At 63.4% G+C, this 50,303-nt stretch carries 39 protein-coding genes and 1 tRNA gene; 20 read left to right on the forward strand and 20 right to left on the reverse strand.

Features of this window, described 5'->3' with window-relative positions:
- The 3 genes from QZ294_RS09225 to QZ294_RS09235 all read right to left on the reverse strand — a co-directional run.
- Nucleotides 1–1,184: DEAD/DEAH box helicase family protein (locus QZ294_RS09225; RefSeq protein WP_297049295.1), on the reverse strand; the 1,184-nt coding region annotated here is incomplete at its 3' end.
- A gap of 827 nt (nt 1,185–2,011) precedes the next feature.
- Nucleotides 2,012–3,154: a tRNA methyl transferase PRC-barrel domain-containing protein gene (locus QZ294_RS09230; RefSeq protein WP_297049298.1), complete on the reverse strand. Its 1,143-nt coding sequence runs from the start codon at nt 3,152–3,154 to the stop codon at nt 2,012–2,014.
- A gap of 32 nt (nt 3,155–3,186) precedes the next feature.
- Nucleotides 3,187–3,945 (reverse strand): amino acid ABC transporter ATP-binding protein, encoded by a 759-nt coding sequence (locus QZ294_RS09235; RefSeq protein WP_297049301.1) that lies wholly within the window; start codon nt 3,943–3,945, stop codon nt 3,187–3,189.
- 285 nt (nt 3,946–4,230) lie between these two features.
- Here QZ294_RS09235 and secA point away from each other — a divergent pair, with 285 nt between their 5' ends.
- A complete protein-coding gene (gene secA / locus QZ294_RS09240; RefSeq protein ID WP_297049304.1) occupies nt 4,231–6,795 on the forward strand; it encodes a preprotein translocase subunit SecA in 2,565 nt (854 codons plus the stop codon).
- Between the two features lie 90 nt (nt 6,796–6,885).
- Here secA and QZ294_RS09245 read toward each other — a convergent pair whose 3' ends face one another.
- From QZ294_RS09245 to QZ294_RS09255, 3 genes are read right to left on the reverse strand one after another with little or no spacing between them, the layout of a single operon-like run.
- A complete protein-coding gene (locus QZ294_RS09245; RefSeq protein ID WP_297049307.1) occupies nt 6,886–7,599 on the reverse strand; it encodes a hypothetical protein in 714 nt (237 codons plus the stop codon).
- Nucleotides 7,596–8,819 (reverse strand): glycoside hydrolase family 3 N-terminal domain-containing protein, encoded by a 1,224-nt coding sequence (locus tag QZ294_RS09250; RefSeq protein ID WP_297049309.1) that lies wholly within the window; start codon nt 8,817–8,819, stop codon nt 7,596–7,598. Before QZ294_RS09250 ends, QZ294_RS09245 begins: the two co-directional genes overlap by 4 nt.
- Entirely contained in the window at nt 8,813–9,676 is an 864-nt protein-coding gene (locus tag QZ294_RS09255) for a PHP domain-containing protein (protein ID WP_297049403.1), read from the reverse strand. The genes QZ294_RS09250 and QZ294_RS09255 overlap by 7 nt, the downstream gene beginning before the upstream one ends.
- 345 nt (nt 9,677–10,021) lie before the next feature.
- On the opposite strand from QZ294_RS09255, the gene QZ294_RS09260 reads away from it, so the two are divergent.
- Together QZ294_RS09260 and QZ294_RS09265 are read left to right on the forward strand one after the other, a co-directional pair.
- Nucleotides 10,022–12,769: a hypothetical protein gene (locus QZ294_RS09260; RefSeq protein ID WP_297049312.1), complete on the forward strand. Its 2,748-nt coding sequence runs from the start codon at nt 10,022–10,024 to the stop codon at nt 12,767–12,769.
- Nucleotides 12,770–12,804: 35 nt separating this feature from the next.
- Nucleotides 12,805–13,152, forward strand: coding sequence for a DVU0772 family protein (locus QZ294_RS09265; RefSeq protein WP_297049316.1), 348 nt, complete (start codon nt 12,805–12,807; stop codon nt 13,150–13,152).
- An 18-nt stretch (nt 13,153–13,170) separates the two neighbouring features.
- Here QZ294_RS09265 and QZ294_RS09270 read toward each other — a convergent pair whose 3' ends face one another.
- The 9 genes from QZ294_RS09270 to QZ294_RS09310 all read right to left on the reverse strand — a co-directional run bounded on the left by QZ294_RS09270 (nt 13,171) and on the right by QZ294_RS09310 (nt 23,659).
- Nucleotides 13,171–13,590 carry a GNAT family N-acetyltransferase gene (locus tag QZ294_RS09270; protein ID WP_297049319.1) on the reverse strand — a complete coding sequence of 140 codons (420 nt, stop codon included), beginning with the start codon at nt 13,588–13,590 and terminating at the stop codon, nt 13,171–13,173.
- Between the two features lie 100 nt (nt 13,591–13,690).
- Nucleotides 13,691–14,743 carry a transporter substrate-binding domain-containing protein gene (locus tag QZ294_RS09275; protein WP_297049323.1) on the reverse strand — a complete coding sequence of 351 codons (1,053 nt, stop codon included), beginning with the start codon at nt 14,741–14,743 and terminating at the stop codon, nt 13,691–13,693.
- 77 nt (nt 14,744–14,820) lie between these two features.
- Nucleotides 14,821–16,350, reverse strand: a complete 1,530-nt coding sequence (locus QZ294_RS09280; RefSeq protein WP_297049326.1) for an APC family permease — start codon at nt 16,348–16,350, stop codon at nt 14,821–14,823.
- A 314-nt stretch (nt 16,351–16,664) separates the two neighbouring features.
- Complete coding sequence (locus QZ294_RS09285; RefSeq protein ID WP_297049328.1) at nt 16,665–17,504, reverse strand: DMT family transporter; 840 nt, start codon at nt 17,502–17,504, stop codon at nt 16,665–16,667.
- Nucleotides 17,505–17,712: 208 nt separating this feature from the next.
- Nucleotides 17,713–18,558 carry a formate/nitrite transporter family protein gene (locus tag QZ294_RS09290; protein ID WP_297049331.1) on the reverse strand — a complete coding sequence of 282 codons (846 nt, stop codon included), beginning with the start codon at nt 18,556–18,558 and terminating at the stop codon, nt 17,713–17,715.
- A 3-nt stretch (nt 18,559–18,561) separates the two neighbouring features.
- A complete protein-coding gene (locus QZ294_RS09295) occupies nt 18,562–19,452 on the reverse strand; it encodes a bifunctional 5,10-methylenetetrahydrofolate dehydrogenase/5,10-methenyltetrahydrofolate cyclohydrolase (RefSeq protein ID WP_297049334.1) in 891 nt (296 codons plus the stop codon).
- Nucleotides 19,453–19,488: 36 nt separating this feature from the next.
- Nucleotides 19,489–21,261: a formate--tetrahydrofolate ligase gene (locus QZ294_RS09300; protein ID WP_297049336.1), complete on the reverse strand. Its 1,773-nt coding sequence runs from the start codon at nt 21,259–21,261 to the stop codon at nt 19,489–19,491.
- Between the two features lie 91 nt (nt 21,262–21,352).
- On the reverse strand, nt 21,353–22,456 hold the full coding sequence (locus tag QZ294_RS09305) for a DUF362 domain-containing protein (RefSeq protein WP_297049339.1): 1,104 nt from the start codon (nt 22,454–22,456) through the stop codon (nt 21,353–21,355).
- Between the two features lie 75 nt (nt 22,457–22,531).
- Nucleotides 22,532–23,659 (reverse strand): alanine racemase, encoded by a 1,128-nt coding sequence (locus QZ294_RS09310; RefSeq protein WP_297049342.1) that lies wholly within the window; start codon nt 23,657–23,659, stop codon nt 22,532–22,534.
- 148 nt (nt 23,660–23,807) lie between these two features.
- On the opposite strand from QZ294_RS09310, the gene rfbF reads away from it, so the two are divergent.
- Genes rfbF through QZ294_RS09325 form a run of 3 tightly spaced genes read left to right on the forward strand, consistent with a single transcriptional unit; the run spans nt 23,808 to nt 26,257 of the window.
- Nucleotides 23,808–24,572, forward strand: coding sequence for a glucose-1-phosphate cytidylyltransferase (rfbF, locus tag QZ294_RS09315; RefSeq protein WP_297049345.1), 765 nt, complete (start codon nt 23,808–23,810; stop codon nt 24,570–24,572).
- 47 nt (nt 24,573–24,619) lie between these two features.
- Nucleotides 24,620–25,747, forward strand: a complete 1,128-nt coding sequence (rfbG, locus tag QZ294_RS09320; protein WP_297049347.1) for a CDP-glucose 4,6-dehydratase — start codon at nt 24,620–24,622, stop codon at nt 25,745–25,747.
- A gap of 9 nt (nt 25,748–25,756) precedes the next feature.
- On the forward strand, nt 25,757–26,257 hold the full coding sequence (locus QZ294_RS09325; protein ID WP_297049350.1) for a dTDP-4-dehydrorhamnose 3,5-epimerase: 501 nt from the start codon (nt 25,757–25,759) through the stop codon (nt 26,255–26,257).
- Here the strand turns inward: QZ294_RS09325 and QZ294_RS09330 are convergent.
- From QZ294_RS09330 to QZ294_RS09345, 4 genes are all read right to left on the reverse strand, one after another.
- Entirely contained in the window at nt 26,218–27,162 is a 945-nt protein-coding gene (locus QZ294_RS09330) for a DMT family transporter (RefSeq protein ID WP_297049353.1), read from the reverse strand. The two genes, QZ294_RS09325 and QZ294_RS09330, sit on opposite strands and share 40 nt — an antisense overlap.
- Nucleotides 27,159–27,974: an AraC family transcriptional regulator gene (locus QZ294_RS09335; protein ID WP_297049357.1), complete on the reverse strand. Its 816-nt coding sequence runs from the start codon at nt 27,972–27,974 to the stop codon at nt 27,159–27,161. Before QZ294_RS09335 ends, QZ294_RS09330 begins: the two co-directional genes overlap by 4 nt.
- 80 nt (nt 27,975–28,054) lie before the next feature.
- Nucleotides 28,055–28,966 carry a D-alanine--D-alanine ligase gene (locus QZ294_RS09340; protein ID WP_297049360.1) on the reverse strand — a complete coding sequence of 304 codons (912 nt, stop codon included), beginning with the start codon at nt 28,964–28,966 and terminating at the stop codon, nt 28,055–28,057.
- Nucleotides 28,929–29,600 (reverse strand): HDIG domain-containing metalloprotein, encoded by a 672-nt coding sequence (locus QZ294_RS09345; RefSeq protein WP_297049362.1) that lies wholly within the window; start codon nt 29,598–29,600, stop codon nt 28,929–28,931. The genes QZ294_RS09340 and QZ294_RS09345 overlap by 38 nt, the downstream gene beginning before the upstream one ends.
- A 157-nt stretch (nt 29,601–29,757) precedes the next feature.
- On the opposite strand from QZ294_RS09345, the gene QZ294_RS09350 reads away from it, so the two are divergent.
- From QZ294_RS09350 to QZ294_RS09415, 14 genes are all read left to right on the forward strand, one after another.
- Nucleotides 29,758–31,488: a hypothetical protein gene (locus QZ294_RS09350; protein ID WP_297049365.1), complete on the forward strand. Its 1,731-nt coding sequence runs from the start codon at nt 29,758–29,760 to the stop codon at nt 31,486–31,488.
- A gap of 119 nt (nt 31,489–31,607) precedes the next feature.
- The gene (locus QZ294_RS09355) at nt 31,608–33,074 is read left to right on the forward strand and encodes a sigma 54-interacting transcriptional regulator (RefSeq protein WP_297049367.1); all 1,467 of its coding nucleotides are present in this window, start codon (nt 31,608–31,610) and stop codon (nt 33,072–33,074) included.
- A 190-nt stretch (nt 33,075–33,264) separates the two neighbouring features.
- Nucleotides 33,265–33,359, forward strand: a tRNA-Ser gene (locus QZ294_RS09360).
- Between the two features lie 662 nt (nt 33,360–34,021).
- On the forward strand, nt 34,022–35,515 hold the full coding sequence (locus QZ294_RS09365; RefSeq protein WP_297049369.1) for a hypothetical protein: 1,494 nt from the start codon (nt 34,022–34,024) through the stop codon (nt 35,513–35,515).
- Between the two features lie 194 nt (nt 35,516–35,709).
- On the forward strand, nt 35,710–36,306 hold the full coding sequence (locus QZ294_RS09370; RefSeq protein WP_297049372.1) for a hypothetical protein: 597 nt from the start codon (nt 35,710–35,712) through the stop codon (nt 36,304–36,306).
- A 61-nt stretch (nt 36,307–36,367) separates the two neighbouring features.
- The gene (locus QZ294_RS09375; RefSeq protein ID WP_297049375.1) at nt 36,368–37,702 is read left to right on the forward strand and encodes a hypothetical protein; all 1,335 of its coding nucleotides are present in this window, start codon (nt 36,368–36,370) and stop codon (nt 37,700–37,702) included.
- Nucleotides 37,699–38,811: a hypothetical protein gene (locus QZ294_RS09380; RefSeq protein WP_297049377.1), complete on the forward strand. Its 1,113-nt coding sequence runs from the start codon at nt 37,699–37,701 to the stop codon at nt 38,809–38,811. Before QZ294_RS09375 ends, QZ294_RS09380 begins: the two co-directional genes overlap by 4 nt.
- On the forward strand, nt 38,808–40,712 hold the full coding sequence (locus tag QZ294_RS09385) for a HEAT repeat domain-containing protein (protein WP_297049379.1): 1,905 nt from the start codon (nt 38,808–38,810) through the stop codon (nt 40,710–40,712). Before QZ294_RS09380 ends, QZ294_RS09385 begins: the two co-directional genes overlap by 4 nt.
- Nucleotides 40,713–40,720: 8 nt before the next feature.
- Nucleotides 40,721–42,346 (forward strand): GT4 family glycosyltransferase PelF, encoded by a 1,626-nt coding sequence (pelF, locus tag QZ294_RS09390; RefSeq protein WP_297049381.1) that lies wholly within the window; start codon nt 40,721–40,723, stop codon nt 42,344–42,346.
- Nucleotides 42,346–43,734 carry an exopolysaccharide Pel transporter PelG gene (gene pelG, locus QZ294_RS09395; RefSeq protein WP_297049384.1) on the forward strand — a complete coding sequence of 463 codons (1,389 nt, stop codon included), beginning with the start codon at nt 42,346–42,348 and terminating at the stop codon, nt 43,732–43,734. Before pelF ends, pelG begins: the two co-directional genes overlap by 1 nt.
- An 11-nt stretch (nt 43,735–43,745) precedes the next feature.
- On the forward strand, nt 43,746–44,738 hold the full coding sequence (locus QZ294_RS09400; protein ID WP_297049387.1) for an endo alpha-1,4 polygalactosaminidase: 993 nt from the start codon (nt 43,746–43,748) through the stop codon (nt 44,736–44,738).
- Nucleotides 44,739–44,761: 23 nt separating this feature from the next.
- The gene (locus QZ294_RS09405; protein WP_297049390.1) at nt 44,762–47,674 is read left to right on the forward strand and encodes a tetratricopeptide repeat protein; all 2,913 of its coding nucleotides are present in this window, start codon (nt 44,762–44,764) and stop codon (nt 47,672–47,674) included.
- 40 nt (nt 47,675–47,714) lie between these two features.
- Nucleotides 47,715–47,918, forward strand: a complete 204-nt coding sequence (locus QZ294_RS09410; protein ID WP_297049394.1) for a hypothetical protein — start codon at nt 47,715–47,717, stop codon at nt 47,916–47,918.
- Nucleotides 47,915–48,610: a hypothetical protein gene (locus QZ294_RS09415; RefSeq protein WP_297049397.1), complete on the forward strand. Its 696-nt coding sequence runs from the start codon at nt 47,915–47,917 to the stop codon at nt 48,608–48,610. The genes QZ294_RS09410 and QZ294_RS09415 overlap by 4 nt, the downstream gene beginning before the upstream one ends.
- 274 nt (nt 48,611–48,884) lie before the next feature.
- Here QZ294_RS09415 and QZ294_RS09420 read toward each other — a convergent pair.
- Nucleotides 48,885–50,303, reverse strand: a 1,419-nt coding sequence (locus tag QZ294_RS09420) for a chemotaxis protein CheA (protein ID WP_297049400.1), incomplete at its 5' end; no start/stop codon positions are given.

Below are 50,303 nucleotides of genomic sequence, written 5' to 3' on the forward strand. Positions count from 1 at the left end.
GAGCAGAGATAGGCTTCCGCATCCTGGGCTTTTTTCTTGCTCTCCTCGGCATACAGGCGAGGCGTGGCCGTCATGTACAGACGCTTTTTAGCCTGGATGAAGCTATTGTCATGTACCTTAACAAAGGCGGAATCATCTTCGTCCTTCAAGGTGACGCCCGTTGTCCGATGCGCCTCATCACATATAATCAAGTCAAAGTCTTGGTGAAATTCTTTCTGTGCCTTTGCGATAACGTCAATGGACTGATAGGTAGAAAAAATGACTATGAGACCATCCTTATGAAATTTTTCAGCCAGCCTGAGCTGACGTACAATGTCCGTCACCCGCGTTGACGCAGGGAAGGCGAGATCCGTGACGCTGTACCCGTCGGTGTCATCGTCGTTCTTTTTCTTGCTCTTGCTGACCTCGGGATCAGAGCAGACACAAATGGGAAAAATCGGGTCGGAACTCTCCGCTGTCCATTCCCGAAGGGTCTGGCCTATCAACGCAATGGAAGGAGCCAAAAAAAGAACTAACCCCTTTCCGTCTGTTTCGGTTTCCGCAATTTTTAGGGATGTGAACGTCTTGCCAGTGCCGCAAGCCATAATCAGCTTGCCGCGTTCGCCGTTCTGAAAATGCTCATGAAAGGCGGCGATGGCCTTCTCCTGATGTGGACGTGGCGATTTTTTGCTCAGGCGTGCGCCTGAACCCGAAATTCCTTTGTCCAATACCGCCCAGTCCACTGGCGCGTTTTCAAGATCGGCAAGGCTTATCCGCTGTACAGGCGGTTCCTGGTTATGAATGGTATTTTCGGCCTCGCTACCCCATTTGTTTGTGGTGGAAATCCAGAGCCGGAGCGCAAAAGAGGTCGTTTGCAACTGGTCGTTGACAAATTGCTTGCTGGAGGTAGCCAGAAAACTGTCCACCGCCGGTTTGTCAATTCTGGCTTTTTCATCATAGCATTTGCATTGGATGGCCCAGAAATCACCCTCAACGGTCTGCGCCACAAGGTCGATGCCGGTATCCTTTCCCCCAAAGCTCTTCCTGTATGGGAATTCCCGCCAGAGCCACACATGCCGGAACTTGCCCTCATACCAAGGGACGGTTTGCAGAAACGCCTGCATCAGCCGTTCAAAACGGTCGCCTTTATCACGTTCGGAAAACGAAATGGCGCGGTATTTGGAAAGGACATCGCGGAAGGTCATGGCGGGGTACTCCTGAAATAAGGCATATATATGCTATACCGGAACAGCAAAAAAGAAAATCGGAAAAGCAAGGAGGAAAACCCAGCCACCTTACGGCACAATGCCCACAGGAACTTCCTGTCCCGAAGCGTCAATAAGGTTCCTCCCCTCTCTTTTTTGCCGGGCAGCTTTCAGGGTATCGAAAATTTTTATCCTATTATCTCAAGTAAATACATCATAAAATAAGAATCAATAATAGTCATTTATGGCTTGACGTGGGGCCATAACCTGACTATGAAATGACGGGTTATTTTTTGTCCTCAAGCAGAAAATTTGGTCGGTATTTTAAACGGTATTTTGTAAATGCTGTTTTAAAATATCCTAAAAAACTGCATAGTTACATGTAGATTTCGGCTTTGTCTCGGAGCCAATTCCAAATCCAAGGAAGCCCCACAAAGCCAAAAAGGCCTTGTGGGGCTTCACTTTTCTCCGTTGTGACGCTCCACGGCCATCCGGTAACGTCTATCGACCACGGCCTGGTTGTGAGACCGCACGAGAAATGAGAACGTGCCAAAGCTGGAAATCAGCCCTGGCACGTTTCCTGTTTGATGGGGAAATCAGTCGAAGTTGCGGATTTGACTGCGTCCTGAGCCTAGTGTCTACTTGCAAAAGTAGACACTACAAAACCCGTAAGGGTGTTGCGGCGGCATAGCCGCCGTGAGTGAGCGAAAAACCACGCTTTTTCGCGAACGATCCTGCAAAAATTCTGCGCAGAATTTTTGCAAGTAGACACTAGAAGTGCCGCACGCCGCGCCCTGGCGGAGCGCTTGCCCGGCGTGGCGATCCTGTCACGCCAGTTCTTCCACAATGCCCGCCGCCAGGACGACACCGTCTTCATCGTACAGCGTCACCACCTGGCCCGGCGCCGACGGAAAGCATGGTTCCGCGAACCGGATGCGGAGTTCCCCGTCTTCAAGGCGCGCCTCAGCCGGGGAAAGCCCGCCACCGTACCGGCAGCGGACAACGGGGCGCTCCGGCCAGAACGCCGGGGGCACCGCCACATTGACCTCACGCGCCACGCATCCGCGCATGCCGAGCAGGGAGCGCGGCCCCACCACCAGCGCATTGGCCGCCACATCCTTGCGCAGCACATGCAGCGCCTCGGCGTGTGACAGGCCGAGACCCCTGCGCTGTCCTTCGGTATAGCGCCAGAGTCCGGCATGGGTGGCGATGGGGCGCAGATGGGGGGCGGCGTCGTTGCCCGGGGAAGGTCCCGCAGCATCCTGCGGCTTCCGGGATCCATGGTCCCCGGGAAGAGCCGTTTCGCACAACAGGACCGGGCCTGGTCCCGGAGGCTCCATGCCCAGGACCTGCCACTGGCGCTCGAGAAAATTCCGGTAGGCATCCACGCCGCCGGGGGCGAAGCAGATGTCGTGGCTCTCCTCCGGCAGTGGCACCGCAAGCCCGGCCTGCGCCACAAGGGCGGAGCAGGCGGTCTTGTCCATTGCCGCAAGGGGAAAGAGCGCCCGCGCCAGGCGTTCACGGGGCACGAGGGAGAGAAAATAGCTCTGGTCCTTGGGAGCATGGGCGGCCATGGCGAGAAGCGGGCCAGGCGCCCCCCGGCGCGTATGCGGCGCCAGCCGGGCATAGTGGCCGGTGGCAAGGGCTTCCGCCCCGCGCGCCAGCGCCGCGTCCAGCAGGGCGCCGAACTTGAGGGAACGGTTGCAGCGGGCGCAGGGGTTGGGCGTGCGCCCGGCTGCATAGGCGGCCGCAAAGGGCGCGATGACATCCCGGGCGAAGCGGGCGCGCAGGTCCACCACCTCAAGCGGCACCCCGAGGTCGCGGCAGGCGGCGTCAAGGCCCGCGGGGGGCGCGCCGGAAGATTCCGTCAGCAGGGCATGCAGCGCCAGCAGCTCATGGCCCGCGCGGCGCAGGAGGAGCAGGGCGCAGAGGCTGTCCACGCCGCCGCTGACGGCTACGGCGATGCGCATGCGTCGTCCTTGCACGGCCCGGTGTGGCCGGCTCAGAGGATCTGGTTGAGAAACTGGCGCAAGCGCGGATGGCGCGGCGCGGTGAAGAGATTCTCGGGCTTGCCGGACTCCACGATCTGCCCCTGATCCATGAAGATGCAGCGGTCCGCCACCGTGCGGGCAAAGCCCATCTCGTGCGTGACGCAGATCATGGTCATGCCTTCTTCCGCCAGCGTGACCATGACGTCCAGCACCTCGCCCACCATTTCCGGGTCCAGCGCCGAGGTCGGCTCGTCAAAGAGCATGATGGCGGGTTGCATGGCAAGGGCGCGGGCGATAGCCACGCGCTGCTGCTGGCCGCCCGAGAGCATGGCCGGATAGACATTGGCCTTGTCGCTGATGCCGACTTTCTTGAGCAGGGCGAGGGCGCGGGCTTCGGCCTCCTCGGCGTTGAGTCCGAGAAGCCTGATGGGGGCCATGGTCAGGTTCTGGAGCACGGTCTTGTGCGGGAAAAGGTTGAACTGCTGGAAGACCATGCCCAGATTGCGCCGCACGAGATTGATATTGTTTTTCGGATCGTTGATGTTTTCGCCCTGGACGCAGATCTCGCCCTTGTCGATCTCTTCCAGGCGGTTGATGGAACGCAGCAGCGTGGACTTGCCCGAGCCGGACGGCCCGATGATGACCACCCGCTCGCCCGTGGTCACATTGAGACTGACATCCTGAAGGGCGGGAAGCTGCCCGAAGTATTTCCAGACATGGCTGATGGTGATGATGGGGGCGGTTTCGCGGGCTTCCGTGGTGCTGCTCATGATGCGTTCCGGGTGAGAGGGTGGGGGCGTGGTGCCTGTGTCGTCGGGGCGCAGATGACAGATGACCGAGGCTAGAGGAATGCGCCGTTTTCGTCAAGGAAGGGGAGGCGCCGGACATGCCCATGACCGCGCATGATTTGCAAAAAAAAGAAAAATGACATATAATACCCTGTTGTGGAAGTGACGGTTTTCCCCGGTATGGCCCGCCGCCCCGTTCCACCTGTCCGGTGTCGCGCCGGGGGCGGATCCGCCGTTCCGGAGTTTTTGCATATACGAGGAGCGCCCATGTTCGGTTTTCTTTTCAAAAAAATTTTTGGCAGCAAGAATGAACGCTATCTGCGGCGTCTGCGGCCTCTGGTGCAGAAGATCAACGCGCTGGAGCCGGAAATGCAGGCCCTTGCCGACGAAGAGTTTGCCGCGCGCATAGCCCGGTACAAGGTCGAGGTGCAGGAGAACGGCAAGAGCCTGGACGCTCTCCTGCCCGAAGTGTTCGCCCTGGTGCGCGAGGCCTCGCGCCGTGTGCTCGGCATGCGCCATTATGATGTCCAGCTTGTGGGCGGCATCGTGCTCCACAAGGGCAAGATCGCGGAAATGAAGACCGGCGAGGGCAAGACCCTGGTCGCCACGCTCGCCGTGGTGCTCAACGCGCTGTCCGGCAAGGGCGTGCATGTGGTCACGGTCAACGACTACCTCGCCACGCGTGACGCCGAGTGGATGGGCAGGCTCTACGGCTTCCTCGGCCTCACCACGGGCGTCATCGTGCACGGCCTTGAGGATGAGGAGCGCAAGACCGCCTACAATGCGGACATCACCTACGGCACCAACAACGAATTCGGCTTCGACTACCTGCGCGACAACATGAAGTTCTATGCCAGCCAGCTTGTCCAGCGGGGGCATAATTTCGCCATCGTGGACGAGGTGGACTCCATCCTCATCGACGAAGCGCGCACGCCGCTCATCATCTCCGGGGCTTCGGAAGAGTCGGTGGGCTTTTACCGCACCGTGGACGACATCGTGCGGCAGCTGGGTCCCGAGCACTATACCATCGACGAAAAGGCCAAAACGGCCATGCTCACCGATGAGGGCGTGGCCCGCTGCGAAGAACTGCTCGGGCTGGACAACCTTTTCGACCCCGCCAACATCACCGCCCAGCATCATGTGCTCCAGTCGCTCAAGGCGCATCAGGTCTTCAAGCGCGATGTGGACTATATCGTCCAGGACGATCAGGTGGTCATCGTGGACGAATTCACCGGGCGCCTCATGGCCGGACGCCGCTATTCCGATGGTCTTCACCAGGCGCTGGAGGCCAAGGAGCATGTGACCATCGCCGCCGAAAACCAGACCCTCGCCTCCATCACCTTCCAGAACTATTTCCGGCTGTATGACAAGCTTTCGGGCATGACGGGCACCGCCGATACCGAGGCCGTGGAATTCCAGCAGATCTACAATCTGGAAGTCATCAGCATCCCGCCCAACAGGCCCATGATCCGCAAGGACATGCCGGACCTTATCTATCGCAGCCGCAAGGAGAAGTTCGACGCCATCGTGGCGGCCATTGCCGAGCTGCATGAGCGGCAGCAGCCCGTCCTGGTGGGCACCATCTCCATCGAGACATCGGAGATGCTTTCCCGGCGGCTGACCCGGCTCGGCATTCCCCATAACGTGCTCAATGCCAAGCAGCACGCCAAGGAAGCGGAAATCGTGGCCCAGGCCGGCCAGAAGGGCAGGGTGACCATCGCCACCAACATGGCCGGCCGCGGCACGGACATCGTGCTTGGCGACGGCGTGGTGGAACTGGGCGGCCTGCACATCCTCGGTACGGAACGGCACGAGAGCCGGCGCATCGACAACCAGTTGCGCGGCCGCTCGGGCCGGCAGGGCGACCCAGGTTCCTCACGGTTCTATCTGTCGCTTGAGGACGACCTCATGCGCCTTTTCGGGTCGGACCGCATCAAGGGCCTCATGGAACGGCTCGGCCTGCGCGATGGCGAGGCCATCGAGAACAAGATGGTCACCCGGGCCGTGGAAGGCGCGCAAAAGCGCGTGGAAGCGCACCACTTCGAGATCCGCAAGACCCTGCTGGATTATGACAATGTCATGAACCAGCAGCGCGAGGTCATCTACGCCCTGCGCCGCGAACTCATGGTGGAGGACGACCTTGCGCCGGTGCTCGAGGAGTTCCTCAGCGACGTGCTCGACGTGGTCTATGCGCCGCTGGATGCCGCGGCGCCCGATGCTCTGGAAGAAACGCGCGCGGCCGTCATGGCGCGCCTGCGCGAAATTTTCACCCTTGACCGCGTCCTGCCCGAGGACGCGCCCCTGCCGGAGCGTGAACGGACCGAAGCCCTGGTGCGCGGCATCCTGGACGAACTCAAGGCGGCAGCGGGCGAAGGCTACAAGGATATCGAGCGCTATTTCCTGCTGGAAGAACTGGATCGTTGCTGGAAGGAGCACCTGCGCAACATGGATGCCCTGCGTGACGGCATCGGCCTGCGCGGTTACGGCCAGCGAGACCCCAAGCTGGAGTACAAGCGCGAAGGCTTCGAGATGTTCCAGGACATGCTCTTCCAGATCCGCGAGAGCGTCTTCCGCGCGCTGACGAGGGTGCGCGTGCAGGTCGTGAGTCCGGAGGAGGAGGCGGCCAGGGCCGCCGCCGAGCGCGAGGCTGTGGCCCGCGAATTCCGTCACCGCGAGGAACCCGCCCAGCTCTCCTATTCCAGCGGGGGCGAAAGCGTGACCGAAAACCGGCCGAAGCAGCCTGTGCGGGCGGCTCCGCGCGTGGGCCGCAACGATCTCTGCCCGTGCGGCAGCGGCAAGAAATACAAGAAGTGCTGCGGGCGCGGGCAATAGCGCCTGCGGCAGTGCGCGTGGCGCGCGTGAAGGAACAGGGCGGAAGCCGTCGGCTTCCGCCCTGTCTGTTCGTGGCGTGCTTTTGCCGCCCTATTTCGTGTGGCGTCCGAGGGTGCAGCCGCCATGCCAGGAACAGGCCGTGTGCGGCGGCATGTCTTCCAGGCCGAGGTCCTGCATGGCGTCCTCCAGACGCGATGCCACGGTCTCATAGTGGACGAAACCGCGCGAAACCGCATCCCGCCTGTTCCCGCGGACGAGGATGACGCTCGGGTAGGCGCTGATCTCTCCCATGAGGGCCGAGGCTTCCTCAAGTCCGCGCCGGGCGGCCTGCGCCGTCTCGGGCGCCGCCATGGCCGCCTTGAGCGCGTCCGGCGCCATGTGCCAGCGTTGCGCCAGCGCGGCAAGCGAACTGTCGGAGAAAATATCCTGTCCCTGGCCGTAGAACAGGTCCTCCAGGGCCAGCAGCTGTTCCAGGGCATGGCCGGGGGCCAGCGTCTTCAGGGCCTCGAGCACCTCGTCCGCTCCGGGCGAGAAGAGGCACATCTCGCGGCCCGTCTCCACCGCATGGATGGCACCCGCCAGGGAACGGCCCAAGGCATGCTCCACCTCGCGCCAGAAATCCGTGAGACCGGGGGAAGCGGCCGCGTCGTCGGCCAGGGTGACGCGTCTGCTCATCAGGTTGCCGCCGAGCACATGGACCGGAAATTCAGGATGCTGCGCGGCGATGCGCTGCATGATCGGCCAGAAGGCATAGCACCAGGGACAATAGACATCGGCGATATATACAAAATGCGCGGTATTCATGGTATCCTCTCCGAAGGGCTGGAGGTTGTTGCCGTGGGGGACAGGGCGTGGAGCGCGCTGATGCGCTCCCAGGAACGCCTGATCCGCTCAACGGGTATGCTGCCTTCGTCCACCAGGGCGCGCAAGGCGGCAAAGACCTTGTCCGCAAGTCCGTCTTCCCATTCAAGATTGTTGCCGTAGAGGAGAATATCCACGCCGGCGCGCACCGCCAGCAGGATGCTTTCCTTGAGTCCGTAGCGGCCGGCAATGGCCCGCATCTGCATGTCATCGCTGATGACCACCCCTTGCCAGCCAAGGCCTTGGCGCAGCAGGCCCGTGACCACCATGCGCGAGAGCGTGGCCGGCAGGTCCGGGTCAAGCCCGGCATGGAAGAGATGCCCCGGCATGACCATGCCGGGCCAGCCCGCGCGGAAAATTTCCGCATAGGGGAGGAGGTCCGTTGCGCCGTCCCAGCACCGGGTAATATCCGGCAGCCCGAGGTGCGAATCTTCCCGGGCGCAGCCCTGGCCGGGAAAATGCTTGAGCACCGGGATGACCCCGCTGCGGGCCAGCCCCTGCCCAAAGGCCAGGGCATGGCGGGCCACGGCGGCGGGGTCGGAGCTGAAGGCGCGGCCAAGCCTGCCGATGGCGGGATTGAGCGGATTGCTGTCCACATCGGCCACCGGGGCAAGGTCCACATCGATGCCGAGTCCGGCGAGTTCTTCGCCGAGCAGGGTCGCGGTCTCCAGTGTGGCCGCGACGCTGCCCTGCCCGAGGCGCTGGGCGGAGGGCAGGTCGGAGAATCCCTTTTGCGGCCTGAGGCGGCGCACCTGCCCGCCCTCCTGATCCACGGCGATGAAGATCGGACCCGGAGCGGCGGCCCGCAGGGTGGCCGTCAGGCGGCGCACCTGCTCCGGCGAGCGGATATTGCGTTCGCCGCCTGTTGTCATGTCGCGGTCGAAAAGGATGACGTTGCCGACGCGGCCGTCGGCCACAGCGGCGAGAAAGGGATCGTCCGGGTCCAGCTCCGTTCCCCGAAACCCGCACATGAGCATGGACCCGAGCATCCGGTCAAGGGAGGGGAGGGCCGGCGGCGTGCCGCCAGCAGGGGCGACTTCCCCGCCCAGAACGGTCACGGCGGAAAGGCAGATGACGAGAACGGCCAATGCCGCGAAACACCGGCGGGGTGCGCGGCGGCCGGGGCGGCGCCCGGAGCCGCGGGGCGATCGTCGCCTCAGCACGGCAGCCCCCCGGCGCGGCGCCGCTCCTGCAGCGCTTCCAGCACGGCAACGGGAACGCGCAGCCCTCCGTGTCCCGTGCCGAGCTGGATGCCGGGCTTGTTGGCGCCGTGATAGTCCGAGCCGCCGGTCACTCCCAGGTCGAAGCGTCTGGCAAGCTCCACGCAGTGGCGGGTGTCCGCCTCCGAGTGCCCGCTGTGCCATGCCTCAATGGCCGCAAGGCCGCAGCCGGCGAGGCGGCGCGTCAGCGCTTCGACGTCGGTCGGCGAGGCGGCGTTGAGAAAGGGGTGGGCAAGAACGGCGGTGGCGCCCATGCCCGCCAGCACGCGCACCGCTTCTTCCGGGGCGGGCACCCGTTTGGGCACATAGGCCTTGCCGTCCGCGCCAAGGTAGTCCCTGAAGGCCGCGGCCACGTCGCGCGCATAGCCCTTGGCGGCCAGCACGGCCGCCATGTGGGGGCGGCCGACGCTGCCGGAGGCATGGGCGCGGACTTCCTCAAGGGTGATGTCAAACCCGAGGGCGCGGAGCCGGGCCACCATTTCCGCATTTCGCTCATTGCGGCGGCGCCGTACGGCATCCAGCCAGTTGTCGAGCGCATCCGCCTTTGCGGGTATCCAGAGGCCGAGGATGTGATGCTCCCCGGCTTCGGAGCGGGTGGATATCTCACAGCCCCGGATGATGCCGAGGCCCCGTTCCCGGCCTGCCTGTTCCGCTTCGCCGAGTCCGGCCAGGGTATCATGATCCGTCAGGGCGATGGCCGCCAGGCCAAGGTCGTGGGCGCGGGCCACCAGCGCGGCGGGGCTGTCGGTGCCGTCCGAGGCGGTCGAGTGGGTATGAAGATCGACGAGGCTCCTGTCCATGTCTTCTTGTAAGCTTTCGCGCGTGGGCCTGGCAAGCGGTCTGTGGGCGCCGGGCGTGGCAGGGGCGCAGGGGAGCTTCCGGCAGACCTTCGGCGGGAAAAACATTTTCGGGCATCATTCTTGCATAGAATTTGTGAAGAAGTACAGGGACGGCCCGCTCCTGCGCGGGTGTTTTGAGTTCCCCGCCGAATTTTGGTAGATAAGGTCCGCACGCTCACGCGGACGAGGGAACGGTCGGGACGGCGGACCGTTCCGCAACGCACATGCCCCGCCCACGGAACCGGCGTCTCCCGCCGGGGGCGGGCGGCTGCGGGGCGCGGGGTCCTGATCCGGAAAGGATGTCTCATGGCGCAGTTATCACAACTTCTGGCCCGTTTGCCCGGGGGCAAGGATGTCCACATGAGCACCATGGGCCATGTGCTCTGGGTGTGCTGGCAGGGGAACCTCTCCCAGGCGGTCAACCAGACGTTGCTCAACTACGGCGGCATGCTCGTGGGCGAGGAGCGTGAGCAGGCCATCTGGTTCTTCTTTACCGATGACGTTTTTCTGGCGCTGGCGCGGCTGCGGATCTGGGGCAATTTCAACGAACTTGCCGTGGGCATCGAGCTGTTTCCGGGCAGGCTCCAGCTCAGCAGCAAGCGCGAGGCCAGCCTGGCGGTGGACGGCATCCTTTCCGCCCAGGAGATGCATCCCCGCGAGACCCTGGATATCTGGATCCATCCCAAGAGCCGGGAGGGGCGCAACGTCCTGCCGGGCATCACCTTTGCGCGCGCCACCGGCAGGCAGGGCATGGCCTCCGTGGACTGGGCCGAGCCTGAGGTGGACGTGCGGATGCCGTATTCCTCCACCCAGGCGTGGTTTGCCGTGCTGCATCCTCTGGGAAGTCCGCTGGACAAGGCGTTCCAGGCGGGCTGGAGCAGTATGTTCATCAAGCTGGAGGGATTGCTTCAGGAGCTGAAAATCAAGTCCATCGTGCAGGAAGGCTTCGTCATGCTCGCCATGGACAACCTGCTCATGCTCCGCACCTTCATGCGCAAGTACCTGCACGCCTTTGACAAGGCGACACTCGAACCCGGCACCTACTGGCCCTGTGTCTGCGTGGTCGCGGACCGCAACAACCTGAATTTCAACAGTGACCTTCCCAAGAAGATCGGCCTCCAGTGGGACAATCTCATGCCGGATTTTCCCTATCTGAGCTATCGCAACGCCTATCTTCTCGGCGAGGGGTTTTCTGTCCGCGATCTCCGCTATAGCGGAGGCCAGACCAGCATGGACAGCTGGTGCAATGTCCTGCTGGATGAAAACAGCATCAGCAGCCGTTCCATCCCCCTGGTCATGGCCGGCCAGCTGGCTTCGGGCGCGCCCGGCGCGGGCTGTTTCTACTGCGGTCTGCCCAATCATTCGGCGGCGGAGTGCCCCACGCGGACGTATTTCCCCTCCCGCGCCGAAACCTGGCAGCAGATCGAGGGCATGGATCTGGAGATCATCAATGAGGCGTTCCGCCGCATCGAGACGGTGTTGAGCGCGGAGGGCATCAAGGGCTTTGACGAGCTTCTCGATGATCAGGGTCCGGCAGGCATCCTGCTTCAGGCCGTTTTTGACCTCAACGGACCCTGCCAGTTGCGTAATGTGCCGCGCAACTGGCTCTACCGCATGCGCGAACCGGACCCGGACGAGGAAAAGCCCGCGCGTGACGACAGTCCCGCCTGGGATCTGCTGGAAAAGCTCGCGCGCACCAGCGCCGAGGAACTGCCCGAGCTGGACAGGGAGATCGTTCAGACCATTTCGCGCCACCCGCGTGACCCGCGCCTGCGTATGGTGCGCGCCTTTCTCCAGATCGAGCGCGGCGACGCCACCCAGGCCCTCAACTTTTTCCGCGAAGCGGCGGGCATGACGCCCTGGCCCGCGCTCCAGGCCTGGAACGAATATCTCCAGGGGCGCCTGATGGAGGAACAGGGGCAGTTCGCCCAGGCGAGCACGCTCTATACGCAGGTCCTGCGCGTCATGCCCCAATGGCGCGAAGTGACATACCGGGGCATCATCTGCCGGGTCAAAATGGGCTTTGCGGAGCAGATCCTTGACCAGGTGGTGGAGCTTGTGACCGCCGAGCCGGAGTATTTCAACCGTTTCCTCATCGATCCCGCGCTGGAGCGCGGACGGCTGCTTGTATTGTCCTCCCTCTTTGACCTCTGGGAAGAGGCCAGGAAGAACGCGGAAAATGAAAAAACCGCCGTGCATGCCATGGAAGAACGGCTCACGGCCTGGTTCCCCGACGATCATCCCGTCCAGGCGCGCCTTGGGCAAAAGATCCATGCCCTGGATGCCCTGGGCAAGGTCGACAACTACATGGCCTTTTTCCGCATGGTCCGGCAGCGTCCCCAACTGGAAAAGGAGCTTGAGGAAAGCATCCAGCGTGAAGTGGATGAACTGCGTAACCGCTACAAGTCCTACCTTGACGTGCTGGAAGAGATCCGGGATGAAGCCTCGTGGTTTCCCTTTCCGTCGGCGTTGCGCGAATTCAGCGCGGATTTCAACGCCAGCGCGGGCATCATCAACTGGGCCTTCGCGAGCAACTTCAACGAGGCGGAAACGTTCAAGCGGGCGCAGACCGCCATCCCCAAGCTTGACGAGCTTCTCCAGAACCTCAAGGCACGCCTCAAATTCCTCCGCACCGTGCGCGATGCCACGCTCTTCGGCCTGACCATGCTCCGCACCTTCATGTGGGTGGAGATCATCGGGCTTGTCCTCTGCTTTGTGGGCGTGCCCATCATCGTCTTCTGGGGTGAAAAAATGGGGCTTGGCTGGCTCAAGTACCTGCTGGGCGAAAACCAGTGGTCCATCCAGAAGGTGCTGGTCATCATCGTGACCATCCTCGCCGTGGGGGTGGGGGCGCTGCGCACCACCCTGGTCTTTGACCGCAAGCGGGAAAAGCTGCTCGAACAGGCCCGGGAACAGCGTCAGAAAGCGCAGCAGACGCGCATCGAAAGCATCCGGAAACAGCGCCTTGCGGAGGCGAAAAAACTGCGCCGCCAGCAGGAGGCCGCGCAACAACTGGAAAACAGGCGCCAGCTCAAGGCGCGGATGCAGGGGTGAACCGCGCGTCGCCGCGCTGCTGAAAGGAGTCCTCCATGCCGACACTCAAGGACTTTGCCCTTTGCCCCATCGACTGGAACCTGACGCCGGAACATGCCGTCACCATGTATCTGGAATGGGGCAACAACGACTGGCACGCCGAATATCCTCCCGTGCGCTCCAAGGAGGATGTCTCCCGCTATTTTGTGGTGGACAGCTGGCAGGACCCGCCGGTGATCCGCCTGGTACGCCGCAATTCCGAGTCCGCCGAGGACCTCGTCACCGTGCCGCTGCCGCCTGAGCTTCTGGCGGACTGGCGTGAGGCCAACGGCGGCCTGCGCGGCGTGAGCGCCCCCACGCCGGCCATCAAGGCCTGGCTGAAACGGGAACTCGGCCAGGAGTGAGAGTGAGGAGCGAACGCGCTACATGCACCACAGGTCCATCCCGGCCCCCATTGCGCCGCAGGGGCGTTCGGTGAACCCGAGTTTTTTGTAAAAACCTTCATTGCCCGCGGTGGCAATGAGGACGATTTTGATTTTCCAGTCGGGACGCCGCTGCGCTTTCACCCATTCAATGGCCCGTTGCGCCAGATTTTTGCCGATTCCCTGCTTCTGACAGGCGGGAAGGACCATGAGGTCTGAAAAGTACGCGATGTACCCATGGTCCCATATGATCCTGACGGCACCCACGATAGCCGTTCCCAGGCGGCAGGAGGCAATGAAGGATGAGTGGCGCAGACCCTCGCGGGCCTGCTCCACCGGCAGCTCCGGCCAGCCCACAGCCTTCCGCAACAGGCAATACTCTTCAGCGGAAAGGGTGTCGGCGTATTCATACTGCTGCATGCTGCCGTTCTCCCGCGCGTGGACTCGCGTTGACGCTTTGCGGGGACGAACGCCTCATGCCCCCCGACGCTTCCGCCGGGCCGTTTCCCCCCGCTTGCCTTCAGGCGCCGGCCGGTGTTGTTTCGCCCCTGGCTTCCTGAGCGAGGCGCTTTTCCAGAGCGGCCACCTTTCTGCGCAGTTCGCGCGTATGCTTTCTGATGCCGGAATGGTAGAGCCAGATCAGCCCGAGCACAAGCAGGCTGGATTCCACCAGGAAGAAGAAGATCCATTGCAAATGCCGCTCCTGACCGGCGGGGCGTTCCCGTTCCAGCCATTTCCGCGCCAGGGCCTGCCGCTCTCCGGGCGTGATCTGGGCAAGGGCGGTGGTGATGACGTTGAACAGTTCCGGCCGGTCACGGCGCACGGCCACGGCATGGCCGTACGAGGAATCCACCTTGCCCGCGGTCTGCATCTGGAGGATGCCGCCGGTCTGGATTTTTTCCAGCAGGTTGAATTCATAGTCAAGCACGGCATCCGCTTCGCCGGCGGCCACTTTCTGCAGGGCCTCCAGCGTGGTGGCCGTGGGCACGGCGATGATCTCGGGATGGAATTCCTTGAGGAAGTCGTGCCAGGAATAATCCTTGACCACGGCGACCTTTTTGCCGGCAAGGGAAGTGATGTCCGCCGTGTCCAGGCCGCCGCCGCGCCGGGTCATGATGATGCCCGGCTCGGTGATGTACGGCGCGGTGAACAGCATGTATTCGCTGCGCCGTCCCGTCTTGGCCGCGGCCATGAAAACGTCGATCTTGCCCTGGCGCGCCAGTTCCTCGGTGGCGGCCCAGTCGCTCGTGGGCAGGGGGCGGAAATCCAGGCCCGTCATCTTGGCGAGCAGCCGGAGATAATCCCCGCCGAGACCGGTGTAGCGACCGCGCTCATCGAACATTTCCAATGGATAAAAATTCGGGTCCACCCCGACGGTGACCACCGGGTTTCCCGCCAGCCAGGCGAGGTCCTCCGGCGCGATCTTGTCAAGGACGGAGGCTTTCTGCTCAAGCAGCCCGTCGAGGGCGTTCTCCTTTGCGGCGAATGCCTGCGGATAGAAGGTCTGTATCCCGAGAACGACCTGAATGGCGATGATCAGCAGTCCAAGGCAAAGTAGCAGCAACTGGCGCATGTGCTCTCCACAAAATTCCTGCGTTTGCTGGTTGCGTCCGTGAACGCCCCGGCCCCGCCAGGGGGCGCGGGGTGGCGTCAGCGGCCGGTGGCGTTGGCCGCCCGTTCTTTGGTCCCGTCCTCTTCCTCTTCCTCCTCAGGTTCGAAAAGTACCGGGCAGCTGCTCCTGCCGAACAGCAGGTAGCGCAGGCGCGAATGCGGGATGTGCAGAAGTTCGTTGCGCCTGTTGAGGAAGAAGATGCCCCCAAGCCCCACCCAGATGAAGAGCATGATCCACGAGGGCACGCTGATGGCCGCCGGGGAGCTGGGGAAGATGAGCAGGAGGAAACAGACGATGGAAGTGGCCGCGCCGATGACGCAGACCGGCTTGCCCCATCCCGCTTCGGAAAGGTGCGGATGGCGGGTGAGGTACTTGTAGGCCGTCATGCTGGTGAACAGATAGGCCATGGCCGTGCCGATGGCCGACATGTCCACGATCCAGCTCAGGGCCGCGCGGCCGAACCACGGCACGACGAGGCAGAGGGCAAGGGTGAAGAGGACGCTCTTCCACGGCGTGTTGTAGCGCGGATGCACCGAGGCGAAAAAATTCGGCAGGAATTTGCTCCGGCCCATGCTGAAGAGCAGACGCGTGGTCGCCATGAAAAAGCCGTTCATGCCCGTGAGGATGCCCGCGAGCACAGGAACGGTCAGGGCGACGCCGCCGAAACGCCCGAAGACCTGGTCGGCCACCCAGCCCGTGGCCCAGGCGTGGTTCTGCCTGAGCAGATCCTTGTAGGGGATGTAGCCGGCCACGCACAGCGTCACCAGGGCGTAGAGGATGGCGCCGCAGATGATGGACAGGAGCATGAGGTCCCGCGCCTTGGCCGGGGAGAACTTGAACTCCTCGGCTGTCTGCGGGATGGTGTCGAAGCCCACATAGAGCCATGGCGTGAGCGCCAGCACCACCAGAACGCAGGCGAGCGGCGAGCGGTCCTCGGCAAAGAGCGGCTCGAAGTTCGCGGGGCAGGCCGAATCCGTGAGGAAGGTGCCCGTGGCGAGCACAAGAACGCCTGCCGTGAGGGCGAGCGCAAGAATGACCTGGATGGTGCTGGCCGCGTTCATGCCCCGATAGTTCATCCAGCCGAAGAGGAGCAGGATGGCGGAAACAAAGACGAGTTCGCCCGCGTTGATGTCCCAGCCGGCGACGGAATACAGGTAGCCCACGTCAAAGACGCCGGGCAGCAGGTAGCGCGTGAGCAGGATGAGCGCCATGGCATTGGCCGCGATGACGCAGATATAGCTGAGCACCAGTGCCCAGCCGCACACGAAAGCTCCCCGGGTGCCGAAGCCCGCGTAGGCGTAGGCGAAGGCGCCGCCCGCCACCGGATAGGGCTTGATGAGGAAGCTGTAGCTCAGGGCCACGATGCACTGGAACAGCGCGCCCACAAAGAAGGCGATGACCGTTCCCATGGGACCGGCATCCGGCAGAAAACGGATGGCCGGCAGAATGAAGCAGCCCCAGCCCACAATGGCGCCAAGCGCAAGGGCCAGGACTTCAATGGGGTTGAGGGTTTTTTCCAGCTCTTCGCGCTCGTGGCCTTTCACCCCATGCTGTGGCGTCTCCCCCATGGTCCCTCCCGCATCTGGCGTTATTGTCTTCATTGGAGAGCAATCCTTGTGCCAAAATGCACATGGCGCGGTATTTCTTGTTTTGCGGGTGCAGGGCGGCCATGCCTTTCGGAGTGGCGGGGATGGATGCCTGTCTTTGAGTCGGATAAGACTTGATTTGAGAAAAATCTCGGGAAAAATCCAAGTCTATTCTGACTTGTGACGCAAAAATGACTCACTTCCGGCTGGTGGCGCCGGCATGTCCGGCGCGCATGCCGTTGGCAAGGGCCTGTATGGCGCCCGCTGCCCGGCCGGAACAGCGTTTCTCCGGCGAATCAGCCCAGGCGGATGATCATGGCGCCGGCCATGACGAGGAGTATGGCCGTCACCCGCAGCGCGGTGAGCCGTTCGCCGAGGAAGAGGACGGCCATGATCATGCCGAAGATGACCGAGGTCTCCCGCAGGGCGGCCACAAGGGCGATGGGCGCGAGCGTCATGGCCCAGATGGCGATGCCGTAGGAACCCAGGCCGCACAGGCCGCCGGAAATGCCGGGCACGGCCCGGCGCCTGAGATAGTGAAGATAGTCACGACCGTAGCGGGCAAGGATATAGATATGGAGCGGAAAGATATTGAGGAAGAAGATCCAGCAGGTATAGCTCACGCTGTCGCCGGAAAGGCGCGCGCCATACCCGTCCGCCAGGGTGTAGCCCATGATGACGAAGGAAGTGCGCAGGGAGTACAGCACCCCTTTGAGGCTGCCCTTGTGGGCCAGCTTCTGTTCCAGGGCGAGAGTGAGGATGCCGGAACAGAGCAGGAGGACGCCGCCCCAGCCGGCGGCGCCGAGGGGCGCGCCGAGCAGGCAGAGGGCCAGGGCCGTGAGCATGGGGGCCGTGCCGCGCATGATGGTGTAGCCAAGGCTCAGGTCCGCCACGCGGTAGGCGGCCGCGATGCAGAGATAATAGGTGAGGTGACAGCAGCAGGACAGGGCAAGAAAGCCCCAGGCCGCGCGATCCGGGAGCGGAAGGAAGGGCAGGAGGAACATGGCGCCCAGGCCGCCGCCCAGAGCGTTCATGGCCGTTTCGTAGAGCTTGTTTTCGCCGCCCTTGACGATGATGTTCCAGGTGGCGTGCAGAAAGGCCGCGCCAAGCACAAGAAGGATGATCGAACCGGACATGCGTCCTCCGCGCGGAGATCCCGCGAAACCTGGAGCATTTTTCTGAGGAAAATATCTGCGGGGCAGATACCCCCCTCAGGGTCCGCTGCCGTCATTTCCCCGCAGAGCGGGCCAAGCGGCGGAAAGGCGTGATTTTCCGCCTTGTTGTGGAGCGGGCATCCGTTCCCGCAGCCGCAGCGCGTTTCCGCAATTTCCTTGCGAAAACGCGTTAGCCCCTGTCTTTTTCCCTGCGGGACGCGCCGCAGGCCAGGGCATAGGCGCCGCTCACGAAAATGGCGCCTCCCGCCACATTGCCCAGCGTCACAAAAAAAAGGTTTCCCGCCAGCGCCGGGAACGCCAGGGCGGCTTCCACGCCCCGGGGCAGCCCCGAGGCCGCAAGGGCAACAGGGTCGGCCGCCGCCAGCAGGCCCGCGCTCAGGTAGTACATATTGGCGACGGAATGTTCATAGCCGCTGGCAACGAAGATCCAGACGGGAAAAAAGAGCACAAAGGCCTTCTGGGCCGCGTTTTCCGCGCGGGCTGCCAGCCAGATGGCGAGGCAGACGAGCCAGTTGCAGAAAATGCCGAGCGTGAAGGCCTCCAGACAGCCGAGACCTGCCTTGGCCGAAGCCGTCCTGATGACGGCCGCCGCCACTGTGCCGCCGCCCGAGGAGAAGCTGCCGGAGACATGGAGCATGCCTGACACCACGAGCGCGCCCGCGAAATTGCCCGCATAGACGAGGAGCCAGTTGCGGAGCAGCTCCCCGCGCGTGACCAGCCCACGATGGACGGCATCCGGCATGAGGCAGTTGCCGGTGAAAAGCTCGCCGCCGCCCACAACGACCATGATCAGCCCCACGGGAAAGAGCAGGCCGGCCACGCAACGGCCCAGGCCATACGTCTCCGGCGCGGCGAGCAGGTTGCAGCTCGCCACGGTGGAAGCGAAGCCCGCAAGCGCGATATAGGCCCCGCCCAGCATGGCAAGCAGCCAGACCCGGCCCGCGGGGAGGTCCGCCTTGGCCCGCATGGCGTCGGCAATGGCGTCCCGCGTGGCGGAAAGCGAGGGGAAGCCCATGGATCAGGCCGCCGGATGTTGCCGGGCCGAACGGACCGTGTTTTTCATGAGCATGGCGATGGTCATGGGTCCGACCCCTCCCGGAACGGGCGTGATCATCCCCGCCACTTCGGCGGCGGCCGCGAACTCCACATCGCCCGAGAGGATGGGCTTGCCCGTCTTTTCGTTGAAGCCCACGCGGTTGACGCCCACATCGATGACGACGGCGCCGGGCTTGATCCATTCCGAGCGCACGAGACCGGGCACGCCGGCGGCCGCCACCAGCACATCGGCGCGGCGGCAGTGCGCGGCAAGGTCCCGTGTGCCTGTGTGCGTCAGCGTCACCGTGGCGTTGCCGCCGGGTCCTTTCTGCCCGAGCAGGACGGCCAGCGGCTTGCCCACAATGTTGGAGCGGCCCACGATCACCACCTCCGCCCCGTCGAGCCGCACGCCCGCGCGCATGAGCATCTCCCGGATGCCCGCCGGCGTGCAGGGCAGAAAGGCCGTCGCATCGCCCATGAGCAGTTTGCCGAGGTTGACGGGGTGGAACCCGTCCACATCCTTTTCCGGCGCGATGGCGTGGATGATGGTCCTTTCCTCCATATGCCGGGGCAGGGGAAGCTGGACAAGGATGCCATGGATGCGCGGGTCGGCGTTGTGGCGCTCGATGCACGCGAGCAGTTCCGCCTCATGGGCGGTGGCGGGCAGGGTCTCCTGCACTTCGTGGAAGCCCAGGGCGTGCGCGGTGGCGACCTTGCGGGTGACATAACTGACAGAGGCCGGATCCTCGCCCACCAGGATGGTGGCAAGTCCGGGAACCGTGCCGTGCGCGGCCCGCAGGGCCGCCACTTCCTCGCCCAGCTCGTCGAGGATGGCGCGGCTGAGCGCCGCGCCGTCAAGAATTTTTGCCGACATGGAATCGTTTCCGTTGCAAGAATGTACGGGAAATCCTCAGAAGATCCCCTTGACCTTTCCGGTTTCCGTATCCACATCCACCCGACGGAACGCCGGATTGGAGCCTGTGCCGGGCATGAGGGTGATCTTGCCGGAGACCGGCACCACGAAGCCCGCGCCGCCGTAAATGAGCACATCGCGGATCTTCAGGCGCCAGCCTCTGGGCGCGCCCTTGAGGGCCGGATCGTCGGAAAGGGAAAGGTGCGTCTTCACCATGCACAGGCCAAGCTCCCCGGCGTCGTCGCGCTTCTGGATGTTTTCCAGCCGGGTCTCGGCCTCGGCGGAGAAGTCCACGCCCTCCGCGCCGTAGATCTCGCGCGCCACAAGCTCGATGCGCTCCCTGAACGGCATCTTCCAGTCATACAGGGGCGTGAATTCGGTTTTTTCGTTACAGGCGTCCATGACGGCGTCGGCCAGTTCCAGGGCGCCCTCGCCGCCAAGTTCCCAGTGCCGGGAGAGCGCCACGCGCGCGCCGGCCGCTTCGCAGAGTTCGCGGACCCTGGCGATCTCGGCGTCGGTATCCGTGACAAAGGCATTGATGCAGACCACCGGGGAAACGCCGGACTTCTTGACGCTCCCGATATGGTGCAGCAGGTTGCAGCAACCGGCCTCCACAAAGCCCACATTTTCCTCGGAATATTCCCTGGGCAGCGGCCGCCCGGGCACGGGCGCGGGGGCGCCCCCGTGGCTCTTGAGCGCGCGCACGGTAGCCACGATGACGGCCGCGTCCGGCGTGAGGCCGCTGTAGTGGCACTTGAGGTTCCAGAATTTTTCATAGCCGATATCCGCGCCGAAGCCGGATTCCGTCACATGGTATTCGCTGAGCTTGAGTCCCACGCGGTCGGCGATGACCGAACTCTGGCCGATGGCGATATTGGCGAACGGCCCGGCGTGCACGAAGACGGGCTGGCCCTCGATGGTCTGGATGAGGTTGGGGTTGAGCGCCTCCACCATCCAGGCGGTCATGGCGCCGTCCACCTCAAGGTCCGCGGTGGTGACGGGTTTCCCGTCGCGGTCATAGGCCACGATGATCCTGCCCATGCGGCGGCGCATGTCGGCCAGGTCGCGGGCGACGGCAAGGATCGCCATGACCTCGCTGGAAACGGCGATGTCAAAGCGGGAGCGCATCATGAAGCCATCGGACCTGCCGTTCACGCCGTCGATGCCGATGATGACATTGCGCAGGGCCTGGCAGCAGAAATCCATGACCCAGCCCATGTTGACATTGGTGGGGTCGATGTTCAGGCGCGGCATTCGGGAAAGCGAAAGGAGCTTTTCGTCGGTATAGTTGCGCTCGTGCTGCATGCGCGCGGTGAGGGCCACCATGGCGAGATTGTGCGCGTTCATCACGGCGTTGATGTCGCCGGTGAAGCCGAGGGAATACTGGGTGAGCGGGATGCACTGGGACAGGCCGCCGCCGGCCGCGGAACCCTTGACCCCCATGGTGGGTCCTCCGGAAGGCTGGCGGATGGCCGCCGAAGCGCGCCTGCCCCGCCGGCCGAGGCCCTGCACCAGGCCGATGGTGGTGGTGGACTTGCCCTCGCCGAGCGGGGTGGGGGTGATGGCGGTGACATCCACATATTTGCCGTTGGGGCGGTCGCCCAGCCTGTCCAGGACCTTGCGGAAATCGACCTTGCCCATGAAGTGACCGTAGGGAAGCAGTTCGCTTTCCTCAAGGCCGAGATCCCGGCCGATCTGGTAGATCGTTTTCATGGTCTTTTCGGCTTCCTGGGCGATTTCCCAGTCGGCATGGCCTTTGGGGTCAAGCATGACGGTCTCCTTGGGTGGTTGCAGCGGGCGTGTCTTCCGGGTGGCCGGAGGCGGCAGGCTCATCCCCGGTGCCTCCGGCCGCGGAGCCTTGCTATATCTTTTCCAGCACATACTGCCGGCTGCCGAGGCCGATGGACTCGCCGTAGCTCAGCTGCACCTGGCCCTGCGTGTGCGGCCAGCGGGCCGTGAACTTGTCCGTTTTGGCGTTGGCGAGCTTGGGATCGAGGGCGGGCGCCTTGTTCACGAGGTCAAGGCAGGCCTGATCCAGCGCCACGGGGTCCGTGGAGGCCAGGATGCCGATGTCCGGCACGAGCGGCATGTCGCTCCAGCCCACGCAGTCGCAGTCCGGCGTGACGTTGAGCACGAAATTGATGTAGCAGATGCGCTTCTGGCGCCCCTTGACCACGCCGTAGGCGTATTCGGTCAGGCGCTCCATGAAGGGCACCATCTCCGCGCTCCAGTCGATGCTGATGGCCTTGCTGGGCTTGACCGGGCAGACGGTGATGCACTCGAAACAGCCGACGCAGCGGTCCACATCCACATGGCTCTTGCCGTCCACGAGGGTGAGCGCCTTTTGCGGACAGACCCTGACGCAGCGGCCGCAGCCGACGCAGAGGGAGGCGTCGATCCGGACATGGCGGCCGTGCTGGTCCTGCTTGCCCGCCACCGAGGCGCCGCCCATGGCGAGGTTCTTGATGGCCCCGCCGAAGCCGGCCATTTCGTGCCCCTTGAAGTGCGAAAGCACCACCATGGCGGGCGCGCGGCGGATGGCGGACGCGATGCGCACATCCCTGAAGTGCTTGCCGTTGATGCGTACGAGCACGTCCTCCTCGCCATAAAGTCCGTCGGCGATGATGACGGGCGCGCCCACGGTCTCCGGCGTGAACCCGTGGAGATAGGCGGTGTTGAGGTGGTCCACGGCGTTGTGCCGCGTGCCGGAATAGAGGGTCGTCGTATCGGTGAGGAAGGGCTTGCCCCCGGCGGCCTTGACCTTGTCCACGGCCACGCGCGCGAAGATGGGGTTGATGTGGGTATCGTTTCCGTATTCGCCGAAGTGGAGCTTGACCGCGGCAAGGTCATTGCGCTTGATGATCTTTTTCAACTGGAGAGCGTCGCACAGCCGCGCGACCTTGGCGCACTTGTTGTTCGCGAGCGAACGGCTGTTCATGCCGGCAAAGAAGACCGTGGATGCCATGGGTTCCTCCAGTATATGTTACAGTGTTGCAGTATATCAGTATATGTTGAGGTCATGAACGTTCCGGAAACGGCCCTACCAGCCCCGGCAGCGTGTCCAGACGTCCATCGTTTCGGCGCCCCGGCAGAGATGCACGGCATCGAAGCCCGAAGCCGTGGCGCAGGCGTGGACAGGCAGGATGCGAAGCGGCGTTCCCACGGGAAACGCCGGAGTGGCGCTCTTTGGCCGCGCGGTGATGACGCCGTGTTCCTGATTGGTCTCCGCCACGCGCAGACCGGCCAGGAGGGTGCCGTCTTCGGCGAGCACCAGGCCATAGCCGACATCGGCAAACCGTCCGGGAAGCCCGGCGTCGCGGGAAAGCGCCGTCCAGCCCGCGTCCGTCACGAGCGCGCCGTCGCTTTCGCGCCGCCCGATGACCGTGCAGAGCACCGACAGGGCGATGTCCTCCACGGCGCAGACGCCAAGCCCCGCCATGACAAGATCCTGCACCACATGGACGCCGGCCCGCACTTCCGTGAGGCCGGAAAAGTCCTGACAGAACAGGGCCGTGGGCGTGGAACCCACGCTGACCACCGGGCAGGCGTGCCCGGCCGCGCGCAGGGCGCTGGCGGCGGCCACGGCGGCGCTCCGTTCCTGTTCGGCCAGGGCCGCAAAGGCCCGCGCCGAAGGCGCGGCCAGGTCATAGGCCGAACCGGCATGGGTGAGCACCCCGGCCACATGCTGGCCGTGGGCCGCAAGCACGCCCGCCGCCTCCCCAAGGCCGGCGCTCTCCGGGGAAAGCCCCGAGCGGTGTCCGTCGCAGTCGATCTCCAGCAGGACATCGAACGCGTGGTCCCGGGCTTCGCCAAAGGCCGCCAGCGCCCGCGCTGCCTCCGCGCTGTCGAGCAGGAGGGAGAGCTTCACCCCGCGGCGGCGCAGGGCCAGGGCGCGCTCGAATTTGCAGGGAACAATGCCCACGGCATAGCAGATGTCATGGACCCCACCGTCCGCGAACCACTCCGCCTCCGCAAGGGTGGAGACGGCGACTGGCCCATGGGGCGCGGTCATGGCGCGCCGGGCGGCCTCCACGCATTTCAGGGTCTTGGCGTGCAGGCGGAAGCCGACGCCATGCGCGGCAAGGCGCGTCGAAAGACGACGGATATTGCGCTCCATGCGGGCATCGTCCAGCAGGAGCGCCGGTGTGGGCAGATCCCTGATTCGCACTGCGGCCTCCACGCACCGCCTACAGCAAAAGCGGCACGCTGTAAACCTGCCGGGAGAAGCGGGCGGGGCTTTTATTCCGCGCGGGCTTTTGCTAGACTCAGCGCATCGCGAATCGCTCCCGATTGCCGGGAGCAGCCGGGGAGGCGGCATGCAGACCATCATCATGTGCGGCGGCAAGGGCACGCGCCTGCGCGAGGAAACAGCGGTCAAACCCAAGCCCATGGTGGAGATCGGCGGCCGTCCCGTGCTCTGGCATATCATGTCCATCTACGCCCGTTTCGGCTACAGGGATTTTGTCCTGCCGCTGGGGTACAAGGGCGAGGTCATCAAGCAGTATTTCCACGACTACCGCAGCCGCAACGCGGACTTCACCGTGGAACTCAAAACCGGCGACATCACGGTCCATCCCTGCCCCATGGAAGACTGGCGCGTCACCCTGTGCGACACCGGGCAGGAGACCCTCAAGGGCGGCCGCCTCAAGCGCGTTGCCCGCTATATCGAGGGCGACCGCTTCATGGTCACCTACGGCGACGGCGTGGCGGACATCGACATCGACCGTCTCCTGGAATTTCACAAGAAGTCCGGCACCATAGGAACATTCACCGGCGTGCGCATGCCCTCACGCTTCGGCACGGTGCGTACCGGGGAGGACGGCAAAATCATTTCGTGGGAAGAAAAGCCCGTGCTCAACGAGTATATCAACTGCGGCTTTTTCGTCTTTGAGCGCGCCTTTCTCGACTATCTCTCCGAGGACGAGGGCTGCGACCTGGAAAAGGAACCCCTCCAGCGACTGGCGGCGGAAGGGCAGCTTTCCATGTATCCGCACCCCGGCGAATGGCAGTGCATGGATACCCTGCGCGACGCCATCCACCTCAACCGGCTCTGGGACAGCGGCCAGGCCTTCTGGGCCTGAGCCGGACGCGCCCTCAACGGGAACCGCCCTTCAGACAAGGATGCATCATGTTCGCTGACACCTACGCGGGGCGCCGGGTCTTCCTCACCGGGCATACGGGTTTCAAGGGTTCCTGGCTCTCGGCGTGGCTGCTCGCGCTTGGCGCGCGCGCGGCCGGGTTTTCCCTTGGCGTGCCCACCACGCCTTCGCATTTCGAGGCTCTGGGCCTTGCCGCGCGCATGGACGACCTGCGCGGCGACATCCGCGATCGGGCGGCCGTCACCGCCGCCATGCGGGCCTTCGCGCCCGAGGTGGTCTTCCATCTGGCGGCCCAGGCCCTGGTGCGCCGTTCGTATGAGGACCCGGCCGGCACCATCGAGTCCAACGCCCTGGGCACCATGAACGTCCTTGAGGCCGTGCGCGCCTGTCCGTCGGTCAGGGCCGTGGTGGTCATTACGTCGGACAAGTGCTACCGCAACGACGAATGGGTGTGGGGCTACCGCGAGACCGACCATCTGGGCGGCGCCGATCCCTATTCCGCCTCCAAGGGGTGCGCGGAGATCATCGCCCATTCGTATTTCCAGAGCTTTTTCGCGCAGGGACCGGCCTGCGCCACGGTGCGCGCGGGCAACGTCATCGGCGGCGGCGACTGGGCGGCGGACCGCATCGTGCCGGACTGCGCCCGCGCCTGGGCGGCGCAGACGCCCGTGTCCATCCGCAGCCCGTGGGCGACACGGCCGTGGCAGCATGTTCTGGAGCCGCTTTCCGGCTACCTCTGGCTGGGCGCGCGTCTGCTCGACACCAATGCCGGGCTGCCCGCCGGAGCGACGGCGTCCTTTGATCCGCGCGGGCAGGCCTACAATTTCGGACCCGCCGCGGACGTGAACAACACCGTGGCCGAGGTGGTGGAAGCGCTGGCCCTGCACTGGCCCGGCTTCCGCAGCGAAATGGACGCGGCCGGGCAGGCGGGCAGGAAGGAATGCACGCTGCTCAAGCTCTGCTGCGACAAGTCCCTGGCGGAGCTTTCCTGGAAGGCGACCCTCAATTTTGAGGAAACCATCCGCTATACCGCCGAATGGTATTCCCGGTACTACACTGGCGGCGCGACGCCGGCGGGCATGTGGGACTATACCCAGGGGCAGATCACGGCCTATGCGGGCGCGGCCGCCCAGCGCGGCCTTGTCTGGGCGCGGTGAGGGCGCGGCATGGAAGGGCCTGTCATCCCCACGGGCATCGACGGCGCGCTTTTCCAGCCGCTGAAGGTCATTGCCGCGCCGGGCGGTCCTGTCCTGCACATGCTGCGGGCCGGGGCGCCGCTGTTGCCGGATTTTTCCAGCGGCTTCGGCGAGATCTATTTTTCCGAGGTGGAACCGGGCGCGGTCAAGGCCTGGAAGCGGCATACGCGCCAGACCCAGCTTTTCGCCGTTCCCGCGGGGCGCTTGCGTATCGTCCTCTATGACGGGCGCCCCGCATCGCCCAGCAGGGGGAGGCTCGTCGAGCGCCGGCTCGGCCGTCCGGATGACTACGGCCTGCTCCGCATCCCGCCCCTCGTCTGGTACGGCTTCATGGCCGAGGGGGAGAGTCCTGCCCTGATCTGCAACTGCGCGGACATCCCGCACGACCCGGAGGAGGGCGAACGTCTGCCCTTCGATGCCGCCGCCATTCCCTATGTCTGGCCCTCGCCGGGGGGCGCCGCGTCGCGCTGAGCCTTTTGCGCGCGCCTTGGCGCGCCCCATTCCGAGACGAGCAGCCCCGTCAGGGCCAGGACCATGCCCGCGCCTGAAAGGCAGGTCACACGCTCGTGGAGCACGGCGATGGAGGTCAGCACCGTGACCACCGGCACAAGATAGATGTAGAGCGCGGCCCTGACCGCGCCCAGGCGGCGCACGCTGAACGTCCAGCTGACAAAGCAGAGCGCCGACGCGCACAGGCCGAGGAAGAGCAGGTTGGCGACATTGACCGGGCGGAGGAGAACCTCCGGCCGGAGGGAAACGTCCGCCAGCGGCAGAATGGGCAGCATGCAGACAAGACCGTAGAAAAAGATGCGCCGCGTGGCGCGCAGGCTGCCATAGCCCCGCGCCGCCAGCATCCGCACCAGGATGGAATAGACCGCCCAGGAAAGGGCCGCCAGCAGGGCAAGGCCGTCCCCCGCCGGGTTGAGCGCAAACTCGCTGCCGCTGCGGCTGATGCAGGCGATGCCGGTGATGGCTACGACGAAACCGGCCATGAACGCGCCGCCCGGGCGCGCGTCCCCGAGAAGGCGCCAGGCGAGCAGCGCCGTGAAAAACGGGGCCACGGCCACGATGACGCCCACGTTGGAGGCGAAGGTCAGGGTCAGGGCCATGTTTTCCAGAAGGAAATAGAGGGTCACGCCGGAAAGCCCGGCCAGGGCGAAGAGAAGCTCGTCCCTGCGGTTCCTGACGGCGAGCGCATGCGGGCAGACCAGCCAGAGGGCTGCCCAGCCGAGCAGGAAGCGCAAAAGCAGGATCTCCACCGGCGTGAAGTCCGCCAGCAGCACCTTGGTGGAAATGAAGGTCACCCCCCAGACGACGATGGTCGCCAGGGCCACGAGGTGCCCCACTGCCCGTCCTGATGCGCGGGTGCCGTTCATGGCCGCCTCCGGCAGGCGCCGGGCGTGACGCCAAGGCGCGCCCTGAACGCCCGCGCCAGATGGCACTGATCCGCAAAACCCGCCTCAAGCGCTGCCTCTGCCGGGGGAAGGCCCTGCTCCAGAAGCTCCTGGGCGCGATTGACGCGCGCGCTTTCCAGGTACCGGTAGGGCGTGGCGCCGGTCATCCGGGCAAAGGCCCGGATGAGCCGGAACTTGCCCATGCGGGCGAGGCTTGCCATATCCTCCAGCGTGAGCCGGTCTGCGGCATGGCTTTCCAGATGGAGGCGGAGCGTTTCGAGAGCGGGGTCCGGGGCGTGTGGGCCGGGTGCGGGGGAGACGGTGTTTTCGCGGCGCTGCACGGATATTCCAAGGTGATGCAGGGCCGTGAAGAGGCGCATCCGCTTGCAGGCGGCCGGCGCCGTTCCGCCCAGGAGCGCGTGGGCGGCGAGGAGTTCGTCGATGACGTCCCCTCCCGCGTGGACAGGTCCCGCCGGCTGCGGCGCGCCGGCGACTGCCCGGGAGAGCGCGGCGGCCGCGCCGCCGGTCCGGAAATGGAAGCCGCGCCAGACAAAGGGCGCGGGACCCGCCGGAGCGCAGGCATGCACCTCGCCGGGCCGGAAAATGACCACATCGCCCGTGGCGGCAAGGTATTCGCGACCCTGCACGAAAAGGTGCCGTCGCCCGGAAAGGACGCAGCCCAGCACCCAGGCATGGTGAAAGTGCGGCGCAAAGGCGCGGGCATGGAGACGGAAGCTGAAGGCATCCGCATCCAGATCCCGGTCATGGGCAATGTCGGTGTGTTCCGCAGGCATGGGCGCTCCCTCGTGCGGCCAGTCTGCCTGCTTTGCCGCGTCCTGTCTTGTACCATATTGCGGCATGCGCCGCGCGGGTTTTAGGAACGGGAGCGGGCGCGCCCCAGCTCCATGAGCCGTTCCAGCAGTTGCGCGAAAGAAAGGCCCGCGGCGGCCGCTTCCTGCGGCACAAGGCTTGTGGCGGTCATGCCGGGCAGGGTATTGACCTCCAGCAGGGTGAGGCTGTCATCGGCGCCGAGGATGAAGTCCGTCCGGCTGTAGCCCGAAAGGCCCAAGGCCCTGTGTGCCTCCAGCGCCAGCTTCTGCGCGCGGGCCGTCGCCTCCGGGGTGATGGGCGCGGGGCACAGTTCGCGCGCGCCGCCCTTGGCGTACTTGCTTTCGTAATCGAAGAAGCTCCCCGCCAGCGGCTCGATGAGGAGCGGGGGCAGGGCTTCGTCGCCGAGAACGGCGCAGGTGAGTTCGCGGCCGGGCAGTTCGGTTTCCAGCAGCGCCGCGTCCCCGGCGGTGAAGATGGCGGCAAGGGCCTTGTCCAGTTCGTCCCGGTTTTCCGCGCGGCCAAGCCGCAACGACGAGCCGCCGGTATTGCTCTTGACAAAGAGCGGGTAGGGCAGGCGGGGGTGCCAGTCCGCCGGGGGCGGCAGGGGCAGAAATTCCCAATCGGCCGTGGGCAGCCCAGCCTGGCGAAAAATCTGTTTGGCCGCCGCCTTGTTCAGCGCCAGGAACGATCCCGCCGGTCCGGCGCCCTGATAGGGGCAGCCGGCGGCATCCAGCAGCGCCTGGACAAGGCCGTCCTCACCGGGCGCTCCGTGCAGTCCGATAAAGGCGAAGTCGTGCCGCCGCGCCTCTTCCATGAGGCGATCAAAACCGGAGAGCAGGTCAAAAAACGTGACATCGTGCCCCGCATCGCGCAGGACGCCTTCGACGATGCGGGAACTGTTCAGCGAAACATCGCGCTCAGTGGACCAGCCCCCGGCAATCAAAAGGATCTTCATGAAGCTTCCATCCAAGTTGCGCCGAGAGGGCGCGTTCAATGGTCACGGCCTGCTCGTGGGCGGCCCGGATGCCGTCACGGGCGCCGGCATCGCGTCCGTAGCGGGTGAGCAGGTCCTCAAACCGTTCCTCAAGGGTCACGCAGGCATCGTGGCGCACGCGCTTGTCGGCATAGATGACAAAGAACGGGAGCGAGCAGATGCCCGGACCGTGCGGTACCGCCCACGGCCAGTGCACATGGAGCAGGACGCCGCGGGCGATGTCGTAATGGCGTGTTTCGGCCAGCACCCACGATGCGCCAAGCTGGGCGTGGCTGCCGCCGTGGAGCAGACAGTAGGTTTTTGCCAGATCGTGCAGCAGTGCCGCCGCGCGCACGGACCCGACATGGACGGGCTGCCCCAGGTCCGCCGCGCGCCGGGCAAGCTCGGTGGCGATATGCGCCACCATGTGCGAATGGCGTTCCACATTGGGGAGCATGGCGTATTTGCGCCAGAGCGCAAGGCACGCGGCATCATCCGGTGGCGGAGGCAGGCCGGCAGCGGCGTTCGCGGCAAGGCCCGGAAGCTCCGGCAGGCGGGAAAAGGGATGCCCTTCGCTTTTGGGGCACTGGTGGCGTGGATGCTCCGGCGCATGCATGGACGCGACTCTACCCTCGATGCCGCGTGCTGGCAAGCGGCCTGAGCGGATGTTGGCCTCCCCTTGGCGGCCGGGCGCGATACGGGTATGCTCCGCACCGGAGGAGCCGTGCCGCGGTATCCTCTGGAGCAACTTTCAGGGTGTCCCCGGAGGATCCATGGCCGTCATCCCGCACCGAATCCGGAACGTTCTGACCTGGGCCGTGGCCGTGCTCGTGCCCGTGGCCTATCTTGTCCTCTATACGCCGTACGGCATGGATACCACGGATTTCGGCTATTTTTACGGCTATGCCTGGCGCATTCTCGACGGACAGATGCCGTACCGGGATTTTTCCTATATCAAGCCCGCCCTTCCGCTGTACTGGCATGCCTTCTGGCTCTGGCTCACACCGGAGAATCTTGGCGTGCTGGCGGGCAAGGCCGGTTTTCTGGCGACCATGCTCGCGGCATCCTGGTGCGCCGCCGCGTATCTCGGGCGCATTTTCCGTCTGGATGCCCTGGGCCTGTCCCTGCCGCTGCTTGCCACCTGCGGCTTTGTCTGGGGCGTGCATTCCTTTCCCCATATGCCCTGGCACACGGCGGACGGCGTGCTTTTCGCCGGGGGGGCGCTGCTGGCGGGAGCGTCCGGCTGGCCGCTGGTTGCGGGCCTGCTTGCGGGCTGTGCCATGCTCTGCAAGCAGTCCTTTCTGCTGGTGCCCCCGGCGGTGCTGGCGCTCGTTTGGCTTGAGCGCGCTTCCGGCCGTCAGGCGCTCCGTTGCCTCGCCGGCTGGCTTGGGGCGCTGGCGGCGGCCTGGCTCTTCCTCCGGGCCGGGGGCGCGCTGGCAGCGTTCTCGCGCATGACCACGGGCCAGCTCGACATCCGCGAGGCGCTGGATGCGGGCATCTGTATCTATTTTCGCCAGAACTGGCTTTTTCCCCTCATTGCCGTGGCGCCGTGGCTCGTGGCCCGGGCCGCCGGCAGGCGACTTCCGGCGTGGCTGTTCCCGGCCTATGTGTATCTGGCCCTCCTGACGGTCTGGTATGTGCGCGAGGTCCTGATAAAGGAAGGCTGGATCGGCTACGGGATATCCTGGCCGACGCTCTTCATGGTGCTCGGCGGGGTGTGCGTGCTCTTTCCCCGCGTCTTTCTCCTGCGCTGGCTGCGCGACGCGCAGAGTCCCCTGCCCCGTCTGCGGGCGTCTGTGGGCCTTGGCGCCGGGCTGGTGGCCGCCTGGTCGGTAGCCATCAGCGGCGGCTACAAGATCCCGGCCTTTTTCGCCGTGCCGCTGTTGTTTTCCTTTTTCGCCGTCCATGCGCGTCTGGGCGGCGGGACGCGGCCCCTTGCCTGGGCGGCCCTGGCGGCCGGACTCGTCATGTTCGGCACCGGGTACCAGTATCCCTACGTCTTCCCCGAGCGGCCCATGCCGCGCGCATCATTGACCCATGACGCGGGCGGCGTCTATCCCCGGGCAACGGGCGTCATGGTGGACGCGGACATGCTTGGCCGTCTTGCCGAACTCAAGGCCCTGCGCGCAAAATACGGTCCCGCCTACAAGACCCTGCCCGGTTTTTCCTTTGCCTACTACCTCAACGGCGACAAGCCCGTGTATGGGTCGGACTGGCTCATCGACTGGGAGATCAACGGCGAGGTGGACCGCCTGTATCAGGAGTTGCTGGACAAAAAGCTCACGGTCTTTATGGAACGTGACCAGATGGACGCCGAACGGGCCGATGCCTATGACCGCGCGGGCTACGGCGTGCCCCAGCGGGTGCGCCGGCACTGGCGCGTCGTGGAGGAAACGCCGCATTTCGTCGTCTTTCAGCCGCCGTCCGGCGCGGAGGAACGCATGCCGGGCGTTGTGGGGGGCAACACGGGCGGCGCACCCGGCGCCGTTCCCGCACGGAAGTGAAGAGACGCCCGGCGGCGAACGCGTCGCGGGAGGCGAGCCTTGCCACCCGATGCCCCGGACGGTAGACTGCGGATATTCCGCCAGCACGCGAAGCGACGTGTTTGCCCCGAGGTTGCGCCATGCCGCCGTTTTCCAATACCAGCGAAAGTACGCGCCTGATTCTCGACAGCCTGCCCATGGGCGTGCTCTTCTGTGACAGGGAGGGCATCATCCGCTTCGTCAACAAGGCGTATGCGGACCTGCTCGGGCAGGCTCCCGATGCGCTGCTGGGTCGGGACATCACGGACGTCATCCCCCATTCCCGCGCTCAGGTGGTCATGCGGGAAGACCGCCCCGAAATGGGCGAACTGTGCCAGCTCGGGCCGGGGAGCGTCCAGCCCGTGGTGGTCAACCGCATTCCGGTGCGCGACAGTCTCGGCCAGGTGGCGGGCATGGTATCGCAGGCGCTGTTCAACGATCCGCAGGAACTCCAGCGCCTTTCCGCCAAGATCGAACGCCTTGACCGCAAGATCAATCATTACAAGCGGCGTATCCAGGCGAGCCTTGCGCCGCAGTACAGCCTGTCGAGCATCCTTGGTGAAAGCGCGGTCATGCGCCGGCTCAAGCGGCAGGCGCAAAACTATGCGCGGCTGGACGAGCCTGTGCTCATCCTCGGCGCCACAGGCGCGGGCAAGGAACTCTTCGCCCACGCGCTCCATGCCGAAAGCCCCCGCGCCGAAGGGCCGCTTGTCTGCATCAACTGTGCGGCCATCCCCAAGGATCTGTTTGAGTCGGAGCTTTTCGGCTATGCGCGGGGGGCCTTTTCCGGCGCGCGGCAAGACGGCAAGATCGGACAGATCGAGCTGGCGGACAAGGGGACGCTGTTTCTGGATGAGATCGGGGAAATGCCGCCGGAGATCCAGGCCAAGCTCCTGCGCGTGCTGGAAAGCAGGAGCGTCTGCCGCGTGGGTTCCGTCACGGCCCATACCGTTGATTTCCGCCTGGTGGCGGCCACGAACCGGCATATGGCGGCCATGCTCCATGCCGGGTCTTTCCGCGAGGATCTGTATTACCGCATCAATACCTTTGTGCTGGAGATCCCGCCATTGCGCGACCGCGCGGAAGATATCCTGCTGATTGCCCGGCATACGCTGGCGCGCATGGGGCTTGAGCAGACGCGGTTTTCCGCCAGGGCCGAGGCCGCCATGCGGGCCTTTTCCTGGCCGGGCAATGTGCGCCAGCTGCACAATGCCGTGGTGCATGCGGCCACCATGCGGCAAGGGGATGTCATCGAGGTGGAGGACTTTCCGCCTGAGACCCTGCCTGCCATGACAGCGCGGGAAAACGCCGGGGGAAATGGCGGCGTTGCGGCGCCCACGCGTCATGACGGGGGCGTCCGCGTGCCGTCCGGCACGGAGATCGAACTCCATGGCATCATGGCGGATGCGGAGGCTGTCGCCATCCGGCAGGCGCTCGCCGCCCATGGCGGGAATGTGGCGGCCACAGCGCGCATCCTGGGCATCGCCCGGGCCACGCTGTACACCAAGCTTGCCAGGTACGGCATCGTTCCCCACAGGGAAGGCACGCCTCGTCCCCCGGGCGACTGAACACGGGAAGGCTTTTTTCGATTTTTTGGACGATCCGGGAAGAAAGAACCGTATTTCGCACCTGAAATGATTTGCAGAGCAATGTATTGAACTTACAAGTTTTTTTCTTCAGGGAAGGGGATTGCGTGCGCCGGTGGCGAATGCTTGACAATGATTTGCGAAATTTTTACTCTCCCCCGACGGCATTTCTGGAGAGGTGTCCGAGTCGGCCGAAGGAGCTCGCCTGCTAAGCGAGTATACGGGCTTAAACCTGTATCGAGGGTTCAAATCCCTCCCTCTCCGCCAGAATTTTGTGCAAAAAGCACCAGCGAAGGCCGGGAATCGTTTGTTTTCAACGATTCCCGGCCTTCGTTTTGTCCAATGACGGGTAACAAGAACAAAGAAAAACCGCCTTTTGTCTGTCAACTTTCAGCGTATGCTTCCGGAATCAGGTTCCCCATATGCATTTCTGCGGCCCGGCACTCTGGTCTAGGGCAAATGGCAGAAATCAACAGGCACACTGTCGATGTGTTGTTGAAATCAATATAGGAAATAGCAAATTTGGGCAAGATTTCATGAGAAACTAAAATTTCCCGGTATTCTCAAATTTATGATAACAAGTATAATTTCAATAGATTACATCCTGTTTTTAATTTAAATCTCCCAAAAATCGACAGTGTGCCTGACAATCTGGAAGAAGTTTTCCGGCCGTGGAGTCGTTGACTGCACGCCATGTTCTGGACTCCTCCGGACGCGGGCAGTCCAGAATCCCATACCGGGATATGATATGCCGAGGTATGCTGGAATGGAATGGGATGCGACTCATATTTTCAGAAGATTCCAGGAATAATGATGGCGAATATATATACGTTATATAGAGGTAATTTGTATTCGATAAATATTTTAAATAGTTATGTAGATAATTAAGTTTTTTCAATCAAAACTTATTGCACTGGGAAAATGCCATCATGAACACCATGATTGCAGAAATAAATACATATACATCGACAAGTAAAAACTTGTCAATGAAGTCGTCTGCTCTGAAGGCGCTCCTCAGTATATGGCAACGAGTGAACAGCAGAAGCGAATCAACTGCAGATATGGAAATTGCTGTCTCCACATCTGCACTGCAGACACTTGCGCGTGGGGTGATCATGCGCGTCTGCCCTGGCATCCTTGTTCTTGGCATCGCCCTGTGCGTCCCCGGGCGAAATGTGTCCTTGGCACATGAAGCTCAGGCGGACGATGTTCTCTCTGTCGAAAAACCGTGGCTGACCGGCACAGGGACCCTCGCGACAGTTACCGGCCAGGAATCCCCTGCGCGAATGCTGCATGTTCCCCTCGCGGAAGCGCGCGAAGACCTCCACGACAGCGCGAAGCCGGAGCGGCATATAGGCTCCCTGACCGGTGAAATCCCCTCCGGGACCTTGCGCGAAGAGGATGCCGCACTGAAGCGCAGGGCGCGGCTCGTGGGTACGCGCATGCGTACCCTTTACGGACCGGAAGCGGCATACCAGAACGCCTTCATCGATGCAGAGGAAGAGAGCGGAAGCCGTCATATCGTCGCTGTCATGATGCCGCTTACGGAAGTCTGGGAGGGAGCTGCTTTCGGGCATTTGAGTTTTTTCGCATTAAAGCACGGAAGCCACAGCGCGGGGCGGGAGTCACTGGACCTGCGTTTTGGAATGAATCCGGGCAGGAGTTTCCGGCCGTGGTTTGCGCTCACGCCCTACCTGAACTTTGGCGATGCGGAAGGGGAAGGCCTGGGCATAACGGCTGGAATGTCACAGGCATGGCGAAAGGGCGCGGATCTTTCCGCAGAAGTATTCGCGTGGCGTCCCTGGGATGAAGGCTATTACACCATCGTTGAAGACGGGAGGAAACACGGCGCTGCCCTCGCCATCACGCTCCCCTTCACGGACAGGCTGACGCTCAATAGCCGCGCATATTACGAGGAACTCGAGCTTGGCGCGGGCGCACGGAGCGGAGAGCAGTACGCCGGCAATCGCTATGCGATCAATGCCAGAGCCTGTTATCGACTGCTCCGGCGCGATGGAGCCTATATGGGATATGGGTTCCGCGATGACAGGTTATGGAACGAATATCTGGTCGGCTCCGAACTGGGGATTTTCCTCCAGGTGGATTTCCAACGCTATTTCAAGCCTGACGGATTTGATGCGCTCAATCCTGTGCCCGAAGTCTTCGCGCAGGAGGTGGGGCTTTCCCTTCAATATGCCTTTTCCCCGCATTTTGGGCTGACCGCGGAAGGGTTTCTTGGCCGCGACCCTGATCGCGACCTGCAATTTGGCGAACTTGCCGGAGTGAACGGGCGGTTGATCGTGGTGGCAACTCCGAATCTGCGGATATGGGCTGGAGCATCGTATATGAAGACCAATACAACGCTTGAAAGTTCCGGTGGCGAGGAGACGGCAATTTCCTTTGGCATAAACTACGCCTTTTAGGTTTTTTCTTTCTGAACAACGGAGAAAAGACCTGCTGCGGAGTTCTTGCAGGAAGCGCAACGTATCCCACGGCGTCCCCGCTTCGCGGTTGTGGGATGTTCCTTGGGAAAATGTTCTAGACCGCTTGCCGGACCCTCGCCGGCGCGGTGCCATAACGGGAGACAGCTATGCATCGAGGTCATCTTGCCTGGATTTTGCTCATCATCGCGCTTGGCGCATTTGCCGGAGGCTGCGCGAGCCGCTACGGGACAGACCAGGCCGCTGAAACGCCGGGAACCAGCCCAAAGATACAGCTTGCGGTCCTGCCGTTCCACAGTGTTTCCGAAGCGCGCGGTTCCGGAATGATCGTTTCCGATGTTTTGACCAACCAGTTGTATGCGCTTGGCAACTCTGCCGTCATGCCACCCGAGCAGGTCGTCGCGCGCCTGGCGGACCGGGAGAGCGAAGCCATATCGCCCCGGGAGGCCGGTGCCCTGCTGGGGGCGCCATATATTTTGACCGGCAGGGTGACGGAGTACACCTACAAGGCCGGCGTTGGCGAGACGCCGGTCATCGGCGTGACCGCACGGCTGATAGAGGCGTCAAGCGGCGCCGTTGTGTGGAGTGCCACGCGGACCGCCACTGGCGGGGGAAACTGGTTTCAGGAAGACAGCCTCTCGCGTTTGACCCTGGTGCTCTGCAAGGATCTCGCCGGCTCTCTGAACAGTTTCCTGGAAAATCACCTGTTGCCTGCGCGCGCAGCCTCCGCGGCTCCGCAATACCCGGGGTCCGGCATGAGCGGGCAGAGGTAGCCCCGCATGCATCGGGCGGTTTTTCCTCTTGCAGCGAAGACACGCATCCTGTTGTAGCGCCATGAAATTGCAACGCTGGGCCTTTCTCAGGGAACTGATCCCTCTGGCCGTCCTCCTGATGGTCCTTGAGTATTCCGTCGTTGGAGGGAGGCTGCTCACCGGGGAGCCTTCCCCCCTCTGGCTGCTCGTCCTGCTCATTGCGCCCCGGCGTGGCTCCCTTGCCGGATTCGTCTGTGGCCTTGCGGCGGCAGCCATATATTTGTGGTGCATGTCCGAACAGGGCCATCTCTGGCAGGATATGCTGCATCGCCAACCCTCGCTCCTGATAGAGCCGGGACTGTTTCTGCTGTTTGGCGTCTATCTGGGCGCGCTCGGCGAGAGCCAGACCAGGAGGATGGAACATTTCAGGGACAAGGCCCTGTCCCTGGCCGCGCAGCTGGATTCCTGCGAGATACAGCGGACGGAGCTTGAGCGAAGCCGGATCGCCATGGAAAAGCGCATCGCCGGACAGGGCGCAACGCTTCTGACCCTGCATGACAGTTTCAAAAGACTGGGCAGGGCAACTTCTGAAGAAGATCTCCTGCGTGCGCTTGAGAGCCTGCTGCGCGAGGAAAGCCGTGCCGAGAGCTGCGGCATCTGGCGCATTTCCCAGGGAGACCACCGCCTTGTCTGCGGACGGTCCGGGGGAGATGTTCCGGCGATTGCCGTGGCCGTTGGCAAAAATCACAAAGTACTCAGCGCCGCGGACTGGTCACGCAAGAGCGACGTCCCCCCGGGGGCGGACCTGGCCGCGCTTGTCCGGGATGCCGAATCGGAACGGCTGGTCGTCGCGCTTGCGGGGTGCCCTTTCGTCCGCCTGACGCGGGATCTCGCCCTGCGGATCGGCCTGCTGGCGGAGCAGGCCGGCCTTGTGCTGGAGGCGTTGCGGAACCGGGAAATATTGCGGCGCCAGGCGGCACTGGATACGGAATCCGGTCTTGTCAGCGAAACCTATCTTCGCCGCAGGGTGAACGAGGAAACAGCGCTTGCCGTGCGGCACAAGACGCCGCTTTCCCTGCTGGCATGTTCGATCACCGGCCATCGCGAAAAGACGCGATCCCGGCTCGAGACCGCGCTTTCCTGTTCGATCCGGGCGTGTATCCGCTTCAGTGACGGGCTTGCCTGGTTCCGGAACGAACGGGCGTTCGTCATCGTTCTGCCTCAGTGCGACGAGCGCGGAGCCGCGATCGTTTTGAAGAAGATCGAATCCAACCTTGAAATGCTGGAGTTGCGGGATGCGCGGAACCAGGCGGTGTACGAACTCGCCTGGAGCATCCATGCGTGTGATGGCACGCTGAAGGGCGATGCCGTTTTCGCGCGGCTCTTTGCCGACATGCGCCGGGAGGCGCGCGCATGATCCCGGTGGCGGACATGCGCGTGGCCGGCAGGGAGCGCCGCCTGCGCGCTCTGGGGCTGCTTCTGGGGGCGCTCTCCCTGTGCGCCGCCATTGCCGGCTCGTTCGCCATCATGACGCAATACCTTCCTGGCATCATGGTGGCGCATTTCCTGGCCGCCATAACGGGCGGCTACGCGGGAGCCGTTGCGGACAGGCGCCGGCTCGGCGCGCATTTCTTTCCGTGGATCGTGGCGTTCACGATGCCGCTCTTTGGGGGAAGCGCGGCCTATTTTCTTCTGGAGACCATGAAAAAGCCGCGGTCGGGAAGGCTGCTGGAAGAGTACGCCGCATATCTGAATGACGCCGCCTCCTACAGGGAGAGCGTGCCGGTCGCGGCGCGTTCCACGCCCGCGGAACCCGTTTCCCTGAGTGATGTGCTGTCCAATCCCGTGTCGGATGCGGAGCAGAGGATAGCCATAGAATATCTGGCAGAGATGGAAACACAGGCGGCATTCGAGATTTTGCGAAAAGCGGTGTCGTCCGCCGGCCGTGAAGCCTATTTTTTCGCAATGACTGCCATGACGCAGATGGAAGACAAAATGCTTGCCCAGCTTGGCGAGCTTGAGGACAAGATCAGACACGACGGCGAAGGCCAGGCGCCTGAAGAGCTGCTGTTGAAAACGGCAACGACGTATATCGATTTCATTTATTATCGATTTGCCACAGGGGAAAGACGCGCGGAATATCTTCACAGGGCGGAAACACTGTTGCGGAACGCGCTTGACCGCCCTGCAACAGACCCCAGGAAAAGGGATGAAGCCCTGATCCTGCTGGGCAGGGTAAAGCTTGCGCTGAACGATGGCGAGAGCGCGGCGAACTGCTTCAGCCGGCATATCGAAAGAAACCCCTCGCGCAGTCTGGGGTATCTCTGGCGCGCTGAAGCCTGGCATGCGCTCGGCAACCACGCGCGCCTGCGGGAGGACCTCCGGTCCGCCCGCGAACATGGGGAAATTCCCCCCAACATGCTGTCGGTCCTGGATTTCTGGCTCCCGGAAACGACGGGTGAAGCGAAAGCAGCACCGGCGTCGGCAGGCCCGCATCTTCCAACCCCATTCACGGTGGATCTGTGAAAGACGCATTTGTGGAACTTGTCCGCGAGCTGCGGGGAACCGTTCGCGCCCGGCGGCAGGAAAAGCTGCGGGAGGTCGAACTCGCCTGGAGCGCCGGCGAGCTTGCGGGATTTCGCCTGTTTGTCATGGGCCTGCATTCCTCGGAAATGGTCGATGTCTGTTACGCGCTCTCGGATGCCCAGGCCGTGCCTTTGCTGGAAATACTGGGAGATTTCGCGGAAAAGGACCCCGAGTTGATGCAGATCGCCTTCCGGTCCATGGAAAAAACTTCATCCCTTGCACGGACCTTTCTCGCCAACCGGCTGATCGCATCCACAAAACCGGAAGTGCGCGCAAGGACCTGCGAAATGCTGGGCAATTCCGGCGCGCAGGCGGAACCGCTCCTGAAACGGGCGCTGGGGGATCGCGATACCCGGGTCCAGCGCGCCGCCCTTGACGCCATTTCCCGCGGCGATTTCAAGCGCCTGGGCCTCAACGTCGTTCCCCTTTTGCGCAGCGGCGACAGGGAGGTGCGCTTCGCGGCCCTGGGGGCGGTCGCGCGTCTGGGCGTGACCTCGCCCTCACTGATCGATGACCTTCTGGCCCTTCTTCAGGATGCTTCCCAGAATGAACAGACGCGCAGGCTTGCCGCGGGGGTCCTGGCCCGCGCGGCAAGCGGGAAGGGCCGCGCCGTCCTGCTTGAGGCCCTGCGTTCTCCCGGAGCGGAGCATACCCTGCGCGTGGCCGCGGCGGAGTCCCTGAGCGGCTATGACGATCTGGAAGCGATCAAGGCCGTCCTGCGCGCCGTTGATGACCGGGACGCCGTTGTCGCCAAAACCGCGCGCATGTCATTGAGCCGGAAACATTCGCAGGCGTTCGCCGAGATCCTTGCGCGCAATCTCGATGATGCGGACATGCGGGTCGCGGAACTGGCCGCCGAGATGCTCGGCGGCCTGGACGCGCGCCTCGTCAGGGATATCCTGATGAACCGGCTGAAAACCGAGCGGCGCATCCCGGTCGTAAGCGCCCTGGCGCAGGCCATGAGCAAGGGGGGCATCCCGGGAACATGGGACGCGCTCATCGCCAAGCAACATGGGGAAAACATCTGTTCGCCCGCGTTTTTCCATGCCCTGGCGGATGTTGCGGAAGAAGACGACCTGCGGCGATTCGCCGCTCTTTTTGACGATGTCCGGGATGCTGAAACCAGGCGCGTGATCATGGACCGGCTGGCGCTTTTTGCGCGCACCTCTCCCGTTGCCCCGGAGGTCGAAACTCTGGCCGTGCGCGTCCTCAACGAGCCGGACACGACCCTGCATATCCCGGCCGCCACGATCCTCACCCATGTTTCCGGTCTGGATGCGCCAACGCGCACGCGTGTCTGGGAGTGCCTGGCAGCCGCCGGGGAAGACCCGCGGGTCACGCGCGCAGTCGCCGAGATGCTGCGGAACAGGGGGGGCGCCCTGGCGGACCTTTTTCTGGGCGCTCCGCCCACGGCGGCCGGTCTTCTGGCGCAGGCGGCGACGGAAGCGTCCTGCCCCGGCGAGGGGGCCGCGCAGCTTTTCCGCACTGTGGCCCACTGGGCCAGGACCGGCGCGCCACGCGCGAAGGACGCGCTGCACGCCATGGCCCTTCTCGCCCCGGCAGCGCTCGTAACAGCCATGGCGAACTGCGCGGACCAGATATTTCTCCTTGAAGCATGGAGCGCATTGCCGGAGCAGGAGCGCGCATCGAACCGCCCGGATCTTCAGGCTTTTTTTGCTGAAGCCACCCCTGCGGACGCGCTTGCCGGCATCCGCATCCTCACACGCCTCCAGGATCTTCGCAGCCTCAACGCCATGGCGGACGTGGCCTTCACGTCCAAGGATCCCGCAGTTCGCAAGGCCGCCCTGGAGTTGACCAGGGAGCTTATCCTGGCCCCGTAGAGATCGGCATGAATTCGGATGTCTGCATAATCACGGAAGGAACCTTTCCGTACGTCATGGGCGGCGTCTCCACCTGGATCGCCCAGATCATCGAATCGATGCCGGACCTGAAGTTCAGCGTCCTCAACATCTCCGCCTCCCGCAAGACGCAACGTCAGATCCGGTATGATCTTCCCAAGAATCTTGTGGGGATCAGCGATGCGTTCATCTTCGATTCCGCCTTCAGCGGACTGGCAAATCTGGAAAATCTGCAGGATGTCTTCCTTTTTGACTATGCAAGACCCCGACTGGGGAAAGAGATCATCAGCAGCCACGCGCTGACCAGGGAAAAGGAAGAAGCGCTCCTGAGCGTATATCGCGCGTTGAGCACCGGCGGAAGCCTTGAGATGGGCGATATTTCCGCGCTGGTGCAGGGTTTTGAGAGCGACGAGGAATTCATTGAGACAATGGCGCACAGCTATTCCGCCTGGGAGGTGATCAAACGGCTGTATCACGAGATCGGCATCCCGGGCTTGAGCTTCCTGGATTATTTCTGGAGTTTTCGCGCGCAGTACATGCCCATCTTCAATGTCTTGCGCGCATCATTGCCAAAGGCGCGCGTCTATCACGCCGCATGCACAGGCTACGCGGGGCTTCTGGGGGCGCGCGCGGCATATGAGTCCGGGCGGCCGCTCATCCTGACGGAGCATGGCATCTATTCCCGCGAACGGCGCATCGAGCTGGCAAAGGTGGACTGGCTTTCCTCCTCCGGCGAAAGCCGCTTTTTGCAGCTCGAACGCTCGCGGAACTGGTTCCGTGAGCGCTGGATGGCGCTCTTCCAGTCCCTTTCCCATGCCGCGTATGACAACGCCTCAAAAATCATTTCCCTCTATCGGGGCAACGGAGAGATCCAGATCAGCGAAGGCGCTCCGCGGGACAAGGTGGAGATCATTCCCAACGGGATCATTACGGATACCTTCAGGAACATCCCCCGGCAGCGAAAAGCGCCGGGTGAACCGCTTCGGGTGGGCTTTGTGGGTCGCGTCGTGAGCATCAAGGACATAAAGACCCTGTTGCGCGCCATGTCGCTGCTGTCCGCCTGGGATGTTCCGTTCCGGACCACCGTTGTCGGTCCCCTTGATGAAGAGCCTGAATATGTCGCGGAATGTCTCGATCTTCTGGAAAAACTCGATCTCCACAGCAAGGTCTTTTTTGTGGGTCCTCGCCGCGATCTGGACAAGGTGTATGCCGAAATGGATGTGCTGTTGCTCACCAGCGCCAGCGAAGGCTTTCCCTATGTCGTCCTGGAAGCCAATTGCGCGGGCCTGCCTGTTGTCGCCACGGATGTGGGCGCGTGCAGGGAAATCCTCACCGGCATCGGCAAGGACGACAGGGCGCTGGGACCAAGCGGCCGGATCACGCCGGTGGGCGATCCCGAAGCGACCGCCTCCGAACTTGCCCGCTTCGCGCGCGATCCTGACGCACTGTACAGATACGGCCTGACAGGTCGGGAGCGCGCGCTGCGGTATTATGATCTGGAAAAGATCATGCGCCAGTACCGGGATATATACGAGACGTATATTTTTGCGGCCAAAAAACCCCGACACGCCCGCGCGACGGACGATGCGCGGACGCTGCCGCACGGAGTCCACTGATGGCAGGTATCGGTTTTCGCCTCCAGCGCATCCTTGCCTCAAACAGTTACGGTTCCCTTGCCGCGGCATACGGGTATTCGGCGATCATCGCCTCCGGCCCGTGGATGCTCTCCATGTTGAGCCTCATGGGCATAGGGGCGTTCATGGCCGCCGATCCCGGCGCGCAGGGCGAGGCCGCGAATCCCGTCGATATCTTCGGTACCGTCACCACATATGTGTATGCGGGTTCCATCCTGCTTGGCGGCACGATCCACCAGGGAGTCTCGCGCTATATTTCCGACCGTCTTTATGCCTCCGAAATGGAAGGGATCCTGCCCGCCTTTCTGTCTTCCGCCTCGATGGTCCTGGTTTTGGGCCTGGTGTGCGCCGGGCCATGGTTCGCCTTTTCCGGCTTGCCCGCGGCGGAGGCGTTTGCCGCGTTCCTGATGTTCCAGAGCCTGTCGCTTACCTGGCTCGCCATGGTTTTCCTTTCCGCCGCCAAGGGCTACGGCCAGATCGTGGGGGGCTTCTGCGGCGCCAATGCGGTGGGCGTCATCCTGGCCGTTCTTGGCTACAGGTATTTTGCGTTGACCGGGGTACTCGCCGGCTACGGCCTGGGGCAGTTTTTGCTTGCCATCTGGCTGAGCTGGCGCATTTTTTGCGAATTTCCTTCCTACAGCCCCTGCGAGCGCACGCTCATCGCCTTTTTATGGAAAAAACGCCGGCTCGCGGCCCTCGGCTTCGTCTTCAATCTCGGCATATGGATCGACAAATTCCTTGTCTGGCACAGCCCTCTGGGGCGCGAGGTCATCGGCTGGTTCCGCTGCGCGGAGACCTACGATACCTGCCTCTTTTTTGCCTATCTGACCACCATTCCGGCCATGGCCGTCTTTCTGCTCCGTGTGGAGACGTCTTTTTACAGGAACTACAGCGTGTATTTCAATGCCGTCACATGCGGGGGGGATATTGCAGCCATTGAATACGGCAAGCAAAAAATCGGCGACAGCCTGAAACTCTCCGCAGAGCGCCTGCTGGCCTCGCAGGGGATCATCACCCTCGTTCTGATCGTCCTTGCGCCCTGGTTCGCGGGCTTCCTCGGCCTGTCATCGGCTGATGTGCCCACATTGCGGTGGGGGCTTCTGGCGGCGTTTCTGCAGGCGCTCCTTCTGTTTCTGCTCATCTTCTTTCTGTATTTTGACTGGCAGGTCCGCGCTCTCCTGCTTTCAACGCTCTTCTGTTGCTGCAATGCGGCCTTCACCTGGCTGAGCATCCTCCAGGGAGACGAATATCTTGGCCTGGGGTACCTGTTTGCCCTGCTGCTCTCGCTCGCAGCCGGGGTCATCATGTTTGAACGCGCACTGGACCGTCTGGAATTTGAAACATTCGCCAAGCAGCAAATGGGCGTTTGAGCATGAGACTGGTGGCTGCCAAAGCGCGCAGAGACATTGACATCAAATTTCTTGCTTCAGTCCTGTGCGGTATTCTTGCGGTTGCAGCAAACGCATTTTCCGCATCTGGAACAGGAGAGGTTTCTCCTGATGCCCATGAAGCACTGGAAACACCATATATGCAGAAAAATCTTTACTCCAGACTTTTCGGCTCAGAAGAGCCACGCCATATCACATGGCTTTGCTATTACGGACAGGATCGGGAAGTCCTCGCGCTTTCCGGGTACGACCTGCTCATTCTTGAAGCGGATGCCCTCGGCCCCGTCACAAAGGAGGACAAGGGCGACCGGATGTGCCTGGCCTACATGAGCATCGGCGAAATTTCCCAAAGCCGCTGGTTCTGGCCGCTTGTCCGGGATAAGCCCTGGCTCCTTGAAGAAAATCCCGACTGGCCCGACGCGCGCAGGATAGACCCGCGCAGCCCGGAATGGAGCGACCTGCTGGTCGACACCATCGCCCCGGCGCTTCTGGCGGCAGGCTATGACGGCTTTCTGCTGGATAATGCCGATATCGGCGAATACCTGGAAAACAGGGACCCGGCGGCATACGCCGGGTCCAGGGACGCGGTCGCGAATATCATCAGGCGCTTGCGTCGTCGTTTTCCGGAGGCCGCGCTCATTGCGAACGGCGCCCTTGAAACCGCCGCGGACACCGCCGACTGCCTCGACGCCGTTGTCTGCGAAAGCACAGTGTCCCGATGGCGAACCAACGAAGATGGCTCCGTTTTTTATGAGCAGATTTCGCCACAGGACCGGGCATGGCTCCGCCCCAGGCTTTTGCGCCTTCGCGGCGCGGGTCTTCCCGTCCTGGCGCTGGAATATGTCGCCCCCGACGACGCGGTCACGCGGCAACGCGTGCGTGAGGCGGTACAACACGCGGGGGATCATCCCTATATGGCGGAGCGTCAGTTGATGCGCCTCCCTTCGACAAAACAGCCCGAGAGCGCCTTGTCGGGGGCCGAGTGACGTTCTTTGTCTAGGATACCTGTATGAAAAAATCGTATCTTGGCGCGCTGTTGGCTTTCGTTCTGGTGACAGGCGCAATCGCGTGGCTGTCCATGCCCAATGAAACGACATGGGTCGCCATGTATCTGGACAACAGAAAGCTGAGACGCGCTGAAGAATTATTAACGAAACAGTATCAGCGCGATCCCACTGATCTTGCGTCAGCGGCAAAGCTTGTCGATACCCTGGAAGCGCTGGGAGAAACCCGGCGCGCGAAAGAGATCGTGCAGGAGGTCTTGCAGCGCGATCCGGGCAATATCCAATGGAAACGCCGGCTGGCGATCGTTCTGCTGGCCGAGAACGATCCGCTCGCCGCGGCCCGTACCCTGCCGCCCCATGAGCGCGACAGGGAGTTTTGGCGCAGCCTTGCCCAGGGCTACCATGACATTTCCGAAGACGAACTTGCCGAAACAGCGCTTTTCGCAGGGCATGAGGACGCTGCCGACAGGGCGGAAGCCTGGCGGACCCTGGCCTTGTGGCGCGCGGAGCGCAACGATACGCAGGGCGAGAAAGAGGCGCTGGAACAGGCGCTGCACCATGCCCCCGGGGATGAGGAACTCATTGCCCGCTATTTCCGCAACCGCGCCCGGGCGGGAGATCTGCCGGCGGCGCTCCGGGCCGCGGAAAGGCTCCCCAGGCCGCTCGGGCGCGAGTATCTGGAAGCGCTGTACGAGCTGTATCGCACACATCAGGAGTACAAGGCGGCGCAAGGCATCCTTGAGCAACTGATCGCCCGCGAAGACGCCACAGTGGCCGACTCGCTTGCGCTGGTCTCCATACTGTATCGCCAGAACGATCTGGAGAACGCGCAGGCCCTGCTCGAAAAACTGGCCGCGCGGGCGCACACGTTCCCGCCCGACGCACGGGAGGCCCTTCGCTCCCAGACGCAGGCCGTCCGGTCCGCGTTGCTGCTGGAAGCCGCCAAACGCGGGGAGGAACAGCCCATCTCCAGGGAGATCGCCGACCTGCGCGCCCGGTCCACGCCTCCGGAACCCGAAGTCCTGCGGAACCTGATCTATGCGTGTCTGCGCCTTTCGGACGTTTACGACGCGGCATCTGAAGACAACGCAGGAGAAACGCCCTTCCGGGGCAACCCGCAAACCGCGAGGGAGCGTTCGCGCTTCTGGCTGGAGCAGGCAAAAACGCTCTTTGCCCGGCATAGGGAAGTATTGCCGCCCGCCGAACGCGCCAACGCCCATTTGGCGGCGGACCTTGCGGAACGGAGCGGTGACTGGCGCGCCATGCTGGATGCCTGGAACAGCATTGCCGAAAACAGTGGACCAGACGTGCGGACCTTGCTGGGTATCGCCCGCGCCGCGCAGCATCTGCGCGACTATGAGACAAGCTGGCAACGTTTGCGCGAGGCGGAAGCGCGTGTGGAAAATGACGCCGACCTCCTGGCGCTGGCGTTGCAATCCCAGACCGTGGCCGCCGCCCTGCCCAAGGAATATCCACAGCGCGCGGAGAAACAGCGGCACGCTGACGCCCTGGCCCGCAAAAGCCTCGCGCAAGGCTGGAACGACGCCCTGGCGTTCAATCTGTTCTTTCGCGCGCTGGAGACACGGGACCTGCGCGAGGCGGAAGAACTCCTGCAGGCGCTGGAAAGCAGGGGGCTTGCCACGCCACGCGAGTATCTGGGCGTGGCCGAAGCGCAGGTGGCGACGTTGCGGCAGCCGAAGCGGGAAAAGGGCGCGAGAGAGGCGTTTGCGACCGTGCCTCCCGGCGCGGGACGGGACAGCGCCGCGCGAAACGCGCTCAAGGCTCTGGGGTCCGCCGAACCGGAGATGCTGCCGCGTCTTTTGTATGTGTTCACGGCGCTCAGGGACAGGCAGCAGGTCCTGGCCGTCCTGAAACGCATGGAACGCGCGCGGCTGCCCGAAACTCCCGCGACGTTGAGCCAGCTCGCGGACGCCTGGGGGTTTCTTGGCGATCGGAAGCGGCAGTTCGACCTCATGGAAAAGCGCGCGCATCTGACCGGGCAACTGGCCCACTGGAACGACGCCATCGATCTTCGGTACTGGAACGGTGATCATCAGGGCGCGTTGCGCCTTCTCGACGCGGCGGAAGCCCTCCATCCCCACAATGTCCCATTGACGGGACGCCGGCTTCTCATCCTTGTGGACATGGGCCGTTACGGGCAGGCCATGCGGGTTTTCCAGCAGGCCCGGAGGCAAGACCCGGAAATCAGCAAGCGACTGCCGGCGGAAAGCGTGGCGGCCCTGGCTGTGGCCTGTGACAGAAGCGGCAGCCCCGAACGCGCGCGGCATTTTTTTCAGCTTTCCCTGGCAAGGGAACCCGCGAATGCCCGCGCCGTCCTCGGGCTTGCGGACCTGCTCCGCCGGGAGGGAAAGACCGCCGCAGCCGCGCGCCTTTTGGAAGGATTGCTGGAACGCGATCCGGAAAATCTCTGGGCGCGGGCCGCGCTGGCCGAGGTGCGTCCGTCCCGGGGAAAACGCCATTACGAAAGTATCCGCGCACGTGTCCGGGACGATGCCGATGCCGGGGAAAAAGCGCTGCTGGCCCTCGCGCTGCGGCGGACAGGCCGGCTCAGGGAGGCACTTCGCGTCTATGCGGACCTGACGCGGGATGCGGAAAGAAGCCCCGCGCTCCTGTGCGACTATGCGCAGGCTCTCATGGAGGCGGACAGGCCCGGAGAAGCGAAAAAGGTTTTGCGGCAGTCCATGCGGGAGTTTCCGCAGCATCTTCCCACACGGCGGCTGCTCGCGGCGAGCTTCATCCGCGAAAAAGAGTATGCGCGCGCCGAGGCGTGCCTGCGTGACGCCCTGGGCATCGCGCCGCGCGATCCCGAACTCTTGCGCGAGCTTGCCGTTGTGCAGCACGCGCAAAAAAAATTCTGGTCCGCGCAAAAAAGCTGGCTCGATGCGGGCAAACGCTGATGTCTCGCCCATTTTTCCCGCACCTGAGCGGTCCGGAAGCATGAACACAAAAGCGAACATCCTGCAATTCCGGCAAGAAAACGGGCAGCCCGCAAACGAACTGGAAGACCTTTTGGAAACGATGGACGACCCCGGGAATCCGACTCCGGAGCTTCTTTTCAAGGATCTGGACCACCTGCCCGAAAGAGAAGGGAAGGGAAAATGCCTTTTCACCCCTTGCAACCCCGATGGGAGCAAGCAATGAGCTGCAAACGTGCTGCCGGGGCGGGAATACTGCTTGCGGCCCTCCTCACGGCCTCTCCGGCGCCGGCAGAGACCCGCGACATCGTCAGGGGCACTGACCGTGATGACGTTATTTTTGGCGATCTCGGCCAATTCCCGGGCAAGGGCATCCTGGGGGACGGCGGACTCCCCGCGAGCCTGCGGGCGCTGGACAACAGGGAACTCATCGAGATCGGCCGCATGCTCGAAGGCAAAAACGGCATCGAGGGACCGGACGACACTGCCGATGTCATACATGGGGGCGCCGGGAACGACATCATCTTTGCGCAGGGAGGCAACGACGCCATCGACGCCGGCCCGGGGAGCGACATCGTCTTCGCCGGGTCCGGCAATGACTGCATCATGTATGATCCCGCGGACAGATTCATTGACGGCGGCTCTGGCATCGACATCCTCGTGGCCGGCCCGGGAGCGCCGTCCCTGCGGTCGCTGAAGGAAAAAGGGACTGTGGCGAACATCGAGGTCCTGCTGGTCCTGGACGACATGGACCCCCTGGAAGGAGTGCGCGGGATACGCGTCGAGGATGACAAGGTCGTTCTCGACGCAACTGTCTGGAAAGCGGGCGGCGAGGGGCCGGGGATCTATGTTTCGCGGGACGATCCCGCGGCAAGAATCGAAGTCGATCCCGGCGTGGACATCGTCTGGGGGATATGAAGAAGCCTCCAGCGCGCCAGGCATGATGGACTCGAAATTTTGATGTACCATGCCGCGCCGGATCGCCAGCAGAGCGGCGTCAAGCTCTGCGAAGGTGTCTCGCGTTTTCCGTCTGTTTCATCATGTGAACGTGATTACTTGGACAGACGAAAGAGAAAGGGGGGCAAAAATCCGCCTTTTCCTGTACGAGGCAAACTTTCCCTGAAGAGGGGCGCGACACGCAAAAAGGGGGGGACCTATGTCCCCCCTTTTTGCGGATTCCTGATTGCGGACGTTATTTCACCAATTGCGGCTGCTGCTTGTTCTGGTCCATGGGGCTGATACTGGCCGCCTTGGACGTGGACATGAGATAGATCTCGTGCGGGTCCAGGATCAGGATGACCGAACCATCGCCCATGATGGTGGCGCCGGAAATGCCCTTGAGGTCTCCCAGATAGGCGCCGAGCGGCTTGATGACGATCTCCTGGCGCTCCAGCAGTTCATCCACCACCAGGCCAAGGCGGCGTTCATTGTCGTGGATGACGACCACGGAAAGGACTTCCGGCAGGGTCTCTGTTGAACGGGGCAGACCGAGCATTTCCGAAAGCTCAACGATGCCGAGCACTTCCCCGCGCAATGTCACGGCCTTGCGACCTTTGACATCCGTAAGGCGCACGGTCTCGATCTTTGTGGTCTCAGAGACGGCATCCAGCGGGATGGCATACATCTGGCCGGAAACATTGACCATGAGCGCGTCGATGATGGCGAGCGTCAGCGGCAGGCTCAGGGTGAAACGCGTGCCCTTGCCGACCTCGGAGTAGGTATTGACGCTGCCCTTGAGGTTCTTGATATTGGTCCGCACCACATCCATGCCAACGCCGCGGCCGGAGATATCCGTAATCTTTTCGGCAGAGGAGAAGCCGGGGGCGAAAATCAGTTCAATGGCCTCCCTGTCGTCCAACTGGGCAGCCTCTTCCGGCGAAATGATGCCCTTCTTGATGGCGACTTCGCGCATCTTGTTGGGGTCGATGCCCTTGCCGTCATCCTCGATCTCGATGGCGACGGAGTTGCCCTTGTGGAAGGCGCGCAGGGTCACCTTGCCCTTGGCCGGCTTGCCTTGTGCAAGACGCTGCTCCTCGGGTTCGATGCCGTGGTCCACGGAGTTGCGGATAAGGTGGACAAGCGGGTCGCCGATGACCTCGACCACGCTTTTGTCCAGTTCCGTCTCTTCGCCCTCCATGATGAGATCCACCTCTTTGCCGCTTTTGCGCGAAAGGTCGCGCACAAGTCGGGGGAAGCGGGAAAAGACGGAAGAGACGGGCACCATGCGGACCTTCATGATGGTATCCTGAAGGTCATCGGAAATGCGCGCCATGGCGTACGTGGTCTCGGAAAGGCTCTGCGCCACCTCGGCCACGTTGATGCTGTCTTCGCTGCCTTCAAGCGAACGGGCGATCAGCGTGTAGCGGTTGCGGTTGATGATCAGCTCGCCGATGAGGTTCATGAGATGATCGAGCCGTTCGTGATCCACGCGGATGGTGGAGGAACTCTTGTGATCGCCGCCGGGGGCCGCGGCCTTGTTGTTGGCCGGAGCCGCCGCTGCCTTGCCGTTGGCCGCTGGCGCCGCAGCCGCTGCGGCGGGAGCCTGCTTTGCGGCGGGCGCGGCGGGAGCCTGCTGGGGGGCCGGGGCAGGCGCCGCCTTGGGCGCGGGGGC

It is taken from the genome of uncultured Desulfovibrio sp., from assembly GCF_910584445.1.
Taxonomy (GTDB): Bacteria; Desulfobacterota; Desulfovibrionia; order Desulfovibrionales; family Desulfovibrionaceae; genus Desulfovibrio.

Coding starts and splice junctions, on each gene's coding strand:
- QZ294_RS09230 (WP_297049298.1), bottom strand. CDS start 3,154: ATGCGCATCGCCGTAGCCGTCAGCGGCGGCGTGGACAGCCTCTGCGCC.
- QZ294_RS09235 (WP_297049301.1), bottom strand. CDS start 3,945: ATGAGCAGCACCACGGAAGCCCGCGAAACCGCCCCCATCATCACCATC.
- secA (WP_297049304.1), top strand. CDS start 4,231: ATGTTCGGTTTTCTTTTCAAAAAAATTTTTGGCAGCAAGAATGAACGC.
- QZ294_RS09245 (WP_297049307.1), bottom strand. CDS start 7,599: ATGAATACCGCGCATTTTGTATATATCGCCGATGTCTATTGTCCCTGG.
- QZ294_RS09255 (WP_297049403.1), bottom strand. CDS start 9,676: ATGGACAGGAGCCTCGTCGATCTTCATACCCACTCGACCGCCTCGGAC.
- QZ294_RS09260 (WP_297049312.1), top strand. CDS start 10,022: ATGGCGCAGTTATCACAACTTCTGGCCCGTTTGCCCGGGGGCAAGGAT.
- QZ294_RS09265 (WP_297049316.1), top strand. CDS start 12,805: ATGCCGACACTCAAGGACTTTGCCCTTTGCCCCATCGACTGGAACCTG.
- QZ294_RS09270 (WP_297049319.1), bottom strand. CDS start 13,590: ATGCAGCAGTATGAATACGCCGACACCCTTTCCGCTGAAGAGTATTGC.
- QZ294_RS09275 (WP_297049323.1), bottom strand. CDS start 14,743: ATGCGCCAGTTGCTGCTACTTTGCCTTGGACTGCTGATCATCGCCATT.
- QZ294_RS09280 (WP_297049326.1), bottom strand. CDS start 16,350: ATGGGGGAGACGCCACAGCATGGGGTGAAAGGCCACGAGCGCGAAGAG.
- QZ294_RS09285 (WP_297049328.1), bottom strand. CDS start 17,504: ATGTCCGGTTCGATCATCCTTCTTGTGCTTGGCGCGGCCTTTCTGCAC.
- QZ294_RS09290 (WP_297049331.1), bottom strand. CDS start 18,558: ATGGGCTTCCCCTCGCTTTCCGCCACGCGGGACGCCATTGCCGACGCC.
- QZ294_RS09295 (WP_297049334.1), bottom strand. CDS start 19,452: ATGTCGGCAAAAATTCTTGACGGCGCGGCGCTCAGCCGCGCCATCCTC.
- QZ294_RS09300 (WP_297049336.1), bottom strand. CDS start 21,261: ATGCTTGACCCCAAAGGCCATGCCGACTGGGAAATCGCCCAGGAAGCC.
- QZ294_RS09305 (WP_297049339.1), bottom strand. CDS start 22,456: ATGGCATCCACGGTCTTCTTTGCCGGCATGAACAGCCGTTCGCTCGCG.
- rfbF (WP_297049345.1), top strand. CDS start 23,808: ATGCAGACCATCATCATGTGCGGCGGCAAGGGCACGCGCCTGCGCGAG.
- rfbG (WP_297049347.1), top strand. CDS start 24,620: ATGTTCGCTGACACCTACGCGGGGCGCCGGGTCTTCCTCACCGGGCAT.
- QZ294_RS09325 (WP_297049350.1), top strand. CDS start 25,757: ATGGAAGGGCCTGTCATCCCCACGGGCATCGACGGCGCGCTTTTCCAG.
- QZ294_RS09330 (WP_297049353.1), bottom strand. CDS start 27,162: ATGAACGGCACCCGCGCATCAGGACGGGCAGTGGGGCACCTCGTGGCC.
- QZ294_RS09335 (WP_297049357.1), bottom strand. CDS start 27,974: ATGCCTGCGGAACACACCGACATTGCCCATGACCGGGATCTGGATGCG.
- QZ294_RS09340 (WP_297049360.1), bottom strand. CDS start 28,966: ATGAAGATCCTTTTGATTGCCGGGGGCTGGTCCACTGAGCGCGATGTT.
- QZ294_RS09345 (WP_297049362.1), bottom strand. CDS start 29,600: ATGCATGCGCCGGAGCATCCACGCCACCAGTGCCCCAAAAGCGAAGGG.
- QZ294_RS09350 (WP_297049365.1), top strand. CDS start 29,758: ATGGCCGTCATCCCGCACCGAATCCGGAACGTTCTGACCTGGGCCGTG.
- QZ294_RS09355 (WP_297049367.1), top strand. CDS start 31,608: ATGCCGCCGTTTTCCAATACCAGCGAAAGTACGCGCCTGATTCTCGAC.
- QZ294_RS09365 (WP_297049369.1), top strand. CDS start 34,022: ATGAACACCATGATTGCAGAAATAAATACATATACATCGACAAGTAAA.
- QZ294_RS09375 (WP_297049375.1), top strand. CDS start 36,368: ATGAAATTGCAACGCTGGGCCTTTCTCAGGGAACTGATCCCTCTGGCC.
- QZ294_RS09380 (WP_297049377.1), top strand. CDS start 37,699: ATGATCCCGGTGGCGGACATGCGCGTGGCCGGCAGGGAGCGCCGCCTG.
- pelF (WP_297049381.1), top strand. CDS start 40,721: ATGAATTCGGATGTCTGCATAATCACGGAAGGAACCTTTCCGTACGTC.
- pelG (WP_297049384.1), top strand. CDS start 42,346: ATGGCAGGTATCGGTTTTCGCCTCCAGCGCATCCTTGCCTCAAACAGT.
- QZ294_RS09405 (WP_297049390.1), top strand. CDS start 44,762: ATGAAAAAATCGTATCTTGGCGCGCTGTTGGCTTTCGTTCTGGTGACA.
- QZ294_RS09410 (WP_297049394.1), top strand. CDS start 47,715: ATGAACACAAAAGCGAACATCCTGCAATTCCGGCAAGAAAACGGGCAG.
- QZ294_RS09415 (WP_297049397.1), top strand. CDS start 47,915: ATGAGCTGCAAACGTGCTGCCGGGGCGGGAATACTGCTTGCGGCCCTC.